Here is a 54400-nt window from a genome sequence, read left to right as displayed (position 1 = left end):
AGCGCCGCAGGCGACGCTGCCAATCTCCCCCCTTGAGGGGGAGATGTCCGGCACGACAGAGGGGGGCGCCAGGGAACGAGGCGCTCATTGGTAGCCCGCATCAAACCTGCGTCTCCAGAAACTCATCCTCATAGGGAAAGCGCGACAGCAGTTCGGTACCAGTCTCGGTGATCAGGATTTCGTCCTCCAGCTTGACGCCCTCGCGGCCGCCCTTTTCGCCGATATAGCTTTCGACGCTCACCACCATGCCTGGCACGATATGGCCGTCGCGGCCATAGGTCTCGTAGTCCATGGAATGCGCGATAAAGGGCGTTTCGCCATGCATGCCGACGCCGTGCATGACCGAGGTGTAGCGCTGGTCGACGAAACGGTCGGGGATCTTCCACGCCTTTTCGGCAATCTCGCGGAAGGCCATGCCGGGTTTGACGATCGAAATGTTGTGCTGAACCTGGTCGTGCGCCATGCGGTAGAGCGATTTCTGGTAGGGCGTTGGCTTGCCTGGTCCACAGCGGAAGGTGCGCGAGAAATCGGAATAATAGCCGTAGCAGCCGATCGTGTCGGTATCGAGCGCCAGAAGTTCGCCGGGCCGGATCTTGCGGCCGCTGGCCTCGTTGAACCATGGGTTGGTGCGCTGGCCTGATGTCAGCAGCCGCGTCTCGATGAACTCGCCGCCCTGGCGGATGACCTCGCCATACATGATGGCGAACAGGTCGTTTTCGGAGACGCCGGGCTTGATCGCCTCGCGCACCGCATAGACGGCGGCCTCGGCGCCGGCCATCGACACCTGCAGGCATTTCACTTCCTCTGGCGTCTTCACCGCGCGCACCGCCAGGATTTCGCCCTGGCAATCCCTGACCTCACAGCCGCGCTTTTCCAGCGCCAGCGCCTGCAGATGGCTGCAGCGGTCGAGCCCGAGCTTCATCGAACCGCCGCCATGCTGCTTCAAAAGCTCGGCGATCTCGTCGGCGAAGGGGCCGGCGGTCTCGTCGTCGCGGCCCGACACCGACGACCAGACCAACTTCGAAGGACGCGCCTCGTCGATCGTGTCGAGCACCATCGAGACATGGTAGCTCTGCGGATATTCGAACAGCACGATCGGCCCGTCGGTCGGGATGAAGAAATAGCGGGTCGAGTTGCGCAGGAAATAGCCGAACATGTTGCGCGAGCCGGTGGCGTAGCGCTGGTTGTAGGGATCGAACAACACGACGCCGCCATAGCCCGCCTCGCGCATCCAGCCGCGCAGTTTCGCCAGCCGGCCTTTGCGCAGCGCGTCGGCATCGATGAAGGACGGCTCGGTGTCCGACAGCCACATGCCGCCGGCCGGATCGGCGGCGGCGGGATGGCGCATGCGGTCCTTGAAGTCCACGTCCTCGGTGCTGTCGGGGTCGAATACGACGATGCTCATGGGGGTACGGCCTTGGCTGGGTTGCAAGGTCGGAGCATGGCGCAGGCGGGGCGGATGGATTGTGCGGAAAACCGCATGTGTTGTGCGGGATGCCGCTGGCTAATCGGTTACGTCGCGATCTTTGGCGCCCCTCTCTGCCCTGCCGGGCATCTCCCCCTCAAGGGGGGAGATTGGCAGTTTCGATGCCGCCGTTCTTCTCTGCAACATCTGAGATTAGCGAAAGCAGAGATGCAGTCCGATCTCCCCCCTTGAGGGGGAGATGTCCGGCAGGACAGAGGGGGGCGCTGTCCCGCCAACGTCACACCCGTCAGGGAGCGACACCTAATGCCGTCTCGCCAGTTTCGGCGGATGCCCGTGCTCTTCCCGAAACGCCCGGGCAAAACTCGACATCGATGCAAACCCACACGCCAGCGCGACGTCGCGCACGGCGAGCGTCGAGTGCGCCAGCAGATCGGCGGCGCGCTTCAGCCTCAGGCGCCGGTAGTAGCCATTGGGCGAGATGGCGAGTTCGGAACGGAAGCTGCGCTCGAGCTTGTCGGAGGAGACGCCGAGCTTCGCGGTCAGCTCGGCCATGCCAAGCCGCTCTTCCACCGCGTCCTCCATGATGGCGATGGCCGACAGCACCAGCTCGTTCTGGACGCCGGTGCGCAGCCGCAGCGGCATCATCTTGCGGTCGATGCTGGAGCGTAGCTGGCTGTGCACGAACCATTCGGCGACGCCGGCGGCAAGCTCGGCGCCGTAGTCGCGGGTGATGATCTCCAGCATCATGTCGAGGCTGCCGACACCGCCCGCCGAGGTGAAGCGCTTGCGGTCGATGACGTAGAGGTCGCGCCGAAGCTCGATGTTGGGGAAAGCCTCGGTGAAGGCGGCCTGGCTGGTCCAGTGCAAGGTACAGGCGTGGCCATCGAGCAGGCCGGCGCGCGCCAGGAAGAACGCCGCATCCGCCACCGCGCCGATATGGGCGCCATTGCGCAGGCTCTTGCGGATCCAGTGTGCCGCGTCCTCGGCGACGAGGTGGTCGGCATCGCCGCCGGAACAGACGACGATGCGGTCGACCTTCGGTGCATCCTCGGCGTAAAAACCCGGCTGGATGACGACGCCGTTCGAAGCCTCGACCGAGCCTTGGGTGGCCCCGACGATGATCCAGCGATAGCATTGCCGCTTCGCCAGGACATTGGCGGCACGCAGCGGCTCGATGACCGAACTGAACGCCATCATCGGAAAGCCGGGGAAGACCAGCACCGCGAAGGTGAGCGGGGTGTCGGTGGGTTTGGGTGGGGCGTGTGTAGCCATGGGGCGCTACATTTCGGGCAGATGGGGCGCGGGGTCAACGGGGCTGATGCTTGAACCTGGAACGTCAGCGCCGCCCCTCACCTGCCTGCCGGCATCCTCTCCCCGTAAACGGGGCGAGGGACGCTGTTATCGGCGCTTACGCCAATCACCGGCGGCCGCGGTTAGCGTCTTTCTCCCCGTCGCTATACGGGGAGAAATGCCCGGCAGGGCAATGAGGGGCGGCGCCGACTTTGGCGATTTGAGGGTCTAACCCCCCAGCGCCTGCTCCAAATCCGCGATCAGATCATCACCATCCTCGATCCCCGCCGACAACCTTACCAGCGAATCCGATATGCCGATCTCGGCCCGTTTCTCGGCCGGAATGGACCCATGCGTCATCAGCGCCGGATGCTCGATCAGGCTTTCCACACCGCCGAGGCTTTCGGCCAGCGTGAACAGCTGCGTGCGTTCGAGGAACTTTTTGGTGCCGGCAAGGTCGCGGTCGAGCACGGCTGTGATCATGCCGCCGAAGGCGTGCATCTGCTGGACGGCGACGGCGTGTTGCGGGTGGCTGGCGAGGCCGGGATAGATGACGCGGCGCACATCGCGGCGCGCTTCCAGCCACTGCGCGATTTTCAGGCCGTTGGCGGAATGACGCTCCATGCGCAGCGCCAAAGTCTTCAGCCCGCGCAGCGCCAGAAAGCTGTCGAACGGACCCGATATGGCGCCGATGGCGTTCTGCAGGAATTTCAGCTGGGCGGCGAGGTCCTTGTTGTCGCCGACAACAGCCACGCCGCCGACCATGTCGGAATGGCCATTGAGATATTTGGTCGTCGAATGCACGACGATATCGATGCCGAGCTCCAGCGGCCGCTGGATATAGGGGCTGCAAAAGGTGTTGTCGGCGACCGACAAAATGCCTTTGCGCTTGGCAAGTGCGGCGACGCCTTCGAGGTCGACGATGCGCAGCAGCGGGTTGGTCGGCGTCTCGACCCAGAGCATTTTCGTCTCCGGGCGTATCGCGGCCTCGACGGCGGCGAGATCGGTGAAATCGACGAACGAGACCTGCAGATTGGCAGAGCGCTTTCGCACCCGCTCCATCAGCCGGAAGGAGCCGCCATAGATGTCGTCGGTGGCAACGATATGCGCGCCGGAGTCGAGTAGTTCCAGTACTGTGGCGATCGACGCCAGGCCGGAGGCGAAGGCAAAGGCGGCCGAGCCGCTTTCGAGATCGGCCACCGCGCGCTCGAAGGCAAAGCGCGTCGGGTTCTGGCTGCGGGCATATTCAAAACCCTTGTGCACGCCGGGCGACTGCTGGGCAAAGGTCGAGGTGGCGTAGATCGGCACCATCACCGCGCCGGTCAGCGGGTCGTGGCTCTGGCCGCCATGGATGGTGCGCGTCGAAAAGGCCAGGCGGTTCTTGCCGGCTGAAGATGGGCCGGCTGGCGGAGTATTGCTGGTCATCGTGCGCGCCTCAGATGGTTGATCAGGTCGATGCGGGTTATCAGGCCGACGAACTCGTCGCCGTCGAAGATGATGGCTACTTCGTTGCGGTCGAACACAGGCAGCAGCGCATCCAGCGTCTGGCTGGCCTGCAGCGTGTGCAGGTTGGAGGTCATGGCCGTGCGCACCGGGCCGTTGAAGCGCTCCCAGCGGCCATCATAGGGGCCGTCGACATGGGCAAGAATATCGCTTTCGTCGACGATGCCGACGAGCTTGCCATTGTCGAGCACCGGCAGCTGCGAGACATCGGAGCGGCGCATGCGGCCATAGGCGTTGAGCAGGCTTTCGTCCGGGCCGACATAGACGGTGTCGCCGGTGCGGTGCGAGCGCATCACCAGATCGCGCAGATCGCCATGCTGTTCGTGCTCGGCCAGCCCCTGCTCGGCCAGCCAGAAATCATCGAACACCTTCGACAGATACTTGTTGCCGCTGTCGCAGACGAAGGTGACGACGCGTTTCGGCACCGTCTGCTCGCGGCAATAGCGCAGCGCGGCGGACAAAAGCGTGCCCGAGGATGAGCCGGCGAGGATACCTTCCTTCGACAAGAGGTCGCGCACCGCCAGCATGCTCTGCTTGTCGGGGATGGAATACGCCTTCTTGACCAGCGACAGATCGGCATTGGGCGGCACGAAATCCTCGCCGATGCCTTCCACCGTCCAGCTGCCGGCCTCTTCCATCTTGCCGGTCTTGATCAGTGGCGCCAGCACCGAGCCGACCGGATCGGCCAGCACCATTTCGGTCTTCGGCGACACTTTGGCGAAGTAGCGGCCAAGCCCGGTCAGCGTGCCGCCGGAGCCGACGCCGACGACCACGGCATCGACGTCACCGTCGAGCTGCGAAAAGATCTCCGGACCGGTGGTGGTTTCATGCGCCAGCGGGTTGGCCGGGTTGGCGAACTGGTTGGCGTAGAAAGCGCCGGGCGTTTCCGCCGCGATCTTCTCGGCCATGTCCTGGTAATATTCGGCATGGCCCTTGCCGACATCGGAGCGCGTCATGCGCACCTCGGCGCCGAGCGCGCGCAGATGCTGGATCTTTTCGCGCGACATCTTGTCTGGCACGACCAGCACGATGCGGTAGCCCTTGGGGATGCCGACCTGGGCGAGGCCGAGGCCGGTATTGCCGGCCGTCGCCTCGACAATGGTGCCGCCGCGCCTGAGCTTGCCCTGCTTTTCAGCCGCGGCGATCATCGACAGCGCGATGCGGTCCTTGATCGAGCCGCCGGGGTTCTGGCTTTCGAGCTTGATGAACAGCCGGCACTTGCCGGTGTCGAATTTGGTCAGCTCGACCACCGGCGTCTGGCCGATCAGGTCGAGGACGGATTTGTAGGGCGGACGCAGGCGGGACAATTCGTCGGCTGCGGCGATCTCGTGCTCGCTCATATCGATGCTCCATGACCAAGCGACCGCCTCGAGGCAGAGCGGCAGCGTATCCTCTTTTCCAGCCCTTTGCAGTCGGAAAGAAGATAGATCGTGCCAATCAACCGGCCAGATGCGGAATGAAATTCCGGGTTTACACCTCAAGGGCTCGCAGGGTGTGTTGAGATTCAGGTCAGGCCGAGTCGAAAATGGTGGGTTCCGAGAACCGGAGCGGAGCGTACTTTTGGGTACGTGAGCACCGGAAGCGCAGGAAGCCGCCATCTGCAGGCCGGCATCACCTGAATATCGACACAGCCTAACCCAACAGCTGCTTGCTCAGCCTGGCACACTGCACGCGGATATCGGGAATGGCGTCGATCTCGAAGAAGGTGCCGCGCGTCAGCGGGCCGACGGCGAGGATCTTGGCCGAAACGGTGCCGTCGCCGGCGATGATCTCGCATTTGGCCGATACGTCGAGGCCGATGCGCAGCGGATCCGGCCGTGCCAGGCCGCGATCGACCAGCGAGCGCACGACGCTGTTCGACGAGGTCGAGATGTCCCTGACGATACCAGAGCAATCGTAGATGCGGGCGACCTCGAAGGTCTCGAGGCGCTGCGTGTGGCGCGACTGGACCTGGACGGTGAATTCGCCGTTGCGCGCAATGTCGACGACGCGGCCGGCGACCAGGCGGATGCGGCCGGACCGCACTGCCTCGGTGACGCGGGCATAGACCTCGGGCGCCATGCGATGGCGGTGGATGTCCCACCAGGCCTTGGTGTGCTCGACGAAGCGGCGCTTGGCGGAAGCCGGCCAGTTCTGCCAGATCTTCTGGTTGAACGGCCGCAGGCCGTCGACGACGTCGCGCCAGTCGATGCCGGCCTTCTGGTTTTCCTTGATCAGGTCGCGGAACCAGCCGACGAAGTAGGAGAGCTGGGTGCCGAGCGGAATGTCGGCGACGTCGAGCTTGATCGGATTGCCCTTGCGATGCGGCGAGGGCAGCAGGCCGCGCCGCGAGACAGCTATGATGTCGCCGCGATGGCCGCGCTGTTCCAGCGCCAGGAAGGCGTCGACCATGCTCAGGCCGGTGCCCAGCACCATGACGCCGGCGTCGGGCGGAAGTGCTGTATCGGCTTCCGATCCCATCCTGATGGCATGGCCTTGCGCCGGCTCCTCGTCGTGGCCGGTGGCCAGCACGGCGAGATGCGCAACGACGCTGGTGCCGTTGGCCAGCGCCACTTCGACACCGGATGCGGTGGGCGTGATCGAGAGGCTTTCCTCGCGGATCAACCGAAGCCGCCCGCTCTGCTTTTCGCGCGCCTGCAGCTCGTCGAGCAACTCGCCGAGGTAACGGGCATAGATGCTGCGCGGCGCATAGAAAGGCGCCTGCTCGGCCGTTGCCAGGCCGCGCTCCTGCAGCCAGCGCCAGAAATTACCGGGATCGTCGGCATAGGCGCTCATGCCGGCGGCGCTGACATTCAAGACATGCGCCGACAGCAGCGTCGAATAGGCGATGCCCTGGCCGAAATGCGGGCGCCTTTCGATCAGCGTGACGCGCAGGTCGGGATTGGGCGACTTCAGGAGATGCGCGGCCAGCACGACGCCGCTGGCGCCGCCGCCGACAATGATGATGGAGTTGGCGCGCCCGGTCATAGGCATGCCTTCGCTCTGCGCAGCGCCAGTGTCAGGCCTGGACCTTCACCGCGACCGGCAGATCGCCGATGTCCCCTGCAACCGGCAGGTCGTCGATGGCCCTCGCGACCGACAGGTCGTCGAGAGAGATATCGCGCATTTCCGCGAGGCTGCGCTGATCGAGGACCTCGGCGATCGCCTGCCGGACCTCGAGCATCAGATGTCGGACTTGGCATGTCGCCTCATTGCAATCTTCACAGCGCTGGTACTGGGTGCGGCTGGCGCAGGGGATCGGCGCCAGCGGCCCGTCGAGGACGCGCACGACATGGCCGACCTTGATCTCGTCGGCGGGGCGCGCCAGGCGATAGCCGCCATCCTTGCCCTTGCGGCTCTGGACGAAGCCGGCATTGCGCAACTCGCCCAGGATGGCGTCGAGAAATTTCTTCGGGATGTTGTTGCCGGTGGCGACGTCGTTGACGAAGGCGAGCTGCCCGACCGGCAATCGCGCGAGGTGGACGAGCGCCTTGAGGCCGTACTTGCCCTTTTTCGTGAGCATGAGATCAAAATTTCTCTGTCATGCGACGGCGTGGAACCATCGGTTGCAAAACGCCTGGCGCGCGTTGCCGCCGCGTCCAAGCCCGCATGACACATAAGTTCTAGTGACATGATATACAAGCCGAGAACTGTTGATTTTGCTTCGTTTTCAAGCCGCGCCGGCCATTTTGACCAGTCTTTGTGCCCTAGAGAGCACAAAAATGCGCTTTGACGGCAGCGAGATGGCAAATGGTCCTTCAGGGCCGGAGGCGACCGGCATCGACTGACGCGACGGCGAAAGCCGATCCATGCCGCTGGCGATTTTGGTGATGTGGTGGTCGCTCATCGTCGACTCCAACTCTCTAATGTCGATAAGAGTACTATACTTACCCCCGAACACGCGGAACGCGTTTTCGAATCCAGAGTTGTTTGGGGTATGGATTTGCCGAATGAGAGCTGGAGGGGGAATTTTGGTTCGCGGTGGGCATGGAGCCATCACGGCGGTTCAGAAGGTTAAGGCCGGCGGGACAGCACCCCCCTCTGTCCTGCCGGACATCTCCCCCGCAAGGGGGGAGATTGAGCGCTCAACCGCTTTAGCCAATCTCCCCCTCGCAGCATTGGGCGCAGCTTCGGAACTGCCAATCTCCCTCCTTGCGGGGGAGATGGCCGGCAGGCCAGAGGGGGGTGTGCGGGGGTGCTGTCCCGCCGACATCAGAAGACTTCAGACCGTGGCCGAGCCGACCACAATCGCCTCATCCGCCCTGGCACCCAACCACCGACAGCTTTTTTCTAACAACCCCACCTTCGTTGGAAGGATTTAACTCTACAAACCCAATAGAATTAGCGGACTATCATGGGGCATTCCGGTTTTCTCTTTTCAGGAGCCCTTCATGTCCACCATTTCGCGACGCATTGTTCTCCTCTCATCAGCGGCACTTGCCGGTGCGGCCTTTCTCGGCCCGGCCCATGCCGACGACCTCAAGATCACCATCGGCTATCAAACGGTGGTCGAGCCTTCGAAAGTGCCGCAGGCCGACGGCGCCTATGAAAAGGCGACGAAGGCCACCATCGACTGGCGCAAATTCGATTCCGGCGCCGATGTCATCGCCGCGGTCGCTTCCGGCTCGGTCGATATCGGCTATGTCGGTTCGAGCCCGCTGGCGGCGGCGGCGAGCCGCGAGCTGCCGATCCAGACCATCTTCATCGTCGGCCTGATCGGGCAATCCGAGGCGCTGGTGGCGCGCAACGGCGCCGGCATCGAGAAAATCGCCGACCTCGCCGGCAAGAAAGTCGCCGTGCCGTTCGTGTCGACGACGCATTACAGCCTGCTCGCCGCGCTGAAGCACGAGGGCGTCGATCCGAAGTCGGTCGAGGTCCTCAATCTCAGGCCACCGGAAATCGCAGCAGCCTTTTCGCGCGGTGACATCGATGCGGCTTACGTCTGGGATCCGGCGCTCGGCCAGATCAAGACGACGGGCAAGGTGGTGCTGGATTCCTCGCAGGTCGCCGCCTGGGGCGCGCCGACCTTCGACGCCTGGATCGTGCGCACCGACTTTGCCGAAAAAAACCCGGAAGCGGTCCGCGACTTCGTCAAGGTGACGGGCGCTGCCTATGCCGAGTTCCTCGCCAAGCCGGAGGCATGGTCGGTGTCGTCGCCGCAGGCGGCCGCGATCGCCAAGCTCACCGGCGCCAAGCTGGAAGAAGTGCCGCAGCTGCTCAAGGGCTATGTCTTCCCCACGCTGGAAGAGCAGGCCTCCGACAAATTCCTCGGCGGCGGCACGGTCAAGGCGGTGGAAGCGACATCCGCCTTCCTCAAGGAGCAAGGCAAGATCGACGCCGTGCTTCCCGACTATTCGAAATACGTGTCGTCGAAATACGTCACCCAGGCGCTGGCCTCGAACTGAGCGCCTGACCCCAACTGAACGCGCGCGGATCTTCCCTGACGCCGCGTGCTGACTGCCCCGGAACCGCTGACGAGGAGCGGCTCCGGGGCAGTCGGATTTCAACCAACTGCGAGGCATCCATGCCGCATCTCGTGCTCGACCCCCATCTCGTACTGGACAAGGTCTCGATCCACTATGACGGCCAGGCGGAGCCTGCCGTCGAGCTTGTGTCGATCGATGTCGCCAAGGGCGACTTCGTCGTGCTGGTCGGCCGTTCCGGCTGCGGCAAGACCTCGCTGCTCAACGTCGCCGCCGGTCTTGTCGCGCCGGCGCGTGGGCGTGCCTCCATCAACGGCCAACCGATCGCCGGGCCGGGCTCGGACCGGGCGGTGGTGTTCCAGAACGACGCTTTGTTTCCGTGGCTGACCGCGCGCGAAAACGTCGCCTTCGCGCTCAGGCTGCGCGGCATCAGGCCGGCCGAGCGGGCGCGCCGTGCCGATGAATTGCTTGAGCTGGTGAAGCTCACCGACGCCGGCGACAAGCGCATCTGGGAGCTTTCCGGCGGCATGCGCCAGCGCGTCGGCCTGGCCAGGGCACTCGCCGCCGAACCCGAATTCCTGCTGCTCGACGAGCCGCTCGGTGCGCTCGATGCGCTGACGCGCGAGCGCATGCAGACGACGCTGCTCGATTTGTGGACGGCAAGCGATGTCGGCGTGCTGATGGTGACGCACGGCATTGAGGAGGCGCTGGTGCTCGCCACCCGCATCGTCGTGCTGGCACCCGGCCCGGGCCGCGTGGTGCGCAGCTTCGAGCCCGGTTTCTCCAGGCGCTACGCGGCCGGCGAGGCCATTCGCACCATCAAGGCCGATCCGGCTTTTGCCGCGGCGCGCGGCGAGTTGACCGATGCGATCTTCGAAGGAGAGGCGGCATGACCGTTACCTCTTACACCGAGCGGCCGGGACACAAGATCGACGAGGCCGATGGCCTGTCGGTTCCATGGTCGCGACCCAGCCCGAAGCGCAAAGGCGTTTCCGCCCGCGCGGTCAGCGTGGTGACCATCCTAGTGGTGCTGGCGCTGTGGGCGCTGTCGGCCCGCCTGCAACTGGTGTCGCCAGTGTTCCTGCCTTCGCCGGTGGCGGTGTGGAACAAGTTCGTCCTCGTCGCCCGTGACGGCTTCGTCGATGCGACGCTGCTGCAGCATGCCGTCGCCAGCCTGGGCCGGGTTTTCGCCGCGCTGGTCGCCGCCATCGTCGTCGGCGTTCCCGTCGGTCTCGCCATCGGCATCAGCACGATCGGACGCGGCATCTTCGATCCGCTGCTGGAATTCCTGCGGCCTATCCCGCCGCTCGCCTACCTGCCGCTGGTCATCATCTGGTTCGGCATCGGCGAACCGTCGAAGATCCTGGTGATCACTATTTCCATGCTGGCCCCGGTGGCCTTGTCGACCGCGTCCGGCGTTCGCGGCGTCTCGCAGGAACGCATCAATGCGGCGCGCTCACTGGGTGCAACTCAGCGCCAAGTGGTCCGCCACGTCATCCTGCCCAGCGCGCTGCCTTCGATCCTGACCGGACTGCGCATCGCGCTCGGCGCCGGCTGGTCGACGCTGGTCGCCGCCGAACTGGTGGCGGCGACGCGCGGGCTTGGTTTCATGATCCAGTCGGCCGCCCAGTTCCTCGTCACCGACGTGGTGGTGATGGGCATATTGGTGATCGCGGCCATTGCCTTCGTGCTCGAATTCACCCTCCGCAGGATCGAGTGCGTGCTCGTCCCGTGGGCGGGACGCGAATGATTGGAAACCGGAAGAGCAGGAGAGAATGACGATGACCCATTCCACCGCCGTGCTGTTCGCCCAAGCCGGTAACTGGCTTCTCGCCTGGACCAGGGAAAGCCAGCCGCTAGAACAGCAACCGAAATCGCCAACGCCGGTCCGCTGGGACGCCGAGCGCGACCGCCTGCCGCCACGCGACGAGAGTTTTTACTGGGCATGGCAGTATTGGTCGCAGTGAGGGATGGCGAATTGATCGCCGCTTGGCCCAATCGGACGCCTCGATATGGGCCGAAACAACCCTACGCTTCGTCATCCTAGGGCGGAGCGAGGAGCGAAGCGACGTGGCGCAGACCCTAGGATCCATGCCGTGACGGTATGCTATGCTCCGGCGGTGCAAGAAACCGAACGACTACCACCCAGTTCCGCGAAAGAGCTCGAACCACTCGGGATTGGCTTTCTCAATCAACTCGATCTTCCATTGGCGTGGCCTTGCTCCGCCCTAGGATGACGAATTCTGGGTTGCCGTAGAAGACAATTCCTCACCTCCACGCCAACTCGCAAAATCATTCCTCTACTAAATTTATAGAACTACCTAGCCTGATCCATCTTCCAACCGGCGAGGCCATTTCCGGCGCCGATCCGCAGCGAAGGAGAGGGATCAATGTTCAATCTGACCAAGCCTTTCAATCTGACGAGACGTGTTTTCGGCATCGGCCTGCTGGCGGCGACGGTTGCCGTGTCAGCCGGCGCCACAGCGCAGGAGCTGAAGCAGCTCAGCATCGGCTATCAGAAGACCGGCCTGCCGGTGATCGCGAGGCAGCAGCAGGTGATTGAAAAGGCCCTTGGATACAAGAGCGTCACCGTCAAGTGGGTCGAGTTCACCGCCGGGCCGCCGCTGGTGGAGGCGCTGAATGTCGGCGCCATCGATGTCGGCTGGACCGGCGACGCACCGCCGATCTTCGGCCAGTCGGCCGGCGCCAACATCGTCTATGCGGCGGCGCTGCCGTCGAATGGCGAGGGCGAGGCGATCTTCGTCAAGCCGGCGTCGCCGATCCAGTCGGTTGCCGATCTCAAGGGAAAGCGCGTCGGTGTCGGCAAGGGCACCAGCGCGCATAATCTGCTTGTCGCGGCGCTGGAAAAGGCCGGCATTCCGTTCGACCAGATCACGCCGGTCTATCTCAGCCCCGCGGATGCGGCCGCTGCCTTCGCCAGCGACCAGATCGATGCCTGGAGCGTTTGGGATCCGTTCTTCGCCATCGCCGAAACCCGCTACCAGCCGCGTGTGCTGGCCCGCTCCAGCGAGGTGCTTAGGGTCAACACCTACTTCCTCGCCAACAAGGATTTCGCCAAGGCGCACCCCGAAACCATCACCACGACGATATCTGCCCTTGGCGAGGCGGCGAAGTGGGCCGACCAGAACCGCGACAAGGTGGCCGCGGCGCTGCATGAGGTGACCGGCGTGCCGCTCGACGCGCAGATCATCGCCGCCAACCGCACCAAGTTCGGCATCTTTCCGATCACCGACGAGATCATCGCCGGCCAGCAGGCGACCGCCGACCGCTTCTACAAGCTCGGGCTGATCCCGAAAGCGGTCCGCATCTCCGACGCGGTGTGGACAGCACCCGGCAACTAACTTGTCCCCTGACGGCGCCGGGTGGGAACGCCCGGCGCCATTTGCGTTTGCACCCATATCTCCAGGAGATCCGCCCGTGACTGTGCCAGACATGACCGCGCCTGCCAGCACCGCACCGCTCGATTTCTTCTGGTTCATCCCGACGCATGGCGACGGTTCCTATCTCGGTTCCGAGGAGCAGCAGCGACCGCCCGAATTCGGCTACTTCAAGGAGATCGCGCAAGCGGTCGACCGGCTCGGCTTTCCCGGCGTGCTGCTGCCCACGGGTCAGAACTGCGAGGATTCCTGGATCACCGCGACAGGTCTCGCGACGCTGACCGAAAAGCTGAAATTCCTTGTCGCGCTGCGGCCGGGCGTCACGCTGCCGACTTTCGCCGCGCGCCAGACCGCCGCACTCGACCGCTTGAGCAATGGCCGCCTGCTGCTCAATGTCGTGGTCGGCGGCAACCCGACCGAGCTCGCCGGCGACGGCGTCTTCCTGCCGCATGACGAGCGCTATGCCCAGGCGCATGAATTCCTGACCATCTGGCGCGCCCTGGCGTCCGGCGAACGAGTCAATTTCGACGGCAAATATTACCGCGTCGAGAATGGCCGGCTCGACCTTCTGCCCGCGCAGGCGCGGCCGCCGCTCTATTTCGGCGGCTCGTCGGACGCCGGCCAGGACCTCGCCGCCGACCTCGTCGACATGTATCTGACCTGGGGCGAGCCGCCGGCGCAAGTTGCCGAGAAGCTGGCCGCGGCGCGCGCAAAAGCGGCACTGCGCGGCAGAAAACTGCGTTTCGGCATCAGGCTGCATTTCATCGTGCGCGAGACCGAGGAGGAAGCTTGGCGCGCCGCCGACCGGCTGATCAGCCACGTCACCGACGCCCAGATCGAAAACGCGCAGGCGCGCTTCCTCACCCAGATGGACTCGGTCGGCCAGCGCCGCATGGCCGAGCTGCATGGCGGCCGCCGTGACAGGCTGGTCGTCTCACCCAATCTGTGGGCCGGTGTCGGGCTGGTGCGCGGCGGCGCCGGCACGGCGCTGGTCGGCACGCCGGAACAGATCACCGAGCGCATCCGCGAATACCAGGCGATCGGCATCGATACCATCATCGGCTCAGGCTATCCGCATCTCGAGGAAGCCTACCGCGTCGCCGAGCTTCTGTTCCCGAAACTCGGGCTCGGCACCAGGCGGCAGCGGGCGCATGAGAACATCGCCAACGAATTCTCGGTCGGCTTCCATGGCGCCAACCGCCTGCAGGCTTCGTCATGAGCTCTGCCACGCGCCTGCATAACAATGCCATCGGCTGGCTGCTCCCGGCGCTGGTTATTGCCGGCTGGGAGATTGCCAGCCGGGCGGGCGTCATGCCGGCCAACGTGCTGCCGGCGCCAAGTGCGGTCGCCGAGGCCTTCTGGCGGCTGACGCTGTCAGGCGAGTTGATCCGCAACATCGGCGTCTCGACCGCGCGCGCCCTTGCCGGCTTCGCCGTCGGCGGTTCGATCGGTTTTGCGCTCGGCCTTGCCAACGGGCTGTCGACGCTCAGCCGCGGCCTGACCGACACGACGCTGCAGATGATCCGCAACATTCCGCATCTGGCGCTGATCCCGCTGGTCATCCTGTGGTTCGGCATCGACGAGGAAGCCAAGCTGTTCCTGGTGGCGCTCGGCGTGTTCTTTCCGATCTACGTCAACACGCTGCTCGGCATCCAGAGCGTCGACCCGCAGCTGGTCGAGATGGGCCGCGTCTACGGCATGGACCGGCGCGCCCTGTTCTTCCGCGTCATCCTGCCCGGCGCGCTGCCGGCGATCTTCGTCGGCCTGCGCTATGCACTCGGCATCATGTGGCTGACGCTGATCGTCGCCGAAACCATCTCGGCCAGCTCCGGTCTCGGCTACATGGCCATGCAGGCGCGCGAATTCCTGCTGATCGACGTCGTTGTGCTGTCGATCCTGATCTACGCGCTGCTCGGCAAGCTCGCCGACAGCCTCGCCCGCCTGCTCGAGCGGCTGTCGCTCGGCTGGCATCCAGCCTTCCAGAACGGATGAGAGATTGCCCATGACCGCCGCCAGCCTGACCGCAGCCCGTTCCTTCGTCGCCACGCCGGTGCGGCCGATCGGCTCCGTCGAAGGACAGCGGGCCTTTGCCTTCAGGCATGCCGGCAAGCGCTTCGGCGACAAGACCGTGCTCGACGGCATCGACCTGGACGTGCCGGCCGGGCAGTTCCTTGCCGTCATCGGCAAGAGCGGCTGCGGCAAGAGCACGCTTTTGCGACTTCTGGCCGGGCTCGACCGGCCGACATCGGGATCGCTGACATTCGGCGTGGCAGAGGAAGGACACAGCCGCACGCGCTTCATGTTCCAGGAGCCACGGCTCCTGCCCTGGGCCAGCGTGGTGAAAAACGTCGAGGTCGGGCTGACCGGGATTGCTTCCGGCGCGGAGGCAAGGCAACGCGCGCTCGACATCCTCGGCGAGGTCGGGCTTGCCGACCGGGCCGACGAATGGCCTTCGGTGCTATCGGGAGGTCAGAAGCAGCGCGTGGCGCTGGCCCGCGCGCTGGTCGGCCACCCGCAGATACTGGCGCTCGACGAGCCGCTGGGCGCGCTCGACGCGCTGACCCGCATCGAGATGCAGCAGCTTCTGGAACGCATCTGGATCGCGCAGAAGTTCACCGCCGTGCTGGTCACGCATGATGTCGCTGAAGCGGTTGCGCTGGCCGATCGGGTCGTGGTGATCAGCGAAGGCCGGATCGCGCTTGATCTGGATGTCCCGGTCGAACGGCCGCGCCGGCGCGGTTCGGTGGAGCTTGCGCGGTTGGAAGGCAAGATTCTGGATCGGCTGTTCGGGTAGGTTTGTTGGGGGCGGCGGCATTCTTTCTGAACCGGATAGATAGGTAACAGAATCGACCGAGAGCGTGGGCTTGCTCGCCGCGGTATGGCCGTCTTGTGGCGGCAGCGCGCTCGACGAGCGCCTTCCCCCACTCCGTCTCGGCTTCGCCGAGCCACCTCTCCCCCCTCCGGAGGGAGAGGAAGGGAGCCAACCTTGCTCAAGCTCGCGCCCTTCCTCTCCCCCGTCGATCGGGGGAGAGGTGTCGAGCGCAGCTCGACGGAGTGGGGGTCGACCTTTCTTCGAAGCTCATCCCCCTACCGGTTCGCCCACACCAATCCCACCAGTCCGACCAGCATGGTGACGAGGCCGATATAGAGCCATTGCGATTGGCCGGTCATGAAGCTGCCGCCGACCACGCCGATGCCTTGCAGCGACCACAGCGCGCCGATGGCAAGGGCAATCAACGCCAGAAGATTTTTGCTCAGCCTCATTTCCGAGTCTCCCTTTTGAAGTCGATTGGTTGCAGCATCGGGGCCACGATAAAAGAGCCGAAGGAAGGGGACCGGCCGTGCCGAGCTCTACTTGGATATTAATGTTCAATCTTGTCAAACGGGTGCCTGGCAGCAGGTCAAAGATCATCCTTGATTGATCGTCGCGTGCCGGAAAATCCCTGACAGACTGTTACCCAGCGACTCCAAACGTGTGCCATTGCCACGGAACCGCCAGATCACTGCCGCATTTCCCGCCTTATTCGGCACCTAACGGCTGGGGTCTGTCAAAAACGGAGCCATCCCCCAAATATGAAGAACTCAAAACAGACCGCGATTGTCGCGGTAACGATCGCTGCTGGCCTGATGGTCGGTGCTTCTTCGGCGACCGCCGCCGCCCAGTGCGGCCGCGCCTCGTGGTATGCCCTGCACTCCAAGACCGCATCGGGCGAGCGCATGAACCCGTCGGCGCTGACCGCCGCGCATCGCACCTTGCCTTTCGGCACCAAGCTCAGGGTGACCAACAAGAACAACGGCCGCAGCGTCGTCGTGCGTATCAACGATCGCGGTCCGTTCATCAAGGGACGCGTGCTCGACCTGTCGAAGGGTGCGGCCGGCCAGCTCGGCTTCATCGGCTCCGGCCACACTTCCGTGTGCATGGCGCGCGTCTAGAGCTTCCTGTGTCCGGCAAAAGGGCCGGACACACTCCCTACACATTTCGCAGCCGCACACTGAGCCGGCTGGCGCCGTTCGGCCCCGATTCCATGGCCTTGAACCAAAGAAGCATTGGTCACGCAGCGTGACGTATTGCATCGCAGCAATTAGTTGTTAACTTCCCCGCGAGACATCTAGGGCTCGGCGCGGCTCGTCGTCCCTTCGGTCGCAGGCAGCAGCGGGGTTCTCGATGTTCTACCAGCTCTATGAAATGAACCACGCGGCGCTGCAGCCGGCGCGCCTCTATGCCGACGCCGTGCGGATGTTCTACTCCAATCCGCTCAATCCGTTTTCCCACACGCAATGGGGCCGTTCGATCGCGGCGACGGCCGAACTGTTCGAGCGCACCACGCGCCGCTACGGCAAACCGGCCTTCGGCCTGACCAAGACCGTGGTCGACTGGAAGAGCGTCGAGGTCGCCGAGAAGACCGTGTGGTCGAAGCCGTTCTGCAATCTCGTCCGCTTTGAACGCGCCATTCCCGCCGGGCGTAAGCCCGACCCAAAGCTTCTCATCGTGGCGCCGATGTCGGGCCACTATGCGACGCTGCTGCGCGGCACGGTCGAAGCCATGCTGCCCCATGCCGACGTGCACATCACCGATTGGGTCGATGCCCGCATGGTGCCGCTGGCCGACGGCCAATTCGATCTCGACGACTACATCGACTACATCGTCGACATGCTGCATGCGCTGGGGCCGGACACGCATGTGATGGCGGTGTGCCAGCCTTCCGTGCCGGTGCTGGCCGCCGTGGCGCTGATGGAAACCAAGGGCGACCCCTTCGTGCCCTCGACCATGACCTTGATGGGCGGCCCGATCGACACCCGCAGCAACCCGACCGCGGTCAATCTGCTGGCGCAGGAAAAGGGCATCGACTGGTTCCGCGACAATGTCGTGATGCATGCGCCCTGGCCGGTGCCGGGCTTCGGCCGCGAGGTCTATCCAGGCTTCCTGCAGCTGTCCGGCTTCATGAGCATGAACCTCGACCGCCACATCATCGCCCACAAGGACTTCTTCATGCATCTGGTGAAGCATGATGGCGATAATGCCGAGAAGCACCGCGATTTCTACGACGAGTACCTTGCTGTCATGGACCTGACGGCGGAGTTTTATCTGCAGACCGTCGACACGGTTTTCGTGCGCCAGGCCTTGCCCAAGGGCGAGATGACGCATCGCGGCACCAGGATCGATCCGTCAGCGATCCGCAACGTCGCGATGTTCACGGTCGAAGGCGAGAACGACGACATATCGGGCCTTGGCCAGACCAAGGCGGCGCATGATCTGTGCCCCAACATCCCGGCTGAGCGGCATGCCCACTACATGCAGCCGGCGGTTGGCCACTACGGCGTGTTCAACGGTTCGCGCTTCCGTTCCGAAATCGTGCCGCGCATCGTCGACTTCATCACCAGCTATGGCCGCCAGGAGCGTGTCGCGGTGAAGCCTAAGCTGGTCCGCGCCGCCAAGAGATAATGCACGTCGACCAGAATTGCGGTTTTGGGACGATGATCTGCATAAACCAAGCTTAACGGCGACAAACCGGTGCAATTGACCGGTAAAAGCCGGTTGGCTGGCCGATTCTGTTGCACAAGTGCCGCTGTCCAGCCCCTCGGGTAACCATGCCGACAATCCGACCGTCGTCGTAATTGACACGGACTGTAAATCCCCCTTAACCTTTCGTTAATAACAAAGGGTGAGCGGGGACAATGATTTCCTCATCGATGGCGCAACGGCTGCGCGTGTATGTGGCGGCCGGGCTGGCAGTGACGGCGGGCTGGGTGGCACCGGCCTTGGCGGGTGGAGCGATGGCGACCGGGGGGCTTACCTCGCAGCCGATCGGCCACTATGATTTCTGCAAGCTGCATCCGGGCGAGTGCTCGATCCGCCCGACCAATCTGGCGCCGGCTCCGATGAGCGACGGCCTGATGCGCAAGCTTCTCAATGTCACCGCCAGGGTCAACGCCGCCGTCAAGCCGATGAGCGACATGGACATCTACGGCAAGGACGAGGTCTGGGCCTATCCCGACAAGGGCGTCGGCGATTGCGAGGACTATGTGCTGGAAAAGCGGCGCCAGCTTTCGCGCATGAGCATCTCGCTTGCCGATCTTCTGATCACCGTCGTGCGCAAGCCCGACGGCGAGGGTCACGCCGTGCTGACGGTGCGCACCGACGAGGGCGACTATGTGCTCGACAATCTGACCGACAAGGTCAAGCCATGGGACGCGACCGGTTACCGCTTCCTCAAGCGGCAGGCGATCGACAACACCGGCCGCTGGGTCTCGATCCGCGGTGGCCAGCAGGTTCTGGTCGGCGCGGTTCAGTAGCTTCTGCACGACCAGGGCGGCATCGGCGAAGGATCGGCGATCCTTGGCGCCCCCCTCTGTCCTGCCGGACATCTCCCCCTCAAGGGGGGAGATCGGATGTTACCTCCGCTTTCGCCAATTTCCTGCGTTGAATAGTGTTGAAGAGGCGATCCGGCGCCGAAGCCGCCAATCTCCCCCCTTGAGGGGGAGATGCCCGGCAGGGCAGAGGGGGGCGCTGTCCCGCCGGCGTCTCGCTCGTGGCCCGGCTCCACGCGCATCCTCCAACAATCTCGCATTTCTCCGTGAACCATTTCGCTCCGGCCAGCGACACACAGCCGTGAACCGAAACCAACCATGGAGACTTCAGATGACTGCTTTTCTGCGAAACACCCTTCTTGCCGCTATCGCGGTGTCGAGCATGGCCGGATCCGCCATGGCCGATCAGACCACCAGCTGTTCCAAAACCAACCTCAACGACCTCTGGGCCGGCCGCTGTTGCGGTGAAGCCGGGGCGTCGGACTGCCTGGGCGGTGGAAACAATGGCCATGGCGACAATGGCCGGGGCGGTAATGGCGGCACGGCCGGCAAGAAGTGATCTCACCACTGTGCCCGCCGGCGGACCGCCGGCGGGCAGTTTCCTCGTGAAGCAGGCGAAGTTGCACCGGCGCGGACCCTCAAACTACGGCCGCTGGTTTAACGCCGCGCGGATCGATGCGGTGATGCGGCGAAGCTCGGCTTCGTCGAGTTTCTCGATGTTTTCGGCCAGCAGATTGGCTAGCTCGGTGGCGGCGGGGGAAAGACCCGACGTGTCGAGTTTGACACGCGGGTGCGAGGCCTCGGCCAGCCGCGCCAATTCCTCGGCGTCGTCCCAGATGATGTTGAAATAGCCGATGATCTTCTGGATCAGCGTCCAGGTCGGGGCACCGCGCCTGCCATGTTCGAGCGCCGACAGATAGGCGGCGCTGACGCCGATCGCCGCCGCCATGTCCTTTTGGCGGACACCGCGTTCGCCTCGTAGCGTCCGCAGCTTCTCTCCGAACGGGGTCATGCCCCCACCCTCATGATAGAGCTCCTCACAGGCGCGCCCGCCGCAGGCGGATGTAGAGCGCACCCGAACCGCCATGATTGCGGGCGGCATGGTCGTGGCTGGAGACGAGCGGCCGGAAGGCGGGCGTCGACAGCCAGGCCGGCACGGCGCGCCGCAACACGCCATCGCCGCCGGAGGACGAGCCCTTGCCGGTAATGACCAGGACATAGCGGACGCCGCCGGCATGCGCCCGGTGCAGGAACGAAAACAGCAGCGAATAGGCCTCGTCCTGCGTCATGCCGTGCAGATCGACGCGGCCCTCGATCGGCAGCCGGCCTTTCGACAATTTGTCCAACGTCGGCTCGTCGAGCGCGTGGGCGACATGCTGCGTCTTCGGTTTGGCTGCGCCGCCCGGATTGCCCATGAACTGAACCGGTTGCGACTGACTCGGCCTGACCTCTGCAGGGATTTCAGGGATGTCGATGGCAAATTTGCCCTTCAGCGGCTTGGCCGTTCGCGCCACCAGGTTCCACAGAACCCGGTCGTCCTCGCTGAGCTTGTCCGGGCGCCGGGTCATCGGACCGCGCCTGCAACGAGCGCGCGTGGGATCAGCGCATAAAAATCCGCGGCATTGCGGACCACGCCGGCGATCTCGCCCGCGGCATCGCCCGAACCGGCGAACAGGTCGCCCCGCGCCGGTCCGGTGATGGCCGAGCCGGTGTCCTGCGCGATCATCAGGCGGCGGAACGGTTTTGCGTCGAAGGCAGTCAGCGTCGGCGCGTCGATGTAAAAGGGCGTGCCGAATGTATGCAGCAGACGGTCGACGGCAATCGAGCGGCCGGGCGTCAGTGGCACCTTGGCGGCGGCGATCGGGCCAAGGGCCGCGTCCTCGACATCGGCCTGGCGGAAGAAAATGTAAGAGCGGTTCTGCCACAGTATCTCGTCGATGCGGTCCGGATGCGCCTTGAACCAGGCGCGGATCGACTGCATCGTCACCTCCGCCAGCGGGATCTCGCCAATCTCGCTCAGGATCTTGCCGGGTCCGGTGAAGCGCTGGCCGGATTTGGCGGCATAGGTGACGCGGACAAGCCGGCCGTCGGTCATGGTGAGGCGTGCGGCACCTTGCACGTGAATGAAGAAGGCATCGACCTTGTCGGCCAGCCAGGCGATTTCCAGGCCCCTGCCATCCAGCGCGCCACGCTCGATCTCGCCACGGTCGGGATACTCGACCGGCCCGTTCGGCGTCTGGCGCGCGAAAGCGAGGTAAGGATCCAGGCCGGCAGGCCGGTTGCTTTCGTCGATATCGACGAGATCGGCCGGACGCGACAGCAATGGCAGCGAAAATCGGTCCGTGCGCACCGGTGACGCCTCGACTTGCGGTTCGTAAAACCCGGTGACGAGCCCGGCGCCGCCATGTTCGGCAGGGATAAGCGCCGGGGAAAAATGGCGCTCGAAGAAGGCGCGGGCTTCCCCGCGGGTCAAAACCGGCGACCGATTCGCCGGCGAAACGATCCGGGCCTCGGCGTAGGCATCGGCAAAAGCGTGGAAGTCGACGCCGAGCGCACCGCTACGATAGGGTTTGGTCAGGACATGGAAGGCCGAGCGGCGAAAGGCGGCGAAGGCCGCCTGATGGTCGTCATCGTCCCAGCCGGGCAGATCGCCGAAGGCTTTCTCGACAAAAAGAGGCGATAGCGACACCGGAGCCTCGCCGCGTGTTTCCGAACTAGTCTTCTTCCTCGGTGGCGACGAGCTTCCAGTTCGGATCGCGCGAGCGCGTGTCGCGGGCGAAGGTCCAGACATCCTTGACCTCGGCGACGGTTTCCGGATCGCCGTCGATGACGGCACCGGCCTTGTCGCGGGTCGCCGAAATCAGCTCGCTGATGATGCGCAGCGTGACATGCGCCTCGCCGCCCTTCATCTCGGCCGAGACGATGTCGGCCTTGTCTATGCCGACGAAGGAGGACTGGATCTTTTCCGCCTTGGCCTCGCGCTCGCCGATGGCGGCGACAAAACCGTCATAGACCTCGCGCGACAAAAGGTTCTTCAGCGTTTTGCGATCGCCGTCGGCATAGGCCATGACGATCATCTCGTAAGCCATCTTGGCGCCGTCGACGAAACCCTTCGGCTCGAAGGACGGATCATTGTCCTTGATCGTGCGCAGGCCCTTGTTGAGGTCGGTATCGGGCTTGGCGAAAGCGTCGATCGCGGCATAGGTGTCGGGAGCCGGCTCGCCTGGCGGGCGCTTGCGCGGCAGCGAGACGACGTTTTCGGATTTCTGGGCGGCATCCTTGTCGCCGGTGCGAGCCGCCGAATAGGGATCGAAGGGCGGCCGTTCGCTGCCGGTGCGGCGGCCCAGCACATTGCGCAGCTGGAAAAAGATGACCACCGCCGCAATCAGGAAGAAAATCGTGCCGAAGTCGAAGAATCCCATATCTTCCGCCAATCAATCCCTGCCCTGTGGCCGGACCGTCAGGCCCAATGGCCACGGTCGCATAGCGTTCAACATTCAAAGCATATAGAACGCAAGGCGCAATCATTCAAATCAAAGGCAGGCATACCTATCTAACAGCCTCAGTGCCAGCGGCGATTGCTCGCTGGCGGCCAAAACAATCGAAACGATCATAACAATCGAAAAAGGTTGGCAAGACTTGCGCATTTCGCTGCTTCCCTTCTTTCTCCTCGCGCTTCCGCTGCTGGAAATCGCCGGTTTCGTCATCGTCGGCCGCGAGGTCGGCGCGCTGGCGACGGTCGGCCTCGTGCTGGCCTCGAGCATCGCCGGCGTGCTTTTGCTCCGATACCAGGGCTTTGGTGTGATGGCCCGCATCCGCGCCGAGATGGCCGCCGGCCAGAACCCCAGCCGCCACCTTGCGCACGGCGCCATGATCGTGGTCGCGGCGATCCTCCTGATCATCCCCGGCTTCATATCAGACATCATCGGCCTGCTGCTGTTCCTGCCGCCGTTGCGCGACTTTGCCTGGAGCCGGTTCAAGGGCCGCATTGTCGTCGCCACCGATTTCTCGACCGGCGGTTTTCGCGGCCGCCAGCGCGACAGGGTCATCGACCTCGAAGACGGCGACTATTCGCGCGAGGACGATCTGAAGCGCGGCCCGGATCACAACTCGCCGTGGCGCCGCCTGAAGGACGATTAGCGCCCCGTCCCATCTCCATCCCGCAGCCGGGAAGCAAGGCGGCAAACCTTGTCTTGTCATCCCCGCCATGGTAGCGAACGCCCGATTTCAATTCGGTCAGCGACGCTGCCCAGGCAAGAGGACAAGGCTTATGGCCAGCAAAGATGACGCGCCGGTCGGCGCAGCCAACGGAAACGGCAATGCGGCGCAGCCGTCGCTCAACGTTCTGGCGCAATATGTGAAGGACCTGTCCTTCGAAAGCCCCGGCGCCCCGAATTCGCTGCGCGGCCGCGACAAGGCGCCGGGCATCGCCATCAACGTCAACGTCAACGCCAACCCGCTCTCCGACAAGCAGTTCGACGTCAATCTGACGCTGAACGCCAAGGCGTCCTTCGACCAGGAAGTGCTGTTCAATGTCGAGCTGGTCTATGGCGGCGTGTTCGCCGTCGCAGGCTTCCCGCAGGAACACATGCTGCCGATCCTGTTCATCGAATGCCCGCGCCTTTTGTTCCCGTTCGCCCGTCAGATCATCGCCGAGGCAACCCGCAATGGCGGCTTCCCGCCGCTGATGCTCGACCCGATCGACTTCGCCCAGATGTTCCAGCAGAAGCTGGCCGAGGACCAGGCGGCGTCCAATATCAAGGTGAGCTGAGCTCGGCTGTCTCGGAAGCGTTTGAAAAGCCCGGCCTTGCGCCGGGTTTTTTTGGTGCTGGCGGGACAGCGAATCCTGACGAAGGCACGGTAGCTGCTGCCACCTTCACCCCGCCAACCTCAATCATATGTCAAATCCGTCGCCTTGCCGCCGAACACCCGGTAGGCATAGAACGAATAGAAGATGATGACCGGCAGCACGACCACGGTGCCGGCCAGGATGATGGCCAGGCTTTCCGGCGCCGAGGCTGCCTGCCAGATGGTCAGGCGATCCGGCACCACGAACGGGTAGAACGACCAGGCGAGGCCGGCAAAGCCGAGCGTGAAGATGGCGGCCAGCGTCAGGAACGGCGTCAGCGAATGGCGATCGTCGGGCTTCGGCAGATGGAAGGTCTGCCGCCACAGCCACAGGAACAAAAGCGCCGACAGGATCGGCAGTGGCGACAGATAAAGCATCTCCGGCCAGACGAACCATTTGTCGAAGATGCGCGGGCTGGCGAAGGGCGTCGCCAGCGACACCGCCGCCATGCCGAGCGCGGTCAGCACCAGCGCGGTGCGAAGCCAGCGCACCGCTTTCCTCTGCAACTCGCCTTCGGTCTTGTAGATCACCCAGGCCGCACCCATCGCCGCGTAGGCGGCGGCAAGGCAGAACGCCACCAGCACGCCGAACGCCATGCCGCCGAGGCCGACATCGAGGCCGAGTACATAGACGCCCAGCATATAGCCCTGCGCCAGCGAGGCGATGAGCGAACCGAGGAAGAAAATACGGTTCCAGCGGTGCTTGCGCTCGGTCGGCACCTTGGCGCGGAAATCGAAGGCAACGCCGCGCAGGATCAGCCCGAGCAAAAGCACGAAGACCGGAATGTAGAGCGCCGTCAGGATGACGCCATGCGCCAGCGGGAAGGCGACCAGCAGCAGGCCGACGGCCAGCACCAGCCAGGTCTCGTTGGCGTCCCAGAACGGGCCTATTGCCGCGATCATCGTGTCCTGTTCGGCATCCTCGGCTGCCGCGAACAGGATGCCGATGCCGAGATCGAAACCGTCGAGAATGACGTAGATCAGGATGGCGAGGCCCATCAGGCCGGCGAAGATGAGGGGAAGCGCGGCTGGCCAGTCGAAGCTCATTTTCTTCTCCTACTCGCCAGCCGCCGGCTGCGACATGGCGGCGTTCATGACGCCCGGCAGCGGCGATGAATCGCCGTCCTTGGCCGCCTTCAGCGCCAGGTGCACCAGCACGCCGAGATAGGCGATCAGCAACAGCACATAGAGGATGAGGTAGATCGTCAGCGTAAGCGCGACATGGCTGCCGGCCACCGGACCGACCGCGTCGGCGGTTTTCAGCACGCCCGTCACCAGCCAGGGCTGGCGGCCGATCTCGGTGGTGTACCAGCCGGCTAGCGTCGCCAGCCAGCCCGACAGCGCCATCGGCACCATCAGCAGCGCGAGCGGCTTCGGCAGGCTGTGCCGGCGCTTGAGGAAGAAGGCGGCGGACCACGAGACGAGCAGCATCAATATGCCGGTGCCGACCATGATGCGGAAACCCCAGAACACCGGAAACACCGGCGGATGGTTGCCGGGATAGTCGTTCAGCCCCGGCACGACACCGCTGGTCGAGTGCCGCAGCACCAGGCTGGCGCCGTCAGGAATGGCGATCTCGAATTTGTTTTCGCGGGCCGTCTCGTCGGGGAGCGCAAAAAGCACTAGCGGCACGTTGGGGCCGGTATTCCAGTTGGCCTCCATGGCGGCGATCTTCTGCGGCTGATGCTCCAGCGTGTTGAGACCATGCTGGTCGCCGGCAAAGATCTGGATCGGAATCAGGATCGCCGCGGTGAAGACACCGGTGCGCAGCGCCTTCCACATCGATTCCGAACGGTCGCCCTTGAGATAACGCAGTGCGGACAGGCCTGATATCAGGAACGACACCGTCAGCCCGGACGCCAGCAGCATATGGGTCAGCCTGTAGGGCATCGACGGGTTGAAGATGATTGCCCACCAGTCGACCGCATGCGCCACGCCATCGCGGATCTCGAAGCCGGCCGGCGTCTGCATCCAGGAATTGAGCGCGATGATCCAGAAGGCCGAGACGGTGGTGCCGCCGGCGACCAGCACCGTCGCCAGCGTGTGAATGCGGTTGGAGACGCGGCGGAAACCGAACAGCATGATGCCGAGGAAGGCCGCTTCGAGGAAGAAGGCGGTGAGGATTTCGTAGGCCAGCAGCGGCCCGGCTATGTTGCCGACCTTTTCCATGTAGCCCGGCCAGTTGGTACCGAACTGGAAGCTCATGGTGACGCCCGAAACCACGCCCATGGCAAAGGACAGCGCGAACACCTTCACCCAGGTGAAATAGGCACGCATCCAGGCGGAATCGTTGGTCGCGTTGTAGCGCAGCTTGAAGAACAGCAGCACCCAACCCAGCGCAATGGTGATCGTCGGAAACAATATATGGAACGAAATATTCGCGCCGAATTGCATGCGCGACAGGATGAGCGGGTCCATGGTGGGCTCCGGCTGCTTCTAATGAGGTAAGAATAGGCCTGTAGCGCCGTTGGGTCAAAGTGGCGTCCTGCCGCGAGGCTGAACGCCACAGGACAATTTTGCCGGTTGCATGCCGCGCATCCCGGGCCTACGGGCTGGTCTCCGGCACGTCGCCAAGTGCGTCCGCGAACTTGCGCATCAGGCGCACGAGTTCCTCGATCTCCTGCGCGTCCCATGTCTCGAAGATGGCGCGTCCGATTTTTTCACGCGCTGCATCGACGAGATCGGTCATCGTCTTGCCCTTCGGACTTATGACGGCCTCGCGCACGCGCCGGTCGGCGGCACTGGCCCGGCGCTGCACAAGGCCCAGGCTCTCCAGCTTGGCAACTTGCCGGCTGACGGTGGTGTAGTCGCGCCCGACGCGGTCGGCCATTTCAACGACGCCGATCGGCCCGAAACGCTCGATGCCGACCAGCAGCGGAAACAGCGCCCGGTCGAGCGGAATGCCGGCCGCCTCGATCAGCAGCTCGTCGCGCTGCGGCCGGTTCATCAGGCCAACGATATCGAGCACAGACCCGTGCAGCTGCCGGAGCTGGGTGGAGATATGTGTATTTTGCACTTTATTTGTTGACGGCACGCGGCGACTCCATATATATGCATTATACACGCAATTCAGGATTCAGAAAGAAAAACATCATGAAGGCCGCGATTGTTTCAAGCGCCGGGCAAACGCCAATCTATGGCGATTTCCCCGAACCGGTGCCGGCAGCAGGCGAGAGCCGCATCGAGGTCAGCACCGCCGCCATCAGCCACGTGGTCAAGAGCCGCGCCTCGGGTTCGCACTACAGCTCTTCGGGTCATTTCCCCTTCGTCGTCGGCATCGACGGTGTCGGCCGGCTCGATGATGGCTCAAGGGTCTATTTCGCTTTGCCCAGGGCGCCCAATGGTAGCATGGCGGAACGAACGCTCGTTCCGGCGGCGCACTGTGTTGCGCTGCCCGATGATCTGGACGACATCACCGCCGCGGCAATCGCCAATCCCGGCATGTCGTCATGGGCGGCCTATACCGAACGGGCGAAGCTCAATTCAGGCGAAACCGTGCTGATCAATGGCGCCACCGGCACGGCGGGCCGTCTCGCCGTCCAGATCGCCAGGCATCTCGGGGCAAGGAAAATCATTGCCACCGGTCGCAACGCCGCTGCACTCGATGCGGTCTCTGCACTCGGGGCGGATGTGATCATCCCGCTGGTCGAGGACGAGGAGGCTCTGGAGGAAAGCTTCAAGCGACACTTCGCCGAGGGGGTGGACGTCGTCATCGATTACCTCTGGGGCAACAGCGCCGAGCGCCTGCTGATCGCCGCCGCCAAGGCAGGTGCCGACGGGGTACCGATCCGCTTCGTCCAGATAGGCTCCGTCAGCGGCTCGGACATAAATCTGCCGAGCGCCGTGCTTCGGTCGTCGGCGATTGCCTTGATGGGCAGCGGCATTGGCAGCATCCCGCTCGACCGCTTCATCGCCTGCGCCGGCGACTTGCTGCGCGTCGCCATGCCGGCCGGCCTCCAAATCGCCACCACACCGGTGCCGTTGGCCGATGTCGAACAGGCATGGACCAAGGACGACAGCACAAGGCGTACCGTGTTCATGCTGGAGAGGCGGCAAGCCTGATCCCGCCCCGTCTTCCCACTCGTGCTCAGCTTTGGGGTCCATCGTAGCGGCTCCGAACCTGCAATGGCCGGCCTGCAACGATTGTCGATAACTGTCAGCAGCGCATCGACTTGCGGTTGCATGCACCGACATTCGGCCTATATCAGGGGACCTCTTTCAAGCAGCCGTTTTCATCCATGCCTTCAATCCTGTCCATTTCCGGGGTCTCCAAGACCTACGCCACCGGTTTTACCGCGCTCAAGGAAGTCAATCTCGACATTCAGCGCGGCGAGATCTTCGCGCTGCTTGGGCCCAATGGCGCCGGCAAGACGACGCTGATCTCGATCGTCTGCGGCATAGTCAACCGCTCGTCGGGCACCGTCACCGTCGATGGCCACGACATCAACAAGGATTATCGCGCCGCGCGCAGCCTTATCGGGCTGGTGCCGCAGGAACTGACCATCGACGCCTTCGAGAGCGTCTGGGCGACGGTCAATTACAGCCGTGGCCTGTTCGGCAAACCAGCCAACCCGGCCTTCGTCGAGAAGGTGCTGCGCGATCTCTCGCTGTGGGACAAGAAGGACGCCAAGGCGATCACGCTCTCCGGCGGCATGAAGCGCCGGCTGATGATCGCCAAGGCGCTGTCGCATGAGCCGCGCATCCTGTTCCTCGACGAGCCGACCGCCGGCGTCGACGTCGAACTGCGCCAGGACATGTGGGCGATGGTGCGCCGGCTGCGCGAGGACGGCGTCACCATCATCCTCACCACGCACTATATCGAAGAAGCCGAGGCGATGGCCGACCGCGTCGGCGTCATCAATCGCGGCGAGATCATCCTGGTCGAGAACAAGGCCGAACTGATGCGCAAGCTCGGCCGCAAGCGGCTGGTGCTGGAACTGCGCAATCCGCTGACGGCCATTCCCGAGGCGCTCTCGCGCTATGCGCTGGACCTGTCGCCCGATGGCGGGCAGCTGACCTACACCTATGACAACCAGGCCGAGCGGCCCGGCGTCGCCTCGTTAATGCGCGATCTCGAGGCCGGCGGCGTCCAGTTCCGCGATATCGACACGCAAAACTCTTCGCTCGAGGAGATCTTCGTCAATCTGGTGAGGAGGGAGCCATGAACCTTCGCGCAGTATGGGCGATCTACCGGATGGAAATGGCGCGTGCTTTCCGCACCGTGCTGCAGAGCATCGTCTCGCCGGTCATCTCGACGTCGCTGTATTTCGTCGTCTTCGGCTCGGCCATCGGCTCGCGCATCACCGAGATCGACGGCATCAGCTACGGTGCCTTCATCGTGCCGGGTCTGATCATGCTGTCGCTGTTGACCCAGTCGATCTCCAACGCCTCCTTTGCCATCTATTTCCCGAAATTCGTCGGCTCGATCTACGAGCTTCTGTCGGCGCCGGTCTCCTATCTGGAGATCGTCATCGCCTATGTCGGCGGCGCCGCGACCAAGTCGATCATCCTCGGCCTGATCATCCTGGCCACCGCCTCGCTGTTCGTGCCGCTCACCATCCTGCATCCGTTCTGGATGCTCGCCTTCCTGGTGCTGACGGCGGTGACCTTCAGCCTGTTCGGCTTCATCATCGGCATCTGGGCGAAGAGTTTCGAGCAGCTGCAACTGGTGCCGCTGTTGATCATCACGCCGCTGACCTTCCTCGGCGGCAGCTTCTATTCGATCAACATGCTGCCCGAGGTCTGGCGCACGATCACGCTATTCAATCCGGTCGTCTATCTGATCAGCGGTTTCCGCTGGAGCTTTTACGGCAAGTCCGACGTCTCGGTCGGCGTCAGCCTCGGCATGACGGTTGTTTTTCTGCTGATCTGTATCGCGATCGTCGCCTGGATATTCAGGACAGGATATCGGTTGAGGAACTGACCGCAGTAAGCATCTTGAAGCGCCGCCAGACCTAGATCGCCTTGACCAGCCGCAGCAACCCCAGCATCTCGACATACGTCCCCTTTCGGAAGGCGATGTAGACCGGCTCCTCGACACCGTGGAAGCGGCGCTTGAAGGCCGCCTGGCCCTGCAGGTTGAACCTGCGGCGGTTAACCCAGGGCGAAGAGTAGGCGCGCTGGAAGGCATTGCGCCAGAAATCGCTCTCGGCAAAGCCGCTTGGCCCGATATCGAGCATGGGCGACAGGCCGAGCGTGACCACCGAGATGCCCTCTTCTCGAAAACGGTCGACGGCGAATTTGGTCAGGCCGATCTCGGCATGCGGCGAGGCATCGATATGCTTGCGCTTGAAGGCGGTCGTGTAGCCGATGACCTTGCCGTCGCGACACAGCGGGTCGAAGTCGAGCAAAGCGACCAGTTCGCCGTCGGGCCCGTGCAGGACGAAGCGGCGCATGTCGGTGCCAAGATGGTCGGCAAAGTTGCGGTTGAGAAAGCCCATCTCCCAGCGCTTGACGATGCGGTCGCCGCGCCAGTTTTCCGAAAGCCGGGCGATCTCGTCGAGATAGATCGTGCGCTTGTCCTCTTCGAACGAAAAGCCCTTCCTCAGCAGCCAGCGCTCGGAGTAGCGCACGGTCTCGTTGCGCTTCCCGGAAAAATCATGCTCAGGCAGGGCGAGGCGGGTGTCGATACCGAGGCGATTGACCTTGTAGCCAAGCCCGGCCAGCACGCGTGCGGTGTCCTCGCCGACCTGCACGAACCACGGGCTGCCGGCGGTCTCGACGAAGCGCTTGATGTAATCGGCCCGACGCGCCGCAGCCGCCACCGGGTCGCCGAGCGCGAAATGGTGCTTCATCTTGGTGCCGAAGGCGATGTAGCCATCGGCGTCGCCGAAATAGGAAAGCTTGCCTTGCACGGCGGTGGAATAGGCGAGCGAGAAGTCGCCATAGCGGCGCACCAGTGCCAGCCGTTCGACATGGGTCAGTGCCAGCCGCTCGACCTCGGGCGCGGCGGCCTCAAGGATCTTGTCGAAATAGAACCGCAAGGAGGGCATGGTCGAGATTCCGCGTGCCGCCTACAGCGCCGGCCGTCCAGGACGCGCCAAGGTGCTGTAACACTTTGATTCTGCGCATGACTCGAAAATCGGACTCGATTTCGGGCATGCGCGTGGGGGATAATCGAGACCCGCCAGCCACCCAAGGCCTCGAATCAATCACATTGCCGCGACCTGATTACCGTTGATATCGCGCATATGCCATATAGAGCGCAACCGTGGCCCGGCGTGTGGCGCTAAATCGCATCGCTCGAAATTTGGCCGCGGTTTGCTGCAGGGATCCTGCGCGGGATCAAACGGTTACAGCGTCCTGCGAGCCTTGCGGCGGGACGTCGAACGGGATTCGAGTGAATGACTGATACGACAATCAGATCGGTTGCGGATCTGCCGACCACGGTCGAGCCGGCAATCGTCATCGGCGCCGGTGCTGCCGGACTGGCCGTCGCGCACGCCTTGATGAACGCCGGCGTGCCGACGGCGATCCTGGAAAAGGAAAGCCGGTTGGCTGAGCCATGGCACCGGCGGCACCAGCAATTGCATCTCAACACCCACCGCGATCTTTCTTCGCTGCCTGGTCTCCCCTATCCCCCCGGCACCCCCGCCTTTCCGCACCGGACGGTCGTCATCCGCCACATGAATGATTTCAGGGAGGAAAACCGGCTGCCGGTGCAGTTCGGCGTCGCTGTCGAAGAGATTGCCTTCAAGGGCGATCACTGGGCGGTACGGACCAGCGCTGGCCTGCGGCTGGCCCGCAATGTCGTCGTCGCCACCGGCCGCGACAGCCAGCCGTTCACTCCCGAATGGAAAGGCATGAAGGATTTCGCCGGGCGCATCATCCATTCGGCGGATTTCGGCGACGCGCGATCCTATGCGGGCCAAAGAGTGCTGGTCGTCGGCGCCGGCAATTCGGGCTTCGATGCGCTCAATCATCTGGCCGGCATAGACACGGCCGCCATCTGGTTGTCGGCCCGCAGCGGTCCCGCCCTGCTGCCCAAGCGCATCGGCAAGATCGCCGTGCACCGGCTTTCGCCGTTCATGGCGCGCTTGCCCTTGCGGGTTGCCGATGCGGTGATGGCGGCAACCCAGCGCCTGGTTTTCGGAGACCTGACCAAATTCGGCCTGCCGCCAGCGCGCGGCGGCGGCGCCAGCCGCCTGACCTCGGATTACACCGCGATCGCTGCCGACGACGGCGCCGTCAGCGCCATCAAGGCCGGCAAGATCACCGTCGTGCCCGGCATAAGGGAATTCACCCGCGACGGCGTGGTCCTGGCCAATGGCAGCCTGATCCATCCCGACATCGTCATTGCCGCGACAGGCTACCGCACCGGGCTGGAGCCCATGGTCGGCACGCTCGGCGTGCTCGACGCCAAGGGCGTTCCGCTCTTCAACGGCGGCCAAGCCGATCCGAAATTGCCCGGTCTGTGGTTCACCGGCATGCGGCCGAGCATTCGCGGCTGTTTCGCCAATGCCGGTATCCTGGCCAAGGCGATCGCGAGACGGATTGCAGGGTCGGCCTCGCACCAACCCGGCGCATCACGCTGATTTCGGTTCCAGCCGCCGGAAACCCACGGCTTCCATCAGCATGTCCTCTTCCACCATGCCGGCATTGTGCAGGGCGAGCAGGTTAAGCGCGATTTCCCGCGCTTCGGCGGAATCGGGATGTGCCTCGCGCCGCCGGCAAGCCTCGTCGAACACGCGCTGCAGCTTGGCGATATCGGCTGGCTTGAGCAAGCCACGGTCATAGACGGACTTCGACATGGCGATCTCCTGATAAAGACCTAGGGCGCCACGTTTAAATTGCCAATCTTTCCCGAGGCTTGACCGGCTTCACCCCCGTCGCCCCGTCATCCTAGGGCGGAGCAAGGATCTATGCCGCGGCTTCAAGGCGCAGCAGCGGTGCAAATTCTGCTCCGCTGCACCCCATGCTGGTAGGCAATCAGACCGCGATCTTGCCGCCGCCCTGTCTGGTGATGGCGACCACCGACGGCCGCACCGGCATGTCGGGCTTGAAGTCGGGCCAGCGCGTCGACAGATCCTCATAGTAGGACGGGCGGCCGAACGCTTCCCAGTCCTCGCCGCCATCGCCCGGATGCTGGACGGCAACGAAAGCGGTCTGGTCGTCGGGCGCAAACAGCGGACCGCACATTTCGGCGCCGATCGGCACGCGGAAGAACAGTTTCGAGGTCGCCCGAGCCGCCCCCTCCGTATCCACCGCCCACAGACCATCCGTGCGGCCGGTGGCTTTCGGGCCTTGGCCGTCGGTCGCGACCCAGAGACGCCCGGCCGAATCGACCGCGCAATTGTCGGGCATGCCGAACCAGCCATTGGCCGTCGTTGCCGTCGAGAAGGTGGCGCCGACATCGGCAACCGCCGGATCACCGCATTTCAGCAGCACTTCCCACTTGCCCTTGGCGGCAGTGAAATCGCCGCCGTCCTCGGCGATCTCGATGATGTGGCCGAAGGCGTTTTCGGCGCGCGGGTTGGCGGCGTCGACCTGGTCGGCCTTGCGCTTCGAATTGTTGGTCAGCATGACATATACCTTGCCGTTGACGGCATTGGGCTGGATGTCTTCCGGGCGGTCCATCTTGGTGGCACCGAGCAGGTCGGCGGCGCGGCGCGTCTCGATCAGCACGTCGGCCTGGCCAGTGAAACCGTTTTCAGCCGTCAGCGGTCCCTGGCCGAAGACGATCGGCAGCCATTCGACCGTGCCGTCTTCGGCGAACCTGGCGACATGCAGCGTGCCGTCGTCGAGCAGGTCCTTGTTGGCGGCGTGGTCGTTCGGATCGAACGCTGCCTTGGTCACGAACTTGTAGACATAGTCGAAGCGCTCGTCGTCACCGAGATAGAAGACGACGCGGCCGTCCCTGGCGACGATCGATTCGGCGCCTTCATGCTTGAAGCGGCCCATGGCGGTGCGCTTCCTCGGCGTCGAGCTCGGGTCGTTGACATCGACCTCGACGATCCAGCCGAAGCGGTTGGCCTCGTTGGGTTCCTTGGCGAGGTCGAAACGCTCGTAATGCGCCGCCCATTCATAGGCGCCTTCGGGAATGCCGAGACGCTTGTAGTTCGCGGCTTCCTTGTGGCCTTCCGGCAGCTCGCCGGAAAAATAGCCATGGATGTTCTCCTCGGCCATCACATAAGTGCCCCAGGGCGTGACGCCGCCGGCGCAATTGTTGAACGTGCCGAACACCTTCGTGCCGGACGGATCGGCATTGGTCTTGACGCGGTCATGGCCGGCAACCGGACCGGACAGCGCCATTTCGGTGTTGGAGGTGATGCGGCGGTTGAGCTTGCCGTCGCGCACCACCTGCCATTTACCTGATGCCTTGCGGATCTCGACGATGGTGCCGCCATGGGCGGCCATCTCGACATCGACCTGCTCCTTCGAGAGGGGTGCGACTTCTGCCGACTTCTTGCCGTCCTTTTCGACGATCTTGACGATGCCCGGGAACATCAGATGCGGATTGGTGTATTCGTGGTTGACCACCAGCAGGCCGTGTTCGGCCGAGCCGCCGATCGGGATGTAGCCGACATAGTCATTGTTGTAGCCGAACTGTTTCGCCTGGGCTTCGGCCGACTGTTTCGTCGGGTCGAAGTCGGGCGAATCGGCAAACAGCGGATCGCCCCAGCGCAGCAAGACATCGGCGTCGTAACCCGGCGCGACATGGTGCTTGTCGTCGATGCCGGCCTCGAGTTCGTCGAACGTGAAGGCCGAGCCTTCCGCTGCCCGGGCCTCGTCGGCGCTGATCAGCGCCAGCGGGCTGACGGTGGCGGCGATGGCGGAGACAGCCAGCGAACCCTTGAGGAACCCGCGGCGCGAGAACCGCGCGGCGATGATCTCGCCCATGGTGCGGTTGTCGGAAGCGTTGATGGCCGGGCCGTCGTTTTCCTCAAGCAGGCTGGTGCGGAATCGGGTGTCGGGGAAGCGAAGGTCGGTCATCGTGGCTTGCCTCTGGCTGTTGGGTTGGCTGGAGCGTGGGGTACCTGTTTGACCCCTTATAATCGCCGGGTCACATTTTCGTGACATCGGGAGACCTTTCATCCGCGACAGGCATTGCGCGCAGGGCTCAGCATTCCCGAAGACCGCGAACTGCTCCGGGTATCGTCGTTTCGAGATGGAGGAGACCTTCGGCGGCATGTTTCGCCGCGCATCCTGCAACGGCGCATGACATCAGTCGCTGCAAACGGACCAACGGACAAAATCGGCTCGACAAGTCACCTCCGCCGCCCCCGGCGGAGGTGACTTGATGTTCGGCGTCTGCCGTCGTCAGGCGTCGGGAAAGCCAGTCTCCCGTTTAGCGATGGCGGTCGCGGCGCCGTTCATGCGAAGCTAATGTAGCATATGCTTGGGACTTTAGTCCAACCTTGCGCTTGCAATGGTCCTGGTTGACAAGGGCAACGGTCGGAGGTCGCTTCCGGGCGCCGCGTCTTTCGGCAATGTTGGTTGCACTGCAACGTTGGGGTGGGGCGCGCCGGGCTCAGTCGTCGGAGATTAGGATGCACAGATCGGTCACGATCCGTTGTTGCCGGCTGGCGCTCAAATCGGCAGCGGCGCTGGCGTTGACGATTGCGCCCTATCAAATTGTCCTGGACGGCTCCGTTTCCGGCATCCACACCGCCAGCGCATACGCCGGCAAGGGTGGCGGCGGCAACGGTGGCGGTGGGGGCGGAGGCAACAGTGGGGGCGGCAACGGCGGCAATTCCGGCGGAAGCAATAGCGGGAACAGCGGCAACGGCAACGGGAACAGCGGCAACAACGGCAAATCAGGATCCAGTCAGGGTAAGAGCGGGAGCCATGTCAATGCAAAGACCGGTGACAAGGTCGACGTGACCGGCAACAAGATCACGGTCCGGCATCCCGACGGCATAACGGAAAAGCTCGAGAACGGTCGTTTCAGCATGAAGGACGCTCTCGGTCGCACGATCATCGACCGCCAGGCCACGCCGGCCGATGCCAATCGTCTCAAGGCCTTGTGAAGCTGGCCAACAGGCAACGGTCAGCTTTGCACGTCACCTCCGCCGCCCCCCGGCGGAGGTGACCTCGTTTTCGGCCGGCGTCGTCCCGGTTTTCGGCACCGCAATGGCTGCAGTCCCGAGACGCGACGCACTTTTGCGCAATCCGGCTTTGGCAGAGGCCGCGCAACCGTTCAGCCATTTGTTTGCGCACTGCGGGACGGGAAACCGCAGCCCTGGACTTGGTCTAGGAAGGCCTGTCGCGGTCGCGCAGCTCACGCATCATCAAGGCCGCTTCGGTGCGGTTTCGCACATTGAGCTTCGACAGCACCCCGGTCATGTGATGCTTGACGGTCTTCTCCTGCAGCTCAAGCCGCAAGGCGACTTCCTTGTTGCTCAGCCCCTCCGCCACCAGCCGCAGGATTTCCGTTTGCCGCTCGGTGAGCTGCCGCAGCCTTTCCGCCACGCCGTCGGTCGGCTGCTGGGACTGGAGATCCGAAAGCAGCCGGGCCGACAGCGTCGGCGACAGATAGCTTTCGCCGGCTGCAACATTGCGCAGGATGTCGGCGAGCCCGCGTGACCCGACGCCTTTGAGGACATAGCCATTCACCCCTGCGTTCAGCGCCTTGGTTACGTCGGCATTGGCCTCCGAAACGGTCAGCATGACGATCTTCTGGGCGGGATGGCTGGCGAGGATGCTTGCGACCGCGCTCAGCCCGCCACCCGGCATGGAGATATCGAGCAGCAAGATGTCGGGCCGCACCGTTGCGGCGAGGCGTTCGGCATCCTGTGCCGTGGCCCCCTCGCCGACCATCTCGAAGCCTCCGATCTCCGACAGGCTGCGCGTCACACCTTCGCGAAAAAGGGGATGATCGTCGACAATGGCGATGCGAATGGTCCCAGTCATGCTTGCTCCTCGACCGACAGACGGATCACCAAACGCGTACCTTGCGGCCCGGTCAAGGTTTCGAACTGTCCGCCAATGCTTTCAACCCGCTCCCTGAGGCCGGCGAGCCCGAGGCCCTCGACCCGTGCCGCCGGATCGAAACCCGGCCCACCATCCGACACCTCGACAAAAAGCCTGCCATTTTTCATCCCGGCACTCACCGCCTGATCCTTGCCCAACCCGTGGCGATAGGCGTTGTTCAGCCCTTCCTGAACAAAACGATATATGCTGATCTTCTCGGAAGCGCCGGGTTCCGGCAACTGTCCGGCCAGCGTCAGCGTCACCGACGTTCCCGTCCTCTGCTCGTGCTCCTTGACGGCCAGCCGCAGAATGTCGGTTGCGGCAGCCGTCTCGATCTGCGGCAGCACAAGGCCGGTGCAGATGCCGCGTATTTCGCGCATCGCATCCTCCAGCGTCTTGCGGATCATCGCGACCTCGGTCGAACGGCTTTCGCTCGAATGGCCATCGCTGGAAAATATAGGGCTGTCCATGCGCAGCGACGCCAGGGCCACGAGTTGGGCCGGGCCGTCATGGAGGTCGGCGCCGATGCGGCGCAGATATCTTTCGTTGAGCGCGGTGGCGCGGCGAGAGGCCCGTTGCACGCGCAGTCGCAAGGCACTGTTTTGCGCCACCAGACCCTGCAGCTCCGACACCTGGCGGCGCAGCGCTCCACGCTGATCATCGATGGTGCGGCTGCCGCGCAGGACGATGCCCGACAGGAGCAGGAATGCCGCCAGGGTCGCGCCGGCCACGATCAGCCAGCTCGACCACAGAGCGGACGCCAGGGTGGCCTGGAAATCGTCGGCGATCTCATAGAACTCGGTGACCGCCACCACCTCGCCCGACCAGGGCTCGCGCACGGGATTGTAGATCTCCAGCAACGGCAAGCCGCTAGCCTTCTCCTCGCGTTCATCATCATCGAATGTATTGAATTCAGCGACGACGTTGCCTTCGAAGGCGGAACGCAGATTGTCGCTTGGACCGAAGCGGCGGCCGATCAGGGACGCCTCCTTGGCGTAGAGAACCGTGCCGTCGCGGCGCCAGAGCACGAACGATTCGAGGCGCTTGCCGAGCGCGCCCTGGCCAAGCGTCTCGTCCAGCGCCTGCTTGACGGATTCGCTGAGCTCCTGATCCTTGCGCAAGTCAGGAAGCAGCGGCGCAATCACGCTGTCGACATAGAGCGCCGTCGTGGCGGCCGAATTGCGGATGACGCCGTCCCGGATCTGCGCCGTCACCCAGGTGCCCACCACCAACATGACGGCCAGCAGGCCAAAGCCGCCGGCAACGACGAATTGCAGGGCAAGGGAAAGCTCGCTCCAGCGCCGCATCAGGTTTTGAAAACTGCGAATCATGAGCCCCTGACCGCCCCTCGAACCGACAGATTGGGCGATGTTCGTACTTTGAGCTTCCGGCTTGCCATTGCCAAGGGCTTCGTTTGGTCGCGGTCGCTTGACGTCCCGGCGCGCTTGGGAAACAACGTCCGCGACGCATGCGGCGGGAGCCGCTTCGAGAGGGGGCGAAACGTTGAGTTTTTCGGGATTGCTGCAGCTCGGCTTTTCGACGGTCATTTTCCTGCTGGCGGCGACAGCCGCCAAACAATGGGGCCTGGCGCCGAGCCTTGGCAAGATCGCGCTGACGCTGGCGCTCTATTCGCTGGGCAATCTGATCATGCTGCGGCTGATCCGCGAATTCGGCATGTCGGTGTCGTTCAGCCTGTCCGCCGTCATCCAACTGGTCTCGGTGAACGTCGTGGCGCTGGTCTTCTTCGGCGAGCGCGTCAATGCGCTGCAGGCGACCGGCATCATGCTGGCGATCGCAGCGGTGGCGCTGATCACGCTCGGACCCTATCTGCAAGGCCGGCTGTAACGGGCGAATTGCCGATGAAGAATGCCGCGAACGCTTTGCTCAACCGGGTTGAATTCCCGGTGCTGCTGGCCGGCCTGGTCATCGCCGCCGGCCTGTGGGGTTTCGAGGAGCTGATGGAGATGGCGCGCGCCACCACGCCGCACGCCTTCGACACCGAGATCCTGCTCGCCTTCCGCCAGGCGGGGCACCCTGACAGCCCGATCGGCCCGCTGTGGCTGCAAGGGGCGATGCGCGACATCACAAGCCTTGGCAGCGGCAGCGTGCTGGTGCTGATCGTGACGGCGGTAATCGTCTATCTCCTGCTTATCCGCAGGCCGGCGACCGCCCTTTTCATCTTCGTGGCGGTGGCCGGCGGTCAGGTGCTGTCGAGCTTGCTGAAAGCCGGCATCGACCGGCCGCGCCCCGAACTCGTCTCGCATCTCGTCAACGAAACGACGCTGTCTTTTCCGAGCGGCCACGCCATGCTGTCGGCGGTGACCTATCTGACGCTCGGCGCGCTGGCGGCACGCTTCCTGCCCGGTCGAACGACGAAGATCTATGTGCTGTCGCTGGCGGTGCTGACGACGCTGCTGGTTGGTATCAGCCGCATCTATCTCGGCGTCCACTGGCCATCGGATGTGCTGGCCGGCTGGTGCGCCGGCTTCGTCTGGGCGATGCTGTGCTGGCTCGCTGCCCGGGCGTGGCAGCGATGGCGTGGGCAGCACCCGGACGGCGAGACCGGAGACTAGATCAGCCGGTTGATCAGCCCGTGCCCGCAGCCGGCCAACAAGAAAACCGCCGACAGCAAGGCTGCCGATGTCATGAAAGTCTTGAAGATATTCAACCGCGTTTTCTCCCACCCCAGATGGAACACCCTAGCTCGCAATCCTCAGGAAATATCTGAAAATGGTCGATCAAGCGGCGCCGGTTATGTATCAGACGTTCATACTAATGCTTGAAACATCACAATGACGGTATTATACCTTATTCCTGCAGACTCAGACGGGGATTCCGGCCGATGATCACTGCCGCGCAGATGCGCGCCGCAAGGGCGCTGGCCGGCATCGATCAAAAGACGCTCGCCGAGCGCGCCGGGGTTTCGCTTCCGACCATCCAACGCATGGAAGCGAGCGACGGTGTGGTCAGGGGCGTGGTCGATACGCTGATGAAGGTCATCCAGGCACTCGACGAGGCCGGGGTGGAGCTGATCGGCGAGAACCAGGCCAGCGAGCGCGGTGGCAGGGGCGTGCGCCTCAAGCAGACCGTGCCGCGCTAAGCCTCTCCCGCAACCCGAGTCGGCACACATAAGTCGCGACGCGACCGCCGACGTTTCTGCCGACGATCCCGCCGCCTTCACGGAGCGGAAGGCACATTCATGGACCAGAGCCATCCGGCAAGCCACCATCCGGCAAGGCCGACATTTTACGAACTGTTCACGCCGAAACTGGTGACGGTCTGGCGCGAAGGTTACCGCCTGCCGCAGTTCAAGGCCGACTTCATGGCCGGCCTGACCGTCGCCATCGTCGCACTGCCGCTGTCGATGGCGATCGCCATCGCGTCGGGGGTGACGCCGGAGCGCGGCCTGTTCACCGCCATCGTCGGCGGCTTCATCGTCTCGGCGCTTGGCGGCAGCCGTTTCCAGATCGGCGGACCCGCTGGCGCCTTCATCGTGCTGGTGGCGGCAACGGTTCAGCGCGAAGGTGTCGACGGGCTGCTGCTGGCAACGATGATGTCGGGCGTCTTCCTGCTCGCGATCGGCTATCTCCGGCTCGGCACCTACATCAAATTCATCCCCTATCCGGTGACTGTCGGCTTCACCGCCGGCATCTCGATCATCATTTTCTCCGGCCAGATCGTCGAACTGTTCGGGTTGAAGCTTGCAGGCACCGAACCCGGACCGCTTCTGCCGAAGCTGATGGCGATCGGTGAGGCGGCCGGCACGCTCAACATCTCGGCGACGCTGGTGGCGGTGCTGACCATCGTCACCATTGTCGCGGTGAAACGCTGGCGGCCGGGCTGGCCGGGCATGCTGATCGCCGTCGGCCTGGCCTCGCTGGTGGTGGCGCTGCTGGCGCTGCCGGCGGAAACGATCGGCACGCGTTACGGCGGCATTCCGCGCAGCCTGCCATTTCCGGCACTGCCGGCGCTCAGCCTCGACAAGGCGATCGCCGTGCTGCCGGACGCCGTCGCCTTTGCGTTGCTCGGTGCGATCGAATCGCTGCTGTCGGCAGTTGTCGCCGATGGCATGACGGGCCGGCGGCACCGTTCAAATTGCGAACTGGTGGCGCAAGGCTTCGCCAACATCGCCTCGGCCCTGTTCGGCGGCATCTGCACCACCGGCACCATCGCCCGCACCGCCACCAATGTGCGGGCCGGCGCGCATGGGCCGATCTCGGGCATGCTGCATTCGCTGTTCCTGCTCGTCTTCATGCTGGTGGCGGCACCGCTGGCCAGCTACATCCCGCTCGCCGCCCTTGCCGGCGTGCTGGCGGTCGTCTGCTGGAACATGTTCGAAAAACAGGCCTTCGCCACCCTGTTGCGCGCTTCGCGCGGCGATGCGCTGGTGCTGATGGCCACCTTCCTGATCGTCGTCTTCCGCGACCTCACCGAAGGGATCGTCGTCGGCTTCGTGCTGGGGTCGATCCTGTTCATCGACCGCATGTCCAAGAGCATTGCGGTCGAGGTCGATCAGCCGCTGGTGCAGGAGGATGTCGCCGACAGCGTCAACGGCAGCAACGCCTACGATTCCAGCGAGGCTGTTGACGCCGACACTGTCGTCTACCGCATCTCGGGCGCCTTCTTCTTCGGCGCCGCGTCGACCGTTGGCACCGTACTCGACCGCATCGCCGACCAGCGCAAAAACTTCATCCTCGACTGTTCGGCCGTACCGTTCTTCGATTCGACCGCCGCCAATGTCATCGAGGGCGCCGCCCACAAGGCGCAGCGCGCCGGCGTCCGCTTCATCATTTCAGGTGCCGCGCCGCAGATCCGGCGCATGCTGATCAACCACGGCGTCAAGCGCCCGCTGGTGACCTATGCGGCCTCGATCAAGGATGCGAGGGCGCAGCTGAAGGGAAAGATCGAGGCAGAGCAGTAACCGGATTTACCGGCCGGCGGGACAAGACAGGCTTTCGCGATCGCGCCCGTCTTACTTCCGAACGACGTGTGGCTCCGGCCCTTTGCCGTAGCGTGTGAACTGCGTGACCTTCGGGGGGTTCGGATGGAAGCGCGCGCCTTTCAGCCACAGTTTCAGCGCCTCCCAGTGAATGCCAGCGATGATCTTCAAGGTCATCAAGGGGAACTTGACCAGGCATGCGCCAAGTTCCGGCGTGTCGAGTGGACGTGCGCTCCCGGTAAAGGTCGCCGCCAGCAGCGGTTCGCCATGTTCTGTTTCGTGGATGCGAAGCCTGACCGTCCTGCCCGGCGGCAGGATACGAAAATGGTAGCATGCGTCCATGCCGATGAAGGGGGAGACGTGAAAGATCTTGGCGCGCGTCTGGCGTATTCCGGCGGGGTTGAGCTCGCCTGGCTTGATCGGCGCAGCGTAGATATGCCGGCCGCCGAACGTGTTGCGCACGGCATAGATCAAGGCAATCAGCGCGCCGGCGTCGTCATAGCAGAAATAGACGGAGATCGGATTGAAGACATAGCCGAGGATACGGGGATAGGCGAGCAGCAGTACGCGTGCCGCCTGCTTGCCAAGGCCGGCATCGGCAAGCAGCCTGTCGACAAAGGCCCGCAGCGTTTCGCCTTTCCGCTCGACGTGGTCGCTTTCGCGGAAGGAGGTCAGGCCGGGCCGATTGACCTTCAGCAGCCATGTCATGCGACCGAGTTCGGCAAGCCTGTCTATATCGACCAGCAAGGAGAACACCCGGTAGACAAAGCGGTGGCCGAACGGCTTCAGCCGTGCATGCATGACTTCGCCCGGATAGAGCACACCTGCCGCCTGTGGTGGCTGGCCATTTTGCTCGAGCGTGGTGACGCGTTGCTCCATGATCGAAAATGCCTATTCCGCCGCCAGCAACGCCTCGGGCAAAGTTCTCTCGGCCGTCCGCCACGGTACCTTGGCGTCGAGCGAAATCGCCGCGTTCAGGCCTGAGCGCAACCCGTCCTCATGAAAGCCATGTCCGGTCCACGCTCCGGCGAAATAGGTGCCGCGCACCCCCTGGATATCATCGAGACGGGCTTGTGCGGACAGCGCGCGAGAATCGTACTGGGGATGGTCGAACGTCCATTCTCCAAAGACCAGTTCCGGGCGCGGTTCGACAACGGGATTGAGCGAGACAAAGAGCGGCTTTGCCGCATCGATCCCCTGCAGGCGGTTCATCCAGTAGGTGACCGACACGTCCGGCTCGTCGCGATCACAGGAGCAGCGCAGATAATTCCACGCAGCCCAGGCGGCGCGCCGCTTCGGCATCAGGCGGGGATCCCTGTGCAGGACGACGCGGTTGGGGCGATAGGGTATATCGGACAGGATCGCCTGCTCGACGCTCGATGCATCGCCGAGCATCGCCAGCGCCTGGTCGCTATGGCCGGCGATGATGACATTGTCGAAGCGCTCCGGCGCGTCATCACCAGCCCAGACGGTAATGCCGAATGCATCGCGAACCAGCGTCTTGACCGGCGACGACAGGCGCAGCGCCGATCCGAGCGGCGCCAGCAGTTTTTGCAGATAGTTGCGGGAGCCTCCGCTCACCGTCCGCCAAATAGGGCGCGTATCATTGTCGATCAGGCGATGGTTCTCGAAGAAGCTTATGAAGCTCGCAGCCGGATAGTCCAGCATCTTGGCGCGCGGCGTCGACCAGATCGCGGCAGCCACCGGTATGAGATAATTGTCGCGAAAGCCCGCGGAGAAGCCGCGAGTGCGAAGATAGTCTCCGATCGTGACGTTACCCAGCGTGCCGCTGTCGCGCTCGGCAATGCACTGCTTGTTGAAGCGCAGGATTTCACGCAGCATCCACAGGAAGCCGGGCGAAAAGAAATTGCGCTTCTGGGCGAAAATGGTGCGCAGCGTCGAGCCGCACCATTCGAGTTTGCCGCCGTCGAGCGAAAGCGAAAAGCCCATGTCGCTCTCATGCGTGGCGACACCAAGATGCGAAAACAGCGCGGTAAGATCCGGATAGGCCAGTTCGTTGTAGACGATGAAGCCCGTATCCACCGAAATAGGCGTCCCATCATAGTCGATGTCGACCGTGGCGGTGTGGCCGCCGGCGCGCTGCGAAGCCTCGTAGAGGGTAATGTCGGCGGTCGGATGCAATGCCCATGCGGCGGCGGCGCCGGAAATACCGGAGCCGATGACGGCGATCTTTTTTCTGCCGCCGGCGCCGCCACGGTGGATGGGCACAATGTTCATGGAGAATCCTTCTTGGAAGTCGGTCCTGAAAGGCACCGCGACGTCTATCACCTTGCAGATACGGGATAATCCGGCGCGAGTTTCACAGGCTCGTCAGGGAAAAGTCGGCTCCAGACGCAAGGTTGGCGCCTGCGAACTTTAGCCGGGCGATCAGCGAGCCCGAGACCAGTTGACCGACTTGCAAACCAGCCCACCGACGACGCATCCGCGTGTCACAAGGCTCTGTTTCGCCACCTTGAGCTGGATCGAATAGGTCAGCTTCCGCTTTGCATCCAAGGCCTTGCCGGCCAGCGTATCTGCCGACTTCGGCTGCAGCGTCAGGACAAGCTTGTCGCCGACGGCCTCACCGCCGCTGGTATCCCTGATCCAGACGTTGGTGGCGCAGATCTGCGAGCCGCATGGGCCTATCCGAACCCGTGCGTTGCCGTCGCCGCGCATCCACACGCCGCTGGGGTCGGGCGCCGCCACCGCCGGTCCGCAGAGTGATGTAACAAGTAGAAAGCCCGCCGCGATCGCCAGTCGGCTCATCAGTCGCCTCATCGTTGATTTTAGGGAGCTACGAACGGTGTTCCGAGAGAGTTTCGGCCACGCGAAACTATCCTCGGTCGATACCGTTCCTGGAGCATCGCAACGTTGAGGAAAGCTGGACGCAGCATGATCAAGACCTACGGCATCGCCTATCTGACGACCGCGGTGGTGTTCCTGTGCATCGACGCTGTCTGGCTGACAGTGATGAGCAGCAGGCTCTACAAGCCGCTGCTGGGGCCGATGCTGCTAGACAGTTTCAATGTCCAGGCAGCAGCGCTTTTCTACATCATCTATATCGCAGGCGCCGTCTATTTCGCGGTCCAGCCTGCCTTGCAGACCGGATCGTGGACGACCGCCGCGGTGCACGGCGCCGCGTTCGGCTTCTGTGCCTATGCCACCTACGACTTGACCAACCAGGCGACGCTGAAGAATTGGCCCGTCACCATCACGATCGCCGATATCTCATGGGGCACAGTGCTTACCGCAATCGCGGCGACATCAGGCTTTCTCGTCTCCAGCAGCCTGTCGCGCAGTCCATGATCGCCGTCAGCTTTTGCTCCGGGAAGCAATTAGGTTCATCACAACAAGGCCGATAAAGGCTGTCAGCGTTCCGGCGCTCAAGGCATTCATCTTCAGAAAGCCGGCATACTCCTCGGCCAAATAGAGGTGAACCGGTGCGCCGTAGCGCCCGTGCAGCAACACGAAGGCCAGGAAGCCCACGATCGCTATGGCGATTGCAATGGCGCGCTCGGTTGGCCGGAACAGCACGAAGCCCAGCAGCACGCAGGGCAACAGGAAAATCTCCACACCGGAAGCGACGCCGAACACCTTGGCGCTCAGCACCGTGTTGCCGATTCCGGCCAAGGGCAGCAGGGCGCGCCCGGCAATGCTGTGGACACGTGCGAGTGCCGGGACGCCGAGGAAAAACGGCGTCGAGACGAATGTGTAGAAGGAAGGTGCGATGTCGGGGCCTACCGACCAGTAGACATAGAGCGGATAGAAGGGCTGGTTCCACAGGACCACAAGGGCGACCAGGTTGGCCGTGGCGACGAGCGGATCGTCATGCGCGAAGTAGGCTTTCGCCGCGTTCCAGCAGGCCCTCATTGGTCCCGGCCGGGATGGCGTTTCCAATCCTAGGCGACCGCACGCAGGCGATAGTGGCTGACGCCCCATTCCTCGCCGCCCGCATGTCCGAACAGGCCGGCGGTAGCGAGGAAAAACAGCCGCCAGCGCCGGCGCCAGATCAACGCGTCCTTGCCGTAGACCTCGGCGAGGATACGGTCGATCTCGGGCAGGTTGGCATCGAGATTGGCAAGCCACTGGTTGGCCGTGCGCTGGTAGTTGCGGCCGTCCCACCGCCATTCCCGCTCGACGTCGAACAGGCCGGGGAAATGCCGGATCAGGTCGCGGCTCGGCATGATGCCGCCGGTGAAGAAGTGCTGCGCAATCCAGTCGGACTTGTCGCGATGGTCGAAACGGTAAGACCGACTCTTGTGCGTGAAAACATGGATGAAAAGCAGTCCCTCCCGCGTCAGCCAGGACCGCACGCGTTCGAGAAGCTTTTGCCAGTTCGACATATGCTCGAACATCTCGACGGAAACGATGCGGTCGAACATGCCGTTTGGATGGAAGATGTTCATGTCGGCTGTCATGACACGGATGTTTGTGAGCGCTTTGGCCCGGGCTTCCGACTCGATAAACGCCTTTTGCGGTGCCGAGTTGGAGACCGCGGTGATCCTGGCGGTGGGAAAACGCTCCGCCATGAACAGTGTCAGCGACCCCCAGCCACAGCCGAGTTCGAGGATGTCCTGGCCATCGGCCAGCCCGGCATGCGCGACAGTCTCCTCCAGCGCCAGCATCTCCGCCTGGGCCAGGCTTTCATCGCTGCGCCGGTAAAGGCATGAGGAGTATTTGCGCCGCGGCCCGAGCACTAGGCCAAAGAAGGCCGGCGGCAATTCGTAGTGCTGTTCGTTGGCCTCTTGCGTGTGCTCGGCAATCGGATGATCGGCCATGGCGTGAACGAAAGCCTGCTCCTTCGCAGCCGGAGTTTCCAGCAGGTTTCTGCGGGTGCGTCCGACCAGGAAATCGATACCGGTGCGGGTCACCGGATCGGGAAGCGGGCTGCGTTCCAAGGTGCGTATGGCGGATGCGATGAGGTTCACGAGGCGCGGCCTTTCGATGCCTGTGTAGGAGTATGGCGGGGCGGCCCCGGCCAGAATGCATTAACGCGCGCCTGGTAGGCACGGAACTTTTCGCCGCGCGATTTCAGCATGTGCGCTTCGAGCGGCGGAATGCCGGATACATGAACCAGCAGCCAGTACATGAAGAGCGGGCCGGAGGCGGCCAACCAGCCCCATGGGTAAGCGCCGGCAAAATCCAAGGCGATCGCGACATAGGCCAGCCACCCGAACCATTCGAAGAAATAGTTGGGATGGCGCGAAAGCCCCCAGAGGCCGACGTCGCAGATCTTCCCCCGGTTGGCCGGGTCCGCGCGAAACCGCGCAAGCTGACGGTCGGCCAGGCCTTCCCCAAGGATGGCAATCACCAGAATGGCGATGCCAAGCCAGTCACCAATTTGCAGTTGCGGGGCCGGATTGCGGGCAGCCGCGAAGATGGAAAGAGCAAGCAGCAACGCTGCGCCGGCCTGCACCTGGAGGAACAGGAAAAGCCGGCGTGGAAAATCCTCGCCCCATTCGCCCCGCAACTGCGCATAACGCGGGTCGTCGCCGCCGCTCAGTGTTCTGGCCGATATATGCAGCCCAAGCCTGATCGACCAGATTGCCGCGAGTAGCGCCACGATCACCGGCCGTGTCGCCGATTGCTGCCAGCCAGGCAATGGAACAAGCGCCATCGCGATGCCGGCAGCGCCCACAGCGAACGACCAGATCGCATCCACCCAACCGGACTTGCCGCTTCGAATGGCGATTGCCCAGGCCGCCGACATGGCAAGGGACAGGCAAATGCCGACACAGACAAACAACGTTGCAAACGTCACATCATAGCCCTTGCACGATCATGGCGATCCGTTGCGTGAGTTACGAATCGCGACCGGGGCAAGTTTCTCGCGCTCTTGCGATTTTGGACCATTCCTTTGGCGCGACGCCATTTCCGGCGAGCATGCCGCATCCACGCGATGCCGGTTCGAAGGCAAAAGACCGGGCTGCCAGGACAGGAGGCCAGTCCCGGCGAAGCTCGCCTGCTACTCGGCGGCCTTCGTCTCAGGATCGGCAAGCTTGTCGTCCCAGGTCACCGCCCGGTAGTCGAAACCATATTCCAGCGTCGGTTTGACGATGCGGAAATAGGGCGACAGGTCGAAATCGCGCGGCGTGTAGAGCGAGTGGTGGCGGATGTGCAGGATTTCCTTGCGCGAGTAATTCGACTGCGCCGAGGCGCGGCCGGGCGCACGGGTGATCTCGGGCAGGATCGGATAGCGGATCTGGCCATAGGCCTCGGCGATCAGCGTCGAGCAGATCGCCCGTGTCGGGTCGCCGGAGCCGAAGGCCAGCATGCGGCGCCGCCAGCGCACCGGCACCGGCGGCGTCGGGAAGAAAAACCGAAGCATGTCGAAAATGTTCTTGAGGTCGTATTTCAGGCCGAGCCTGCCGATCATGAACGCGACGACCCTGTCGCGGTCTTCAGGCGCCAGCCCGCTCGCCCGGCAGATGCGGGTGTTGTAGGTGCGATAGCGCGACAATGGCACGGCGACGCAGCCTTCGCCGATCGTGACCTCGATCAGGCGCTGCCGCTCCGAGCCGTCTGCCGGTGCGGGCAAGGCATCGCCGATATAGAAGGCCGCATGCGACCAGGTCGACTGGGTCAGGTATTTGATCGCCGCCGAGATCTTCTGGTTACCCTCGATCAGCAGGATGTCGCCGGGCTCAAGCGTGCGGCGCAGCGTTTCGGCATCGGACGGGGTGTAGGGCTCGTAGCCGGACGATTCTTCCTGCAGCCGGCCGGCAAGCCAGCGGCCAAGTCGATCCAGAAGCGTGTCGCCGGGCTCGGTCATGCTCCATGGCGATTAGCATGGGCGGGTAATGAGGGCTAGCGCACGCCTTCCTTCCCCCGTCCGGAGCGCGAGGAAGAGCGCCCTACGATGCCGCGGCCTCTTCCGGCGGCGCAGCCAGATCGTCGCGCCTTGCGGGCCAGTTTGCGTGTCGAGCGTTTGGGACTGTCGCCGAACAGTTCGGCCGCCTCGGCAAGGCAGCTCTTCTTCAGCTGCTTCTCCGACCGTTTCAGCAGCTTGGCCAGAAGTTTCGTGTCCCCGGGCGGCCCGAGCGGCTGGTCGTCGGCCTCGAGCAGCGCGCGCATCACCAGCACATCGTGCAGGTCGCCCAGCCGCTCGCCCAGTTCGTCGACCGCCTTGCGCCGGGCCTTGATCGGTGTCGGCCACAGCCTGCCGAGCAGCGACAGATGCATGCCGTGGGTCTTGGCCGCCTTGCGCAGATCGTGGAAATCATCGGCCGCTCCCCGCGATCCGGCCTTGTCGAGCGCCTTCCTGGCGCGGCGCAGCGTGACGCGGGCGCCTTCGGCAAGCACGTCGGCCGCCTGTTCCGGCTGGTCGGGCAAGGCCAGCCTGTCGATGCGGTGCAGGCCCTCCTCGCAGGCGGCGGTCGCAGCACCGATCGCCGCTTCGAGCCCGCTGCCCTCGTGCAATTCATGCTGGTGGGCGATCAGCCTGTCGCGAACCGCGCCCAGCCCATCGTCGGCGCTCTCCTTGGGAAAGCTTGCCGCCAGCCGGTCGATGGTTTCGATCAGCGCCGTCGCCTCGCGCGGGCCGGCAAGCAGGGCTGCCACGTTGCGGTAGCACTGGTTTTCGGTCTCACAGAATGTTTCGTCACCGGAACGAACCAGGCGCAACAAGGCGCGAGCGCTCTTCAGCCGCTTGCGGCATTTGTGCAGCGCCTGTTCCGGCCGGCTCCGTGCGGCGTCAAGATGATGCAACGCCTTGCCGATCTCCTCGGCAAGGATTCTCCTGACCTCGCCGGTCAGCGGCAGGCGCGGATCGATGCGAAAGCTCATGCGGCGATCTCCGGAATCCCACCAAGGGCGAGCGACGCGTTGTAGAATTTCTGCTCGCCGGTGACTTCACGGCCGAGCCAGTCGGGCAGCATTTCGTCCGGCACGTCCTCCGGCGTCTCAAGTTCAGCGACCACAAGTCCCGCAAGCGGACCGCCAAAAACATCGACTTCGTAGAGATAGCCACGGTGCCTAACATGGTGACGTGTCTTCTCGATGACACGTCCGATGGCGAAGTCCAGCATCTCCACCGCCTCCGACAGCGGGATCGGGTATTCGAATTCGTCGCGCTCGCGCGCCTTGCTGCCGAATTTGAGCGTCAGCTTGGCGGAAGTGCCGTCGCTGATGCGGATGCGCACCGTGCGCCCGGGGCCGGCCGCGAGGTAGAACTGCAGGATGCGGATATCCGCCTCGGCCAGCTCCCGCCATGCGGTGCTGGTGACCAGGAATTTTCGTTCGACTTCCTTGCCCATGGCCGCGCACTAAAGCGGTTGCCGCTGCCCATGGCAAGACGGTGACATACACGGACTGGCGTTCGTGAATTGACTTTAATCAATCGATTGATTAAAGTAACGGGATGATCAAGCAGCCCGATGCCAAAAATCTTCGCCGCGAAGCATCTCCCGCCGAGATGACGCGTGCGGCGCTTGTCCGCGCGGCGCTGAAACTGTTCGGGAGTCAGGGGTTTGACGGCACCTCGACGCGCGAGATCGCCGCCGAGGCGCGGGCCAATATCGGCTCGATCGCCTATCATTTCGGTGGCAAGGAGGGTCTTCGCGCCGCTGCCGCCGACTTTATCGTGGAGACCATCCAGGGTGTAGCCGGCCAGGCGCTCGGCAATGTACAGGCGCCTGCGCCGGGACCAGCCAATCCGGAGGCGGCGCAAGCGCTGCTCTTCGCGGCGCTGGAGCGGATGGTCGGCTTTGTCGTGGCCAGCCCGCAGGCCGGCGAGATCGTGCAGTTCGTGTTGCGTGAGCTTTCGCATCCGACGGCAGCCCTCGACCGCATCTATGACGGCGTCTTCGAGCCGACGCATCGTCGGCTGTGCCAGCTCTGGGAACAGGCGACCGGCGAGCCCGCCGAAAGCGAGGCCACAAGGCTCACCGTGTTCACGCTGATTGGCCAGGTCATCTATTTCCGCATCGGCCGCGAGGCGGTGATGCGCCGCATGGGCTGGAAAGACATCGGCGCCGCCGAGGCGGCCAAGGTGGTGGCGGTCACATCGGGTAATATCAAGGCCATATTGGCTTCCAAAAAGAGCAAAGCATGAAGGGGCAAAGACCATGAGCTTTCTGTGTTCGCTGCCGCTCGCCGCGCAGCTCTTCTCGGCCTGTGCCCCGGCTGCCCCGCTGGCCGTCGGCTATGTCGAAGGCGACTATGTGCTGCTAGCGCCGATCGAGGTGGCGCAGGTCGAGACCGTCACTGTCAAGCGCGGCGACCGTGTGGTGCCTGGCACGACCGTGGTGACGCTGGAAAGTGCCGATGCCAAGATCGCGGTTGCGCAGGCGCAGGCCGGCCTTGCCCAGGCGCAAGCGCAGTTGGCCGACCTGCAGATCGGCAAGCGGCCGGAAGAGATCGCCGTGCTGAAGGCCGAGGTCGACATGGCCAGCGCCCAAGCCGCCGACGCCAAGCGCAAATACGACCGCGCCGCCGATCTGTTCAAGCGCGGCGCCGGCACGCAGGCGGATTTCGACACCGCGTCGGCCACGCTCGAAACGGCCAATGCCCAGGTCGGCCAGGCCAATGCCAATCTCGCGGTCGGCGGCCTGCCGGCACGGCCCGAAACGATCAAGGCCGCCGACAATCAGGTCAAGCAGGCGCAGGCGGCCCTGGAGCAGGCGCAGTGGCGGCTGTCGAAGCGGGTGCTGGCGGCGCCTTCGCCGGGCCGCGTCAACGATGTCATCCGCAATCCGGGCGACACATCAGGTCCGACCGCGCCTGTGATTTCGATCCTGCCCGACGGTGCGGTCAAGCTCAGCGTCTACATACCGGAGAGCGCCTTCTCCTCGGTCAAGGTCGGCACCTTGCTCGGCGTCCATTGCGACGGGTGCGGCCCGGATGTGAAGGCGCGCGTCAGCTATGTTTCGCCAGATCCCGAGTTCACCCCGCCGGTGATCTACTCCCTGGAGAACCGGCAAAAGCTGGTCTACCTCGTCGAGGCGCGGCCGGAGGGCGATGCCGGCCCGCTGCAACCGGGCCAGATCGTCGATGTCGATCTGGCGGACAGCGCAAGATGAACGCCATCGACGTCCATGGCCTGGTCAAGCGTTTTGGCGACAAGACCGTCGTCGACCATGTGACGATGTCGGTCGCCGAGGGCGAGATCGTCGGCTTTCTCGGCCCCAACGGTTCGGGCAAGACCACCACCATCCGCATCATGTGCGGCCTGCTGACGCCGGACGAAGGCGAAGGCACGGTACTCGGCTTCAACATCCGCACCGACAGCCTGCGCATCAAGCGCGAAGTCGGCTACATGACGCAGAAATTCTCGTTTTACGAGGATCTGACGATCGGCGAGAATCTCGAATTCGTGGCGCGCCTCTACCGGCTGAAGCCGGTCGAAGAGCATGTCGCGAGCACGTTGGAGGACCTCGGCCTGACGTCGCGCCGCAACCAGCTGGCGGGCACCTTGTCCGGCGGCTGGAAGCAGCGGCTGGCGCTGGCCGCCTGCATCATGCACAAGCCGAAATTGCTGCTGCTCGACGAGCCTACGGCAGGTGTCGATCCGAAGGCGCGGCGCGAGTTCTGGGACGAGATCCATCGCCTGGCCAGCGGCGGGCTGACCGTGCTGGTCTCCACCCACTACATGGACGAAGCCGAGCGCTGCCACCGCATCAGCTATATCTCCTACGGCAAGATGCTGGCCACCGGCACGGTCGCCGAGGTGGTCAGGAATGCCGGGCTGACCACCTTCGTCCTGCAGGGTCCGCGGCTCGATCAGGTCGCCGAAGCGCTCCAAGGCCGCCCAGGCGTCGACCAGGTGGCGCCTTTCGGCGCGACGCTGCATGTCGTCGGCTCCGACAAGAAGAAGCTCGAAGCCGCGCTCGCCGATGTCGAGAAAGAGCACAAGGGCGTGAAAGTTTCGCCCGGCGAAACCAGCCTTGAGGACGTCTTCATCCAGTTCATGTCCGGCTCGAAGGACAACATGGCATGAACAGCGTCTTTTCCTTCGCCCGGCTTGGCGCCCTGCTGATCAAGGAGTTCATCCAGATGCGGCGCGACCGCATCACCTTCGCCATGATGCTGGGTGTGCCGCTGATACAATTGGTGCTGTTCGGCTACGCCATCAACAACGACCCGAAAAGCCTGCCGGCAGCACTCGTGGCGACGAGCAACGATCCCTACACGCGTGCCATTGTCGCGGCGCTGCAGACCACCGGCTACTATCGTTTCGACCATGTCGCGCAAAGTGCCGCCGAGGCCGAGTTCCTGATATCGCGCGGCGACGTCGCCTTCGTCGTCACCATCCCGGCCGATTTCGCCAGGCGGGTGGAGAGCGGCAACAACCCGCAGATACTCATCGAGGCCGACGCCACCGACCCGGCGGTGGCCAGCGGCGCCATCTCGACGCTCGGCACCGTCGCCAGCCAGGCGCTGCTGAGGGCGCAAGGCACGCAGGAAGCCGCCGCCGAGGCCGCCAAGGGCCAGCTCGATGTCGTCGTACACCGGCGCTACAATCCCGAAGGCATCTCGCAATACAACATCGTACCCGGCCTGCTCGGCGTCATCCTGCAGATGACCATGGTGATGATGACCTCGATCGCGCTGACCCGCGAGACCGAGCGCGGCACGATGGAGAACCTGCTGGCCATGCCGTCCAGCCCGCTCGAGATCATGATGGGCAAGGTGCTGCCCTATCTGGCGGTCGGCGGCGTGCAGGTGGTGGTGGTGCTGGCGGCGGCGAAGCTTCTGTTCGCCATCCCCTTCACCGGATCGATGTCGCTGCTCCTAACCGCCGTGCTGATCTTCGTGCTGGCGCTGGTGCTGCTCGGCTATACGATCTCGACCATCGCCCGCACGCAAATGCAGGCGCTCCAGCTCACCTTCTTCTTCTTCCTGCCGTCGATCATGCTGTCAGGCTTCATGTTCCCCTACCGCGGCATGCCGGACTGGGCGCAGGCCTTCGGCGAGATCTTCCCGCTGACGCATTTCCTGCGCATCACCCGCGCGGTGATGCTGAAGGGAGCGGAACTGCCGGCCGTGGCAGGCGAGATCGGCTGGCTGGTGGTGTTCGTGGCATTGTTTGCCGGCGTCGCGTTGGTGCGGTTCAGGCGGACGCTGGATTAGACTCGAAACTTAGCCAGCAACAGGCTCAGATCTCGTGGACTTTGGGGCGGCACGTTCAGTCGCCTCAGATTGTCCGCCGAAGGGTTAAGCGCTTACCATTTCCGTTTTGGAATATCATACGCTTGGATCCGACCGATTAGCGCAGATCCATATCGCTCCCGTAGCTTCTCGATGAATTGTGGCTCCACGCTGTTCACGAAACCCAACATTCCCTTAAGAACCCCCAACTCAGTCGAGTTTAGTTTGTCCTGAGATGCGCGATGCACCGTGGCATGCAAGAGTCGCTTTCGGGCGTGGCCAACGG

57 protein-coding genes and 1 pseudogene (1 of these 58 running past the window's edge) are annotated in these 54400 nt (G+C 63.8%); 28 read left to right on the top strand and 30 right to left on the bottom strand.

Annotated elements, in window-relative coordinates; genetic code table 11:
• Positions 1 to 100: 100 nt before the first annotated feature.
• The 7 genes from MESCI2_RS0133715 to MESCI2_RS1000000138355 form a co-directional block, all read right to left on the bottom strand.
• Positions 101 to 1405, bottom strand: a complete 1305-nt coding sequence (locus tag MESCI2_RS0133715; RefSeq protein WP_027040343.1) for a M24 family metallopeptidase — start codon at positions 1403 to 1405, stop codon at positions 101 to 103.
• Between the two features lie 321 nt (positions 1406 to 1726).
• Positions 1727 to 2698: a GlxA family transcriptional regulator gene (locus MESCI2_RS0133710; RefSeq protein WP_027040342.1), complete on the bottom strand. Its 972-nt coding sequence runs from the start codon at positions 2696 to 2698 to the stop codon at positions 1727 to 1729.
• A 246-nt stretch (positions 2699 to 2944) separates the two neighbouring features.
• Positions 2945 to 4141 (bottom strand): trans-sulfuration enzyme family protein, encoded by a 1197-nt coding sequence (locus tag MESCI2_RS0133705; RefSeq protein ID WP_027040341.1) that lies wholly within the window; start codon positions 4139 to 4141, stop codon positions 2945 to 2947.
• Positions 4138 to 5559 carry a pyridoxal-phosphate dependent enzyme gene (locus MESCI2_RS0133700; protein ID WP_027040340.1) on the bottom strand — a complete coding sequence of 474 codons (1422 nt, stop codon included), beginning with the start codon at positions 5557 to 5559 and terminating at the stop codon, positions 4138 to 4140. Before MESCI2_RS0133700 ends, MESCI2_RS0133705 begins: the two co-directional genes overlap by 4 nt.
• A gap of 292 nt (positions 5560 to 5851) precedes the next feature.
• Positions 5852 to 7186 carry an FAD/NAD(P)-binding protein gene (locus MESCI2_RS0133695; protein WP_027040339.1) on the bottom strand — a complete coding sequence of 445 codons (1335 nt, stop codon included), beginning with the start codon at positions 7184 to 7186 and terminating at the stop codon, positions 5852 to 5854.
• A gap of 31 nt (positions 7187 to 7217) precedes the next feature.
• The gene (locus tag MESCI2_RS0133690) at positions 7218 to 7721 is read right to left on the bottom strand and encodes an RrF2 family transcriptional regulator (RefSeq protein ID WP_027040338.1); all 504 of its coding nucleotides are present in this window, start codon (positions 7719 to 7721) and stop codon (positions 7218 to 7220) included.
• 147 nt (positions 7722 to 7868) lie between these two features.
• Entirely contained in the window at positions 7869 to 8045 is a 177-nt protein-coding gene (locus MESCI2_RS1000000138355) for a hypothetical protein (protein ID WP_155936720.1), read from the bottom strand.
• 544 nt (positions 8046 to 8589) lie between these two features.
• On the opposite strand from MESCI2_RS1000000138355, the gene tauA reads away from it, so the two are divergent.
• From tauA to MESCI2_RS0133645, 8 genes are all read left to right on the top strand, one after another.
• Positions 8590 to 9603, top strand: a complete 1014-nt coding sequence (tauA, locus tag MESCI2_RS0133680) for a taurine ABC transporter substrate-binding protein (RefSeq protein WP_027040337.1) — start codon at positions 8590 to 8592, stop codon at positions 9601 to 9603.
• Between the two features lie 119 nt (positions 9604 to 9722).
• Complete coding sequence (locus MESCI2_RS0133675; RefSeq protein ID WP_027040336.1) at positions 9723 to 10514, top strand: taurine ABC transporter ATP-binding protein; 792 nt, start codon at positions 9723 to 9725, stop codon at positions 10512 to 10514.
• The gene (locus tag MESCI2_RS0133670; RefSeq protein ID WP_027040335.1) at positions 10511 to 11371 is read left to right on the top strand and encodes an ABC transporter permease subunit; all 861 of its coding nucleotides are present in this window, start codon (positions 10511 to 10513) and stop codon (positions 11369 to 11371) included. The genes MESCI2_RS0133675 and MESCI2_RS0133670 overlap by 4 nt, the downstream gene beginning before the upstream one ends.
• 31 nt (positions 11372 to 11402) lie before the next feature.
• Positions 11403 to 11588, top strand: coding sequence for a hypothetical protein (locus MESCI2_RS0133665; protein WP_013528709.1), 186 nt, complete (start codon positions 11403 to 11405; stop codon positions 11586 to 11588).
• A 423-nt stretch (positions 11589 to 12011) separates the two neighbouring features.
• Entirely contained in the window at positions 12012 to 12983 is a 972-nt protein-coding gene (locus MESCI2_RS0133660) for a sulfonate ABC transporter substrate-binding protein (RefSeq protein WP_032901459.1), read from the top strand.
• Positions 12984 to 13074: 91 nt separating this feature from the next.
• Positions 13075 to 14238, top strand: coding sequence for an FMNH2-dependent alkanesulfonate monooxygenase (ssuD, locus tag MESCI2_RS0133655; RefSeq protein ID WP_027040333.1), 1164 nt, complete (start codon positions 13075 to 13077; stop codon positions 14236 to 14238).
• On the top strand, positions 14235 to 15011 hold the full coding sequence (locus tag MESCI2_RS0133650) for an ABC transporter permease subunit (RefSeq protein ID WP_027040332.1): 777 nt from the start codon (positions 14235 to 14237) through the stop codon (positions 15009 to 15011). Before ssuD ends, MESCI2_RS0133650 begins: the two co-directional genes overlap by 4 nt.
• A 10-nt stretch (positions 15012 to 15021) precedes the next feature.
• Positions 15022 to 15813 carry an ATP-binding cassette domain-containing protein gene (locus MESCI2_RS0133645; protein ID WP_027040331.1) on the top strand — a complete coding sequence of 264 codons (792 nt, stop codon included), beginning with the start codon at positions 15022 to 15024 and terminating at the stop codon, positions 15811 to 15813.
• Between the two features lie 293 nt (positions 15814 to 16106).
• Here MESCI2_RS0133645 and MESCI2_RS1000000138655 read toward each other — a convergent pair whose 3' ends face one another.
• Positions 16107 to 16283, bottom strand: a complete 177-nt coding sequence (locus MESCI2_RS1000000138655) for a hypothetical protein (protein WP_197031617.1) — start codon at positions 16281 to 16283, stop codon at positions 16107 to 16109.
• Between the two features lie 309 nt (positions 16284 to 16592).
• Here MESCI2_RS1000000138655 and MESCI2_RS0133635 point away from each other — a divergent pair, with 309 nt between their 5' ends.
• The 4 genes from MESCI2_RS0133635 to MESCI2_RS0133620 all read left to right on the top strand — a co-directional run bounded on the left by MESCI2_RS0133635 (position 16593) and on the right by MESCI2_RS0133620 (position 19887).
• Positions 16593 to 16952: a septal ring lytic transglycosylase RlpA family protein gene (locus MESCI2_RS0133635; protein ID WP_027040330.1), complete on the top strand. Its 360-nt coding sequence runs from the start codon at positions 16593 to 16595 to the stop codon at positions 16950 to 16952.
• A gap of 232 nt (positions 16953 to 17184) precedes the next feature.
• A complete protein-coding gene (locus MESCI2_RS0133630; protein ID WP_027040329.1) occupies positions 17185 to 18462 on the top strand; it encodes a polyhydroxyalkanoate depolymerase in 1278 nt (425 codons plus the stop codon).
• 233 nt (positions 18463 to 18695) lie between these two features.
• Positions 18696 to 19313 carry a transglutaminase-like cysteine peptidase gene (locus MESCI2_RS0133625; RefSeq protein WP_027040328.1) on the top strand — a complete coding sequence of 206 codons (618 nt, stop codon included), beginning with the start codon at positions 18696 to 18698 and terminating at the stop codon, positions 19311 to 19313.
• 346 nt (positions 19314 to 19659) lie between these two features.
• Positions 19660 to 19887, top strand: coding sequence for a hypothetical protein (locus MESCI2_RS0133620; protein ID WP_027040327.1), 228 nt, complete (start codon positions 19660 to 19662; stop codon positions 19885 to 19887).
• Between the two features lie 84 nt (positions 19888 to 19971).
• On the opposite strand, the gene MESCI2_RS0133615 is transcribed toward MESCI2_RS0133620, so the two are convergent.
• From MESCI2_RS0133615 to MESCI2_RS0133600, 4 genes are read right to left on the bottom strand one after another with little or no spacing between them, the layout of a single operon-like run.
• Complete coding sequence (locus MESCI2_RS0133615; RefSeq protein WP_027040326.1) at positions 19972 to 20340, bottom strand: helix-turn-helix domain-containing protein; 369 nt, start codon at positions 20338 to 20340, stop codon at positions 19972 to 19974.
• Positions 20341 to 20365: 25 nt separating this feature from the next.
• Positions 20366 to 20896, bottom strand: coding sequence for a Smr/MutS family protein (locus MESCI2_RS0133610; RefSeq protein ID WP_027040325.1), 531 nt, complete (start codon positions 20894 to 20896; stop codon positions 20366 to 20368).
• The gene (mltA, locus tag MESCI2_RS0133605; protein WP_027040324.1) at positions 20893 to 22017 is read right to left on the bottom strand and encodes a murein transglycosylase A; all 1125 of its coding nucleotides are present in this window, start codon (positions 22015 to 22017) and stop codon (positions 20893 to 20895) included. Before mltA ends, MESCI2_RS0133610 begins: the two co-directional genes overlap by 4 nt.
• Positions 22018 to 22042: 25 nt before the next feature.
• A complete protein-coding gene (locus tag MESCI2_RS0133600; RefSeq protein WP_023813422.1) occupies positions 22043 to 22750 on the bottom strand; it encodes a Tim44/TimA family putative adaptor protein in 708 nt (235 codons plus the stop codon).
• Between the two features lie 217 nt (positions 22751 to 22967).
• On the opposite strand from MESCI2_RS0133600, the gene MESCI2_RS0133595 reads away from it, so the two are divergent.
• A complete protein-coding gene (locus MESCI2_RS0133595) occupies positions 22968 to 23468 on the top strand; it encodes an FxsA family protein (protein ID WP_027040323.1) in 501 nt (166 codons plus the stop codon).
• A 130-nt stretch (positions 23469 to 23598) separates the two neighbouring features.
• The gene (gene secB, locus MESCI2_RS0133590; protein WP_027040322.1) at positions 23599 to 24099 is read left to right on the top strand and encodes a protein-export chaperone SecB; all 501 of its coding nucleotides are present in this window, start codon (positions 23599 to 23601) and stop codon (positions 24097 to 24099) included.
• Between the two features lie 119 nt (positions 24100 to 24218).
• Here secB and MESCI2_RS0133585 read toward each other — a convergent pair whose 3' ends face one another.
• The 3 genes from MESCI2_RS0133585 to MESCI2_RS0133575 form a co-directional block, all read right to left on the bottom strand.
• Positions 24219 to 25223: a cytochrome d ubiquinol oxidase subunit II gene (locus MESCI2_RS0133585; RefSeq protein WP_027040321.1), complete on the bottom strand. Its 1005-nt coding sequence runs from the start codon at positions 25221 to 25223 to the stop codon at positions 24219 to 24221.
• Between the two features lie 9 nt (positions 25224 to 25232).
• Entirely contained in the window at positions 25233 to 26594 is a 1362-nt protein-coding gene (locus tag MESCI2_RS0133580; RefSeq protein WP_027040320.1) for a cytochrome ubiquinol oxidase subunit I, read from the bottom strand.
• A gap of 127 nt (positions 26595 to 26721) precedes the next feature.
• Complete coding sequence (locus MESCI2_RS0133575) at positions 26722 to 27210, bottom strand: MarR family winged helix-turn-helix transcriptional regulator (protein ID WP_027040319.1); 489 nt, start codon at positions 27208 to 27210, stop codon at positions 26722 to 26724.
• A 59-nt stretch (positions 27211 to 27269) separates the two neighbouring features.
• On the opposite strand from MESCI2_RS0133575, the gene MESCI2_RS0133570 reads away from it, so the two are divergent.
• The 3 genes from MESCI2_RS0133570 to MESCI2_RS0133560 all read left to right on the top strand — a co-directional run bounded on the left by MESCI2_RS0133570 (position 27270) and on the right by MESCI2_RS0133560 (position 30099).
• A complete protein-coding gene (locus tag MESCI2_RS0133570) occupies positions 27270 to 28238 on the top strand; it encodes a quinone oxidoreductase family protein (protein ID WP_027040318.1) in 969 nt (322 codons plus the stop codon).
• Between the two features lie 176 nt (positions 28239 to 28414).
• Complete coding sequence (locus MESCI2_RS0133565) at positions 28415 to 29341, top strand: ABC transporter ATP-binding protein (protein WP_027040317.1); 927 nt, start codon at positions 28415 to 28417, stop codon at positions 29339 to 29341.
• Positions 29338 to 30099: an ABC transporter permease gene (locus MESCI2_RS0133560; protein ID WP_027040316.1), complete on the top strand. Its 762-nt coding sequence runs from the start codon at positions 29338 to 29340 to the stop codon at positions 30097 to 30099. The genes MESCI2_RS0133565 and MESCI2_RS0133560 overlap by 4 nt, the downstream gene beginning before the upstream one ends.
• Before the next feature lie 31 nt (positions 30100 to 30130).
• Here the strand turns inward: MESCI2_RS0133560 and MESCI2_RS0133555 are convergent, their stop codons facing one another.
• Positions 30131 to 31168, bottom strand: a complete 1038-nt coding sequence (locus MESCI2_RS0133555) for a phosphatidylglycerol lysyltransferase domain-containing protein (protein WP_027040315.1) — start codon at positions 31166 to 31168, stop codon at positions 30131 to 30133.
• Between the two features lie 351 nt (positions 31169 to 31519).
• Between MESCI2_RS0133555 and MESCI2_RS0133550 the strand changes: the two genes are divergently transcribed.
• A complete protein-coding gene (locus MESCI2_RS0133550; RefSeq protein WP_027040314.1) occupies positions 31520 to 32710 on the top strand; it encodes a flavin-containing monooxygenase in 1191 nt (396 codons plus the stop codon).
• Here the strand turns inward: MESCI2_RS0133550 and MESCI2_RS0133545 are convergent.
• Both MESCI2_RS0133545 and MESCI2_RS0133540 read right to left on the bottom strand, forming a co-directional pair.
• Positions 32702 to 32926 (bottom strand): hypothetical protein, encoded by a 225-nt coding sequence (locus tag MESCI2_RS0133545; RefSeq protein ID WP_027040313.1) that lies wholly within the window; start codon positions 32924 to 32926, stop codon positions 32702 to 32704. The two genes, MESCI2_RS0133550 and MESCI2_RS0133545, sit on opposite strands and share 9 nt — an antisense overlap.
• 178 nt (positions 32927 to 33104) lie before the next feature.
• Positions 33105 to 35108: a PhoX family protein gene (locus MESCI2_RS0133540; protein ID WP_027040312.1), complete on the bottom strand. Its 2004-nt coding sequence runs from the start codon at positions 35106 to 35108 to the stop codon at positions 33105 to 33107.
• 557 nt (positions 35109 to 35665) lie between these two features.
• On the opposite strand from MESCI2_RS0133540, the gene MESCI2_RS0133535 reads away from it, so the two are divergent.
• Entirely contained in the window at positions 35666 to 36145 is a 480-nt protein-coding gene (locus MESCI2_RS0133535) for a hypothetical protein (RefSeq protein WP_027040311.1), read from the top strand.
• Positions 36146 to 36368: 223 nt separating this feature from the next.
• Here MESCI2_RS0133535 and MESCI2_RS0133530 read toward each other — a convergent pair whose 3' ends face one another.
• Together MESCI2_RS0133530 and MESCI2_RS0133525 are read right to left on the bottom strand one after the other, a co-directional pair.
• Positions 36369 to 37028 carry a response regulator gene (locus MESCI2_RS0133530; protein WP_027040310.1) on the bottom strand — a complete coding sequence of 220 codons (660 nt, stop codon included), beginning with the start codon at positions 37026 to 37028 and terminating at the stop codon, positions 36369 to 36371.
• Complete coding sequence (locus tag MESCI2_RS0133525) at positions 37025 to 38419, bottom strand: sensor histidine kinase (protein ID WP_027040309.1); 1395 nt, start codon at positions 38417 to 38419, stop codon at positions 37025 to 37027. Before MESCI2_RS0133525 ends, MESCI2_RS0133530 begins: the two co-directional genes overlap by 4 nt.
• Before the next feature lie 172 nt (positions 38420 to 38591).
• Here MESCI2_RS0133525 and MESCI2_RS0133520 point away from each other — a divergent pair, with 172 nt between their 5' ends.
• The 4 genes from MESCI2_RS0133520 (at position 38592) to MESCI2_RS0133500 (ending at position 42009) form a co-directional block, all read left to right on the top strand.
• Positions 38592 to 38933 carry a hypothetical protein gene (locus MESCI2_RS0133520; protein WP_013528672.1) on the top strand — a complete coding sequence of 114 codons (342 nt, stop codon included), beginning with the start codon at positions 38592 to 38594 and terminating at the stop codon, positions 38931 to 38933.
• Between the two features lie 14 nt (positions 38934 to 38947).
• Positions 38948 to 39661, top strand: coding sequence for a phosphatase PAP2 family protein (locus MESCI2_RS0133515; protein ID WP_027040308.1), 714 nt, complete (start codon positions 38948 to 38950; stop codon positions 39659 to 39661).
• Positions 39662 to 39930: 269 nt separating this feature from the next.
• Positions 39931 to 40188 (top strand): helix-turn-helix domain-containing protein, encoded by a 258-nt coding sequence (locus tag MESCI2_RS0133505; protein ID WP_027040307.1) that lies wholly within the window; start codon positions 39931 to 39933, stop codon positions 40186 to 40188.
• Positions 40189 to 40287: 99 nt separating this feature from the next.
• The gene (locus MESCI2_RS0133500; RefSeq protein WP_027040306.1) at positions 40288 to 42009 is read left to right on the top strand and encodes a SulP family inorganic anion transporter; all 1722 of its coding nucleotides are present in this window, start codon (positions 40288 to 40290) and stop codon (positions 42007 to 42009) included.
• A 51-nt stretch (positions 42010 to 42060) separates the two neighbouring features.
• Here the strand turns inward: MESCI2_RS0133500 and MESCI2_RS01000000136015 are convergent, their stop codons facing one another.
• The 3 genes from MESCI2_RS01000000136015 to MESCI2_RS0133485 form a co-directional block, all read right to left on the bottom strand.
• Entirely contained in the window at positions 42061 to 42906 is an 846-nt protein-coding gene (locus tag MESCI2_RS01000000136015) for a DUF1365 domain-containing protein (protein ID WP_050596734.1), read from the bottom strand.
• A 12-nt stretch (positions 42907 to 42918) separates the two neighbouring features.
• Positions 42919 to 44265, bottom strand: a complete 1347-nt coding sequence (locus MESCI2_RS0133490) for an NAD(P)/FAD-dependent oxidoreductase (protein WP_050596733.1) — start codon at positions 44263 to 44265, stop codon at positions 42919 to 42921.
• A 150-nt stretch (positions 44266 to 44415) separates the two neighbouring features.
• The gene (locus tag MESCI2_RS0133485; RefSeq protein ID WP_032901457.1) at positions 44416 to 44793 is read right to left on the bottom strand and encodes a DUF2147 domain-containing protein; all 378 of its coding nucleotides are present in this window, start codon (positions 44791 to 44793) and stop codon (positions 44416 to 44418) included.
• A gap of 129 nt (positions 44794 to 44922) precedes the next feature.
• Between MESCI2_RS0133485 and MESCI2_RS0133480 the strand changes: the two genes are divergently transcribed.
• Positions 44923 to 45333 (top strand): DUF2177 family protein, encoded by a 411-nt coding sequence (locus MESCI2_RS0133480; protein ID WP_027040303.1) that lies wholly within the window; start codon positions 44923 to 44925, stop codon positions 45331 to 45333.
• A gap of 6 nt (positions 45334 to 45339) precedes the next feature.
• Here the strand turns inward: MESCI2_RS0133480 and MESCI2_RS0133475 are convergent, their stop codons facing one another.
• The 6 genes and pseudogenes from MESCI2_RS0133475 to MESCI2_RS0133450 all read right to left on the bottom strand — a co-directional run bounded on the left by MESCI2_RS0133475 (position 45340) and on the right by MESCI2_RS0133450 (position 50282).
• The gene (locus tag MESCI2_RS0133475; RefSeq protein WP_027040302.1) at positions 45340 to 45897 is read right to left on the bottom strand and encodes a hypothetical protein; all 558 of its coding nucleotides are present in this window, start codon (positions 45895 to 45897) and stop codon (positions 45340 to 45342) included.
• A gap of 29 nt (positions 45898 to 45926) precedes the next feature.
• Entirely contained in the window at positions 45927 to 46955 is a 1029-nt protein-coding gene (locus tag MESCI2_RS0133470) for an SAM-dependent methyltransferase (RefSeq protein WP_027040301.1), read from the bottom strand.
• A complete protein-coding gene (locus MESCI2_RS0133465) occupies positions 46952 to 47788 on the bottom strand; it encodes a DUF1295 domain-containing protein (RefSeq protein ID WP_027040300.1) in 837 nt (278 codons plus the stop codon). Before MESCI2_RS0133465 ends, MESCI2_RS0133470 begins: the two co-directional genes overlap by 4 nt.
• 204 nt (positions 47789 to 47992) lie before the next feature.
• Positions 47993 to 48799 carry a YiiX/YebB-like N1pC/P60 family cysteine hydrolase gene (locus MESCI2_RS0133460; RefSeq protein WP_027040299.1) on the bottom strand — a complete coding sequence of 269 codons (807 nt, stop codon included), beginning with the start codon at positions 48797 to 48799 and terminating at the stop codon, positions 47993 to 47995.
• Positions 48800 to 48881: 82 nt separating this feature from the next.
• Positions 48882 to 49812, bottom strand: a pseudogene (locus MESCI2_RS01000000136010) (CHAD domain-containing protein).
• Positions 49809 to 50282, bottom strand: coding sequence for a CYTH domain-containing protein (locus tag MESCI2_RS0133450; protein WP_027040298.1), 474 nt, complete (start codon positions 50280 to 50282; stop codon positions 49809 to 49811). The pseudogene MESCI2_RS01000000136010 and the gene MESCI2_RS0133450 overlap by 4 nt, the downstream one beginning before the upstream one ends.
• 104 nt (positions 50283 to 50386) lie before the next feature.
• Here MESCI2_RS0133450 and MESCI2_RS0133445 point away from each other — a divergent pair, with 104 nt between their 5' ends.
• The 4 genes from MESCI2_RS0133445 to MESCI2_RS0133430 are packed head-to-tail and all read left to right on the top strand — an operon-like array spanning position 50387 to position 54096.
• The gene (locus tag MESCI2_RS0133445) at positions 50387 to 51079 is read left to right on the top strand and encodes a CerR family C-terminal domain-containing protein (protein ID WP_027040297.1); all 693 of its coding nucleotides are present in this window, start codon (positions 50387 to 50389) and stop codon (positions 51077 to 51079) included.
• A gap of 13 nt (positions 51080 to 51092) precedes the next feature.
• Positions 51093 to 52046, top strand: a complete 954-nt coding sequence (locus tag MESCI2_RS0133440) for an HlyD family secretion protein (protein WP_023813487.1) — start codon at positions 51093 to 51095, stop codon at positions 52044 to 52046.
• The gene (locus MESCI2_RS0133435; protein ID WP_027040296.1) at positions 52043 to 52963 is read left to right on the top strand and encodes an ABC transporter ATP-binding protein; all 921 of its coding nucleotides are present in this window, start codon (positions 52043 to 52045) and stop codon (positions 52961 to 52963) included. The genes MESCI2_RS0133440 and MESCI2_RS0133435 overlap by 4 nt, the downstream gene beginning before the upstream one ends.
• Positions 52960 to 54096: an ABC transporter permease gene (locus MESCI2_RS0133430; protein ID WP_027040295.1), complete on the top strand. Its 1137-nt coding sequence runs from the start codon at positions 52960 to 52962 to the stop codon at positions 54094 to 54096. The genes MESCI2_RS0133435 and MESCI2_RS0133430 overlap by 4 nt, the downstream gene beginning before the upstream one ends.
• 92 nt (positions 54097 to 54188) lie before the next feature.
• Here the strand turns inward: MESCI2_RS0133430 and MESCI2_RS0133425 are convergent, their stop codons facing one another.
• Positions 54189 to 54400, bottom strand: partial view of a retron St85 family RNA-directed DNA polymerase gene (locus MESCI2_RS0133425; RefSeq protein ID WP_032901455.1) — the final stretch only. Its footprint extends 736 nt past the window's final position; the window shows 212 of its 948 coding nt (coding positions 737–948); the start codon falls outside the window, past its right edge — the gene reads right to left on this strand; the stop codon is at positions 54189 to 54191.

The sequence above is a fragment of the Mesorhizobium ciceri WSM4083 genome (genome assembly GCF_000519305.1).
Lineage (GTDB): Bacteria > Pseudomonadota > Alphaproteobacteria > Rhizobiales > Rhizobiaceae > Mesorhizobium > Mesorhizobium ciceri_B.
This window is presented reverse-complemented; position numbering and strand designations above follow the sequence as displayed.

Bases quoted from the DNA above. Each gene is read 5' to 3' on its own strand.
- MESCI2_RS0133715 (WP_027040343.1), bottom strand. From the start codon at position 1,405: ATGAGCATCGTCGTATTCGACCCCGACAGCACCGAGGACGTGGACTTC.
- MESCI2_RS0133710 (WP_027040342.1), bottom strand. From the start codon at position 2,698: ATGGCTACACACGCCCCACCCAAACCCACCGACACCCCGCTCACCTTC.
- MESCI2_RS0133705 (WP_027040341.1), bottom strand. From the start codon at position 4,141: ATGACCAGCAATACTCCGCCAGCCGGCCCATCTTCAGCCGGCAAGAAC.
- MESCI2_RS0133700 (WP_027040340.1), bottom strand. From the start codon at position 5,559: ATGAGCGAGCACGAGATCGCCGCAGCCGACGAATTGTCCCGCCTGCGT.
- MESCI2_RS0133695 (WP_027040339.1), bottom strand. From the start codon at position 7,186: ATGACCGGGCGCGCCAACTCCATCATCATTGTCGGCGGCGGCGCCAGC.
- MESCI2_RS0133690 (WP_027040338.1), bottom strand. From the start codon at position 7,721: ATGCTCACGAAAAAGGGCAAGTACGGCCTCAAGGCGCTCGTCCACCTC.
- MESCI2_RS1000000138355 (WP_155936720.1), bottom strand. From the start codon at position 8,045: ATGAGCGACCACCACATCACCAAAATCGCCAGCGGCATGGATCGGCTT.
- tauA (WP_027040337.1), top strand. From the start codon at position 8,590: ATGTCCACCATTTCGCGACGCATTGTTCTCCTCTCATCAGCGGCACTT.
- MESCI2_RS0133675 (WP_027040336.1), top strand. From the start codon at position 9,723: ATGCCGCATCTCGTGCTCGACCCCCATCTCGTACTGGACAAGGTCTCG.
- MESCI2_RS0133670 (WP_027040335.1), top strand. From the start codon at position 10,511: ATGACCGTTACCTCTTACACCGAGCGGCCGGGACACAAGATCGACGAG.
- MESCI2_RS0133665 (WP_013528709.1), top strand. From the start codon at position 11,403: ATGACCCATTCCACCGCCGTGCTGTTCGCCCAAGCCGGTAACTGGCTT.
- MESCI2_RS0133660 (WP_032901459.1), top strand. From the start codon at position 12,012: ATGTTCAATCTGACCAAGCCTTTCAATCTGACGAGACGTGTTTTCGGC.
- ssuD (WP_027040333.1), top strand. From the start codon at position 13,075: ATGACCGCGCCTGCCAGCACCGCACCGCTCGATTTCTTCTGGTTCATC.
- MESCI2_RS0133650 (WP_027040332.1), top strand. From the start codon at position 14,235: ATGAGCTCTGCCACGCGCCTGCATAACAATGCCATCGGCTGGCTGCTC.
- MESCI2_RS0133645 (WP_027040331.1), top strand. From the start codon at position 15,022: ATGACCGCCGCCAGCCTGACCGCAGCCCGTTCCTTCGTCGCCACGCCG.
- MESCI2_RS1000000138655 (WP_197031617.1), bottom strand. From the start codon at position 16,283: ATGAGGCTGAGCAAAAATCTTCTGGCGTTGATTGCCCTTGCCATCGGC.
- MESCI2_RS0133635 (WP_027040330.1), top strand. From the start codon at position 16,593: ATGAAGAACTCAAAACAGACCGCGATTGTCGCGGTAACGATCGCTGCT.
- MESCI2_RS0133630 (WP_027040329.1), top strand. From the start codon at position 17,185: ATGTTCTACCAGCTCTATGAAATGAACCACGCGGCGCTGCAGCCGGCG.
- MESCI2_RS0133625 (WP_027040328.1), top strand. From the start codon at position 18,696: ATGATTTCCTCATCGATGGCGCAACGGCTGCGCGTGTATGTGGCGGCC.
- MESCI2_RS0133620 (WP_027040327.1), top strand. From the start codon at position 19,660: ATGACTGCTTTTCTGCGAAACACCCTTCTTGCCGCTATCGCGGTGTCG.
- MESCI2_RS0133615 (WP_027040326.1), bottom strand. From the start codon at position 20,340: ATGACCCCGTTCGGAGAGAAGCTGCGGACGCTACGAGGCGAACGCGGT.
- MESCI2_RS0133610 (WP_027040325.1), bottom strand. From the start codon at position 20,896: ATGACCCGGCGCCCGGACAAGCTCAGCGAGGACGACCGGGTTCTGTGG.
- MESCI2_RS0133600 (WP_023813422.1), bottom strand. From the start codon at position 22,750: ATGGGATTCTTCGACTTCGGCACGATTTTCTTCCTGATTGCGGCGGTG.
- secB (WP_027040322.1), top strand. From the start codon at position 23,599: ATGGCCAGCAAAGATGACGCGCCGGTCGGCGCAGCCAACGGAAACGGC.
- MESCI2_RS0133585 (WP_027040321.1), bottom strand. From the start codon at position 25,223: ATGAGCTTCGACTGGCCAGCCGCGCTTCCCCTCATCTTCGCCGGCCTG.
- MESCI2_RS0133580 (WP_027040320.1), bottom strand. From the start codon at position 26,594: ATGGACCCGCTCATCCTGTCGCGCATGCAATTCGGCGCGAATATTTCG.
- MESCI2_RS0133570 (WP_027040318.1), top strand. From the start codon at position 27,270: ATGAAGGCCGCGATTGTTTCAAGCGCCGGGCAAACGCCAATCTATGGC.
- MESCI2_RS0133565 (WP_027040317.1), top strand. From the start codon at position 28,415: ATGCCTTCAATCCTGTCCATTTCCGGGGTCTCCAAGACCTACGCCACC.
- MESCI2_RS0133560 (WP_027040316.1), top strand. From the start codon at position 29,338: ATGAACCTTCGCGCAGTATGGGCGATCTACCGGATGGAAATGGCGCGT.
- MESCI2_RS0133555 (WP_027040315.1), bottom strand. From the start codon at position 31,168: ATGCCCTCCTTGCGGTTCTATTTCGACAAGATCCTTGAGGCCGCCGCG.
- MESCI2_RS0133550 (WP_027040314.1), top strand. From the start codon at position 31,520: ATGACTGATACGACAATCAGATCGGTTGCGGATCTGCCGACCACGGTC.
- MESCI2_RS0133545 (WP_027040313.1), bottom strand. From the start codon at position 32,926: ATGTCGAAGTCCGTCTATGACCGTGGCTTGCTCAAGCCAGCCGATATC.
- MESCI2_RS0133540 (WP_027040312.1), bottom strand. From the start codon at position 35,108: ATGACCGACCTTCGCTTCCCCGACACCCGATTCCGCACCAGCCTGCTT.
- MESCI2_RS0133535 (WP_027040311.1), top strand. From the start codon at position 35,666: ATGCACAGATCGGTCACGATCCGTTGTTGCCGGCTGGCGCTCAAATCG.
- MESCI2_RS0133530 (WP_027040310.1), bottom strand. From the start codon at position 37,028: ATGACTGGGACCATTCGCATCGCCATTGTCGACGATCATCCCCTTTTT.
- MESCI2_RS0133525 (WP_027040309.1), bottom strand. From the start codon at position 38,419: ATGATTCGCAGTTTTCAAAACCTGATGCGGCGCTGGAGCGAGCTTTCC.
- MESCI2_RS0133515 (WP_027040308.1), top strand. From the start codon at position 38,948: ATGAAGAATGCCGCGAACGCTTTGCTCAACCGGGTTGAATTCCCGGTG.
- MESCI2_RS0133505 (WP_027040307.1), top strand. From the start codon at position 39,931: ATGATCACTGCCGCGCAGATGCGCGCCGCAAGGGCGCTGGCCGGCATC.
- MESCI2_RS0133500 (WP_027040306.1), top strand. From the start codon at position 40,288: ATGGACCAGAGCCATCCGGCAAGCCACCATCCGGCAAGGCCGACATTT.
- MESCI2_RS01000000136015 (WP_050596734.1), bottom strand. From the start codon at position 42,906: ATGGAGCAACGCGTCACCACGCTCGAGCAAAATGGCCAGCCACCACAG.
- MESCI2_RS0133490 (WP_050596733.1), bottom strand. From the start codon at position 44,265: ATGAACATTGTGCCCATCCACCGTGGCGGCGCCGGCGGCAGAAAAAAG.
- MESCI2_RS0133485 (WP_032901457.1), bottom strand. From the start codon at position 44,793: ATGAGCCGACTGGCGATCGCGGCGGGCTTTCTACTTGTTACATCACTC.
- MESCI2_RS0133475 (WP_027040302.1), bottom strand. From the start codon at position 45,897: ATGAGGGCCTGCTGGAACGCGGCGAAAGCCTACTTCGCGCATGACGAT.
- MESCI2_RS0133460 (WP_027040299.1), bottom strand. From the start codon at position 48,799: ATGACCGAGCCCGGCGACACGCTTCTGGATCGACTTGGCCGCTGGCTT.
- MESCI2_RS0133450 (WP_027040298.1), bottom strand. From the start codon at position 50,282: ATGGGCAAGGAAGTCGAACGAAAATTCCTGGTCACCAGCACCGCATGG.
- MESCI2_RS0133445 (WP_027040297.1), top strand. From the start codon at position 50,387: ATGATCAAGCAGCCCGATGCCAAAAATCTTCGCCGCGAAGCATCTCCC.
- MESCI2_RS0133440 (WP_023813487.1), top strand. From the start codon at position 51,093: ATGAGCTTTCTGTGTTCGCTGCCGCTCGCCGCGCAGCTCTTCTCGGCC.
- MESCI2_RS0133435 (WP_027040296.1), top strand. From the start codon at position 52,043: ATGAACGCCATCGACGTCCATGGCCTGGTCAAGCGTTTTGGCGACAAG.
- MESCI2_RS0133430 (WP_027040295.1), top strand. From the start codon at position 52,960: ATGAACAGCGTCTTTTCCTTCGCCCGGCTTGGCGCCCTGCTGATCAAG.